Annotated in this window: 56 protein-coding genes and 2 tRNA genes (1 of these 58 running past the window's edge); 22 read left to right on the top strand and 36 right to left on the bottom strand. The window is 41.3% G+C overall.

All coding sequences use genetic code 11. The annotated features are described in order from the left end of the window. A protein-coding gene (locus VRK28_RS14625) for a tyrosine-protein phosphatase (protein ID WP_332394082.1) crosses the window boundary here: on the top strand, window positions 1-873 show its 3' portion. Its footprint begins 228 nt before the window's first position; the window shows 873 of its 1101 coding nt (coding positions 229-1101); its start codon lies off the left edge, out of view; it ends in the stop codon at window positions 871-873. A gap of 23 nt (window positions 874-896) precedes the next feature. Here VRK28_RS14625 and VRK28_RS14620 read toward each other — a convergent pair whose 3' ends face one another. The 3 genes from VRK28_RS14620 to VRK28_RS14610 form a co-directional block, all read right to left on the bottom strand. Continuing rightward, window positions 897-1805, bottom strand: a complete 909-nt coding sequence (locus VRK28_RS14620; RefSeq protein ID WP_130166392.1) for a sensor domain-containing diguanylate cyclase — start codon at window positions 1803-1805, stop codon at window positions 897-899. Between the two features lie 61 nt (window positions 1806-1866). Next, a complete protein-coding gene (locus VRK28_RS14615) occupies window positions 1867-2262 on the bottom strand; it encodes a VanZ family protein (RefSeq protein WP_253108603.1) in 396 nt (131 codons plus the stop codon). Window positions 2263-2265: 3 nt separating this feature from the next. Further along, window positions 2266-3096: an alpha/beta hydrolase gene (locus tag VRK28_RS14610; protein WP_332394081.1), complete on the bottom strand. Its 831-nt coding sequence runs from the start codon at window positions 3094-3096 to the stop codon at window positions 2266-2268. 160 nt (window positions 3097-3256) lie between these two features. Between VRK28_RS14610 and VRK28_RS14605 the strand changes: the two genes are divergently transcribed. Next, window positions 3257-5104 carry an ABC transporter ATP-binding protein gene (locus VRK28_RS14605; protein ID WP_332394080.1) on the top strand — a complete coding sequence of 616 codons (1848 nt, stop codon included), beginning with the start codon at window positions 3257-3259 and terminating at the stop codon, window positions 5102-5104. Between the two features lie 73 nt (window positions 5105-5177). Here VRK28_RS14605 and VRK28_RS14600 read toward each other — a convergent pair whose 3' ends face one another. The 3 genes from VRK28_RS14600 to VRK28_RS14590 all read right to left on the bottom strand — a co-directional run bounded on the left by VRK28_RS14600 (window position 5178) and on the right by VRK28_RS14590 (window position 7112). Further along, the gene (locus VRK28_RS14600) at window positions 5178-5594 is read right to left on the bottom strand and encodes an MAPEG family protein (protein WP_332394079.1); all 417 of its coding nucleotides are present in this window, start codon (window positions 5592-5594) and stop codon (window positions 5178-5180) included. Between the two features lie 280 nt (window positions 5595-5874). After that, window positions 5875-6615, bottom strand: coding sequence for an SDR family oxidoreductase (locus VRK28_RS14595; RefSeq protein WP_058584926.1), 741 nt, complete (start codon window positions 6613-6615; stop codon window positions 5875-5877). Between the two features lie 29 nt (window positions 6616-6644). Continuing rightward, window positions 6645-7112 (bottom strand): MarR family winged helix-turn-helix transcriptional regulator, encoded by a 468-nt coding sequence (locus VRK28_RS14590; protein ID WP_205990950.1) that lies wholly within the window; start codon window positions 7110-7112, stop codon window positions 6645-6647. A 223-nt stretch (window positions 7113-7335) separates the two neighbouring features. On the opposite strand from VRK28_RS14590, the gene VRK28_RS14585 reads away from it, so the two are divergent. Further along, window positions 7336-8535: an Nramp family divalent metal transporter gene (locus tag VRK28_RS14585; protein ID WP_062565286.1), complete on the top strand. Its 1200-nt coding sequence runs from the start codon at window positions 7336-7338 to the stop codon at window positions 8533-8535. 220 nt (window positions 8536-8755) lie between these two features. Here VRK28_RS14585 and VRK28_RS14580 read toward each other — a convergent pair whose 3' ends face one another. The 3 genes from VRK28_RS14580 to VRK28_RS14570 all read right to left on the bottom strand — a co-directional run bounded on the left by VRK28_RS14580 (window position 8756) and on the right by VRK28_RS14570 (window position 12274). Continuing rightward, the gene (locus VRK28_RS14580; RefSeq protein ID WP_063528159.1) at window positions 8756-9982 is read right to left on the bottom strand and encodes an amidohydrolase family protein; all 1227 of its coding nucleotides are present in this window, start codon (window positions 9980-9982) and stop codon (window positions 8756-8758) included. Between the two features lie 11 nt (window positions 9983-9993). After that, the gene (locus VRK28_RS14575; RefSeq protein WP_062565285.1) at window positions 9994-11376 is read right to left on the bottom strand and encodes an amidohydrolase; all 1383 of its coding nucleotides are present in this window, start codon (window positions 11374-11376) and stop codon (window positions 9994-9996) included. Between the two features lie 112 nt (window positions 11377-11488). Continuing rightward, window positions 11489-12274: a hypothetical protein gene (locus tag VRK28_RS14570; protein WP_332394078.1), complete on the bottom strand. Its 786-nt coding sequence runs from the start codon at window positions 12272-12274 to the stop codon at window positions 11489-11491. A gap of 358 nt (window positions 12275-12632) precedes the next feature. Between VRK28_RS14570 and VRK28_RS14565 the strand changes: the two genes are divergently transcribed. Continuing rightward, entirely contained in the window at window positions 12633-12995 is a 363-nt protein-coding gene (locus VRK28_RS14565) for a DUF3718 domain-containing protein (RefSeq protein ID WP_062565283.1), read from the top strand. A gap of 53 nt (window positions 12996-13048) precedes the next feature. On the opposite strand, the gene VRK28_RS14560 is transcribed toward VRK28_RS14565, so the two are convergent. Further along, on the bottom strand, window positions 13049-13744 hold the full coding sequence (locus VRK28_RS14560) for a hypothetical protein (protein WP_054561387.1): 696 nt from the start codon (window positions 13742-13744) through the stop codon (window positions 13049-13051). A gap of 112 nt (window positions 13745-13856) precedes the next feature. Between VRK28_RS14560 and VRK28_RS14555 the strand changes: the two genes are divergently transcribed. Continuing rightward, on the top strand, window positions 13857-14717 hold the full coding sequence (locus VRK28_RS14555; protein WP_130166400.1) for a fructosamine kinase family protein: 861 nt from the start codon (window positions 13857-13859) through the stop codon (window positions 14715-14717). A gap of 228 nt (window positions 14718-14945) precedes the next feature. Beyond that, window positions 14946-15149: a CPXCG motif-containing cysteine-rich protein gene (locus tag VRK28_RS14550; protein ID WP_054561385.1), complete on the top strand. Its 204-nt coding sequence runs from the start codon at window positions 14946-14948 to the stop codon at window positions 15147-15149. Window positions 15150-15167: 18 nt separating this feature from the next. On the opposite strand, the gene VRK28_RS14545 is transcribed toward VRK28_RS14550, so the two are convergent. Next, window positions 15168-15794 (bottom strand): riboflavin synthase subunit alpha, encoded by a 627-nt coding sequence (locus tag VRK28_RS14545; RefSeq protein ID WP_332394077.1) that lies wholly within the window; start codon window positions 15792-15794, stop codon window positions 15168-15170. Window positions 15795-15888: 94 nt separating this feature from the next. Between VRK28_RS14545 and VRK28_RS14540 the strand changes: the two genes are divergently transcribed. The 4 genes from VRK28_RS14540 to VRK28_RS14525 all read left to right on the top strand — a co-directional run bounded on the left by VRK28_RS14540 (window position 15889) and on the right by VRK28_RS14525 (window position 18630). Beyond that, window positions 15889-17247 (top strand): MATE family efflux transporter, encoded by a 1359-nt coding sequence (locus VRK28_RS14540; protein ID WP_062565280.1) that lies wholly within the window; start codon window positions 15889-15891, stop codon window positions 17245-17247. After that, entirely contained in the window at window positions 17222-18241 is a 1020-nt protein-coding gene (locus tag VRK28_RS14535) for a DUF3080 family protein (protein ID WP_332394076.1), read from the top strand. Before VRK28_RS14540 ends, VRK28_RS14535 begins: the two co-directional genes overlap by 26 nt. Before the next feature lie 113 nt (window positions 18242-18354). Continuing rightward, window positions 18355-18431 (top strand) — tRNA-Val (locus VRK28_RS14530). Between the two features lie 122 nt (window positions 18432-18553). After that, window positions 18554-18630, top strand: a tRNA-Val gene (locus VRK28_RS14525). 234 nt (window positions 18631-18864) lie between these two features. On the opposite strand, the gene VRK28_RS14520 is transcribed toward VRK28_RS14525, so the two are convergent. Together VRK28_RS14520 and fucP are read right to left on the bottom strand one after the other, a co-directional pair. After that, on the bottom strand, window positions 18865-19209 hold the full coding sequence (locus VRK28_RS14520; protein ID WP_332394075.1) for an L-rhamnose mutarotase: 345 nt from the start codon (window positions 19207-19209) through the stop codon (window positions 18865-18867). A gap of 12 nt (window positions 19210-19221) precedes the next feature. Beyond that, a complete protein-coding gene (gene fucP / locus VRK28_RS14515) occupies window positions 19222-20619 on the bottom strand; it encodes an L-fucose:H+ symporter permease (protein ID WP_442961235.1) in 1398 nt (465 codons plus the stop codon). A 297-nt stretch (window positions 20620-20916) separates the two neighbouring features. On the opposite strand from fucP, the gene VRK28_RS14510 reads away from it, so the two are divergent. The 7 genes from VRK28_RS14510 to VRK28_RS14480 are packed head-to-tail and all read left to right on the top strand — an operon-like array spanning window position 20917 to window position 27166. Continuing rightward, window positions 20917-21216 carry a UxaA family hydrolase gene (locus tag VRK28_RS14510; RefSeq protein WP_130166406.1) on the top strand — a complete coding sequence of 100 codons (300 nt, stop codon included), beginning with the start codon at window positions 20917-20919 and terminating at the stop codon, window positions 21214-21216. A 1-nt stretch (window position 21217) separates the two neighbouring features. Then, window positions 21218-22402, top strand: coding sequence for a UxaA family hydrolase (locus VRK28_RS14505; RefSeq protein WP_063529124.1), 1185 nt, complete (start codon window positions 21218-21220; stop codon window positions 22400-22402). Window positions 22403-22418: 16 nt separating this feature from the next. Continuing rightward, window positions 22419-23567, top strand: coding sequence for an alpha-hydroxy acid oxidase (locus VRK28_RS14500; protein ID WP_130166407.1), 1149 nt, complete (start codon window positions 22419-22421; stop codon window positions 23565-23567). 21 nt (window positions 23568-23588) lie between these two features. After that, window positions 23589-24635 carry an aldo/keto reductase gene (locus tag VRK28_RS14495; RefSeq protein WP_130166408.1) on the top strand — a complete coding sequence of 349 codons (1047 nt, stop codon included), beginning with the start codon at window positions 23589-23591 and terminating at the stop codon, window positions 24633-24635. Further along, on the top strand, window positions 24632-25492 hold the full coding sequence (locus VRK28_RS14490; protein ID WP_332394074.1) for an amidohydrolase family protein: 861 nt from the start codon (window positions 24632-24634) through the stop codon (window positions 25490-25492). The genes VRK28_RS14495 and VRK28_RS14490 overlap by 4 nt, the downstream gene beginning before the upstream one ends. Before the next feature lie 22 nt (window positions 25493-25514). Next, complete coding sequence (locus tag VRK28_RS14485; protein WP_332394073.1) at window positions 25515-26291, top strand: SDR family NAD(P)-dependent oxidoreductase; 777 nt, start codon at window positions 25515-25517, stop codon at window positions 26289-26291. Between the two features lie 20 nt (window positions 26292-26311). After that, window positions 26312-27166 (top strand): fumarylacetoacetate hydrolase family protein, encoded by an 855-nt coding sequence (locus VRK28_RS14480; RefSeq protein ID WP_332394072.1) that lies wholly within the window; start codon window positions 26312-26314, stop codon window positions 27164-27166. Window positions 27167-27243: 77 nt separating this feature from the next. On the opposite strand, the gene VRK28_RS14475 is transcribed toward VRK28_RS14480, so the two are convergent. Together VRK28_RS14475 and VRK28_RS14470 are read right to left on the bottom strand one after the other, a co-directional pair. After that, window positions 27244-27558 (bottom strand): DMT family transporter, encoded by a 315-nt coding sequence (locus tag VRK28_RS14475; RefSeq protein ID WP_062565271.1) that lies wholly within the window; start codon window positions 27556-27558, stop codon window positions 27244-27246. 193 nt (window positions 27559-27751) lie between these two features. Next, window positions 27752-29698, bottom strand: a complete 1947-nt coding sequence (locus VRK28_RS14470; RefSeq protein ID WP_332394071.1) for a glycoside hydrolase family 97 protein — start codon at window positions 29696-29698, stop codon at window positions 27752-27754. Window positions 29699-29892: 194 nt separating this feature from the next. Here VRK28_RS14470 and VRK28_RS14465 point away from each other — a divergent pair, with 194 nt between their 5' ends. Then, window positions 29893-30801 (top strand): substrate-binding periplasmic protein, encoded by a 909-nt coding sequence (locus tag VRK28_RS14465; protein WP_332394070.1) that lies wholly within the window; start codon window positions 29893-29895, stop codon window positions 30799-30801. Between the two features lie 40 nt (window positions 30802-30841). On the opposite strand, the gene prpF is transcribed toward VRK28_RS14465, so the two are convergent. The 5 genes from prpF to VRK28_RS14440 form a co-directional block, all read right to left on the bottom strand. Continuing rightward, window positions 30842-32011: a 2-methylaconitate cis-trans isomerase PrpF gene (prpF, locus tag VRK28_RS14460; RefSeq protein WP_332394069.1), complete on the bottom strand. Its 1170-nt coding sequence runs from the start codon at window positions 32009-32011 to the stop codon at window positions 30842-30844. 3 nt (window positions 32012-32014) lie between these two features. Further along, on the bottom strand, window positions 32015-34606 hold the full coding sequence (gene acnD / locus VRK28_RS14455; protein WP_332394068.1) for a Fe/S-dependent 2-methylisocitrate dehydratase AcnD: 2592 nt from the start codon (window positions 34604-34606) through the stop codon (window positions 32015-32017). Between the two features lie 115 nt (window positions 34607-34721). Then, window positions 34722-35846, bottom strand: coding sequence for a bifunctional 2-methylcitrate synthase/citrate synthase (gene prpC, locus VRK28_RS14450; protein ID WP_062565267.1), 1125 nt, complete (start codon window positions 35844-35846; stop codon window positions 34722-34724). A 24-nt stretch (window positions 35847-35870) separates the two neighbouring features. Next, window positions 35871-36746, bottom strand: a complete 876-nt coding sequence (gene prpB / locus VRK28_RS14445; RefSeq protein WP_054561375.1) for a methylisocitrate lyase — start codon at window positions 36744-36746, stop codon at window positions 35871-35873. 83 nt (window positions 36747-36829) lie between these two features. Beyond that, window positions 36830-37534 carry a GntR family transcriptional regulator gene (locus VRK28_RS14440; protein WP_054554723.1) on the bottom strand — a complete coding sequence of 235 codons (705 nt, stop codon included), beginning with the start codon at window positions 37532-37534 and terminating at the stop codon, window positions 36830-36832. A gap of 280 nt (window positions 37535-37814) precedes the next feature. Here VRK28_RS14440 and rsmF point away from each other — a divergent pair, with 280 nt between their 5' ends. Both rsmF and VRK28_RS14430 read left to right on the top strand, forming a co-directional pair. Beyond that, entirely contained in the window at window positions 37815-39254 is a 1440-nt protein-coding gene (gene rsmF, locus VRK28_RS14435; RefSeq protein WP_332394067.1) for a 16S rRNA (cytosine(1407)-C(5))-methyltransferase RsmF, read from the top strand. A gap of 311 nt (window positions 39255-39565) precedes the next feature. After that, window positions 39566-40381: a polysaccharide deacetylase family protein gene (locus tag VRK28_RS14430; protein ID WP_304637242.1), complete on the top strand. Its 816-nt coding sequence runs from the start codon at window positions 39566-39568 to the stop codon at window positions 40379-40381. On the opposite strand, the gene VRK28_RS14425 is transcribed toward VRK28_RS14430, so the two are convergent. From VRK28_RS14425 to yceD, 14 genes are all read right to left on the bottom strand, one after another. Beyond that, window positions 40378-42234: an alkaline phosphatase D family protein gene (locus VRK28_RS14425; protein ID WP_442961236.1), complete on the bottom strand. Its 1857-nt coding sequence runs from the start codon at window positions 42232-42234 to the stop codon at window positions 40378-40380. The two genes, VRK28_RS14430 and VRK28_RS14425, sit on opposite strands and share 4 nt — an antisense overlap. Then, a complete protein-coding gene (locus VRK28_RS14420) occupies window positions 42234-43013 on the bottom strand; it encodes a TatD family hydrolase (protein WP_062565264.1) in 780 nt (259 codons plus the stop codon). Before VRK28_RS14420 ends, VRK28_RS14425 begins: the two co-directional genes overlap by 1 nt. A 13-nt stretch (window positions 43014-43026) precedes the next feature. Next, window positions 43027-43353, bottom strand: a complete 327-nt coding sequence (locus VRK28_RS14415) for a PilZ domain-containing protein (protein WP_054554720.1) — start codon at window positions 43351-43353, stop codon at window positions 43027-43029. Window positions 43354-43361: 8 nt separating this feature from the next. Further along, window positions 43362-44255, bottom strand: coding sequence for a DNA polymerase III subunit (locus VRK28_RS14410; RefSeq protein WP_332394066.1), 894 nt, complete (start codon window positions 44253-44255; stop codon window positions 43362-43364). A 1-nt stretch (window position 44256) separates the two neighbouring features. Beyond that, window positions 44257-44883, bottom strand: a complete 627-nt coding sequence (gene tmk / locus VRK28_RS14405) for a dTMP kinase (protein ID WP_332394065.1) — start codon at window positions 44881-44883, stop codon at window positions 44257-44259. 18 nt (window positions 44884-44901) lie between these two features. Next, window positions 44902-45879 carry an endolytic transglycosylase MltG gene (gene mltG, locus VRK28_RS14400; RefSeq protein ID WP_332394064.1) on the bottom strand — a complete coding sequence of 326 codons (978 nt, stop codon included), beginning with the start codon at window positions 45877-45879 and terminating at the stop codon, window positions 44902-44904. Continuing rightward, complete coding sequence (gene pabC, locus VRK28_RS14395; RefSeq protein ID WP_332394063.1) at window positions 45876-46688, bottom strand: aminodeoxychorismate lyase; 813 nt, start codon at window positions 46686-46688, stop codon at window positions 45876-45878. The genes mltG and pabC overlap by 4 nt, the downstream gene beginning before the upstream one ends. A 57-nt stretch (window positions 46689-46745) precedes the next feature. Then, on the bottom strand, window positions 46746-47984 hold the full coding sequence (gene fabF, locus VRK28_RS14390) for a beta-ketoacyl-ACP synthase II (protein WP_054554715.1): 1239 nt from the start codon (window positions 47982-47984) through the stop codon (window positions 46746-46748). 117 nt (window positions 47985-48101) lie between these two features. Then, window positions 48102-48338 (bottom strand): acyl carrier protein, encoded by a 237-nt coding sequence (gene acpP / locus VRK28_RS14385; RefSeq protein ID WP_016707440.1) that lies wholly within the window; start codon window positions 48336-48338, stop codon window positions 48102-48104. A 238-nt stretch (window positions 48339-48576) separates the two neighbouring features. Then, a complete protein-coding gene (fabG, locus tag VRK28_RS14380; protein WP_054554714.1) occupies window positions 48577-49323 on the bottom strand; it encodes a 3-oxoacyl-ACP reductase FabG in 747 nt (248 codons plus the stop codon). An 11-nt stretch (window positions 49324-49334) separates the two neighbouring features. Beyond that, a complete protein-coding gene (gene fabD, locus VRK28_RS14375; RefSeq protein WP_054561366.1) occupies window positions 49335-50261 on the bottom strand; it encodes an ACP S-malonyltransferase in 927 nt (308 codons plus the stop codon). 70 nt (window positions 50262-50331) lie between these two features. Beyond that, the gene (gene plsX, locus VRK28_RS14370) at window positions 50332-51360 is read right to left on the bottom strand and encodes a phosphate acyltransferase PlsX (RefSeq protein WP_054554712.1); all 1029 of its coding nucleotides are present in this window, start codon (window positions 51358-51360) and stop codon (window positions 50332-50334) included. A gap of 11 nt (window positions 51361-51371) precedes the next feature. Beyond that, window positions 51372-51542: a 50S ribosomal protein L32 gene (gene rpmF, locus VRK28_RS14365; RefSeq protein ID WP_036967969.1), complete on the bottom strand. Its 171-nt coding sequence runs from the start codon at window positions 51540-51542 to the stop codon at window positions 51372-51374. A 10-nt stretch (window positions 51543-51552) separates the two neighbouring features. Beyond that, the gene (yceD, locus tag VRK28_RS14360; protein WP_054554711.1) at window positions 51553-52077 is read right to left on the bottom strand and encodes a 23S rRNA accumulation protein YceD; all 525 of its coding nucleotides are present in this window, start codon (window positions 52075-52077) and stop codon (window positions 51553-51555) included. A 141-nt stretch (window positions 52078-52218) separates the two neighbouring features. Here yceD and VRK28_RS14355 point away from each other — a divergent pair, with 141 nt between their 5' ends. Continuing rightward, the gene (locus tag VRK28_RS14355) at window positions 52219-52815 is read left to right on the top strand and encodes a Maf family protein (protein WP_332394062.1); all 597 of its coding nucleotides are present in this window, start codon (window positions 52219-52221) and stop codon (window positions 52813-52815) included. Here VRK28_RS14355 and VRK28_RS14350 read toward each other — a convergent pair. Together VRK28_RS14350 and rluC are read right to left on the bottom strand one after the other, a co-directional pair. After that, window positions 52763-53455, bottom strand: coding sequence for an HAD family hydrolase (locus tag VRK28_RS14350; RefSeq protein WP_332394061.1), 693 nt, complete (start codon window positions 53453-53455; stop codon window positions 52763-52765). The genes VRK28_RS14355 and VRK28_RS14350 overlap by 53 nt on opposite strands. Continuing rightward, window positions 53442-54410 carry a 23S rRNA pseudouridine(955/2504/2580) synthase RluC gene (gene rluC, locus VRK28_RS14345; protein WP_054561362.1) on the bottom strand — a complete coding sequence of 323 codons (969 nt, stop codon included), beginning with the start codon at window positions 54408-54410 and terminating at the stop codon, window positions 53442-53444. The genes VRK28_RS14350 and rluC overlap by 14 nt, the downstream gene beginning before the upstream one ends. A 619-nt stretch (window positions 54411-55029) precedes the next feature. Here rluC and rne point away from each other — a divergent pair. After that, on the top strand, window positions 55030-57671 hold a 2642-nt coding region (gene rne / locus VRK28_RS14340), incomplete at its 3' end, for a ribonuclease E (protein WP_332394060.1).

Raw genomic sequence — 57671 nt, 5'->3', positions numbered from 1 at the left:
AATGTATTTAATTGGTCACCAAGTGATGAGCATCAGCGTTACTACTTTTTTGTAAAACCAGAAAATGGTGAAGCAACTATGACCACAACGCGACTAATTCCACTTGAAGGTGGTCGTAACTTCCGCGACTTAGGCGGCTACAAAACCCAAGATGGCCGCACTGTTAAATGGGGCAAAATTTACCGTTCTGGGGTTTTAGCGAATCTAACAAACGACGACTATGCGCTTATCAATAGCTTAAATATCGATACCCTTGTTGATTTTCGTGCTAATTCAGAGCGAGATTCAGAAGTCACAGTGTGGGCTGCTGATAAGGTTGAAATCATCGACCGTGATTACGAAATGGACTTTGATATGGGACAAATCGGCAAAGTGCTTCGTGACCCTAACCTAAGCCGTGAAAAGCTCGAAAATGTGATGGTACAAATGTACCCGCGAATTGTAGAAGACCAAAAGCAAAACTACACACAAATGTTCGACCGCTTAGTAAATAAAGACGGCGGTTTATTGTTCCATTGTACGGCAGGAAAAGACCGTACAGGTATCAGTGCTGCATTGATTTTAACTGTGCTAGGCGTTGATCAACAGACAATTATGAATGACTATCTTGCATCAAACGACTACCTCGATTTTGAAAATATGCTTGGTAAAGACACTGGCAAAATGGACCCAAAATATGCAGCAATGATGCAGTTTTTTGCCAGCCTACCAAAAGAAGTAGCGATGCCACTTAAAGGGGTCACTCAGCCTTTACTTGAATCTGCAATTGAGAGCATGGAGCAGCAACACGGAAGTGTACTTAATTACATTCAAGCTGAATTAGACGTTAGCGATGAAGACATTAAAATCCTGCGTGCCAAGTACTTATTGTAAATAACACTGCGTTCACTCCAAAGTTACCCTGTGCTTTTAGCGCCGGGTAACTTTATTCCTTCATTATAAAACACCATGCGATTACCCCCTTCATACTTTGCTTTGTACATGGCTTTATCGGCACACTGAATGAGATATTCTGCGTCACCATAATGCTCGGGGAACAATACGGCGCCTATACTTGGCGAGTAAATAAGCTCTGCATCATTATAAATTAAGGGTTGGCAAATCTCAGCTATCAATTCATCAACCATTTCGATGACGTCTTTTTTGTGTTTAATGCTATTGAGGATAACTACAAACTCATCGCCCCCTAAGCGCCCTACACTGTCTTCTTTTTTTAATACATGACGAATACGCATGGCAATGGTTTTTAATAGTTTGTCGCCAGCGCCATGACCATGAATATCATTAACTTGCTTAAAGCCATCAATATCGATAAACAGTACTGCAATCACGGTTGAAATGGTGTTCGCAATCGACAATGATTCCTCGAGCTGGGTGGTTAAGAAACTGCGGTTGGGGAGATCGGTCAGAGGGTCGTGCCCTGCCATATAAATCAGTTTTTGTTCGAGCTTTTTTTGCTCTGTAATGTCATAAGCAATAGCCACTCTAACTTGCTTTTCTTTTGACCAATAAACAGACCACAAAACATGCACTACTCTGCCATCTTTTCTAACCCAGCGGTTTTCAAATCGTGGGTGCTGATCATTGACCACAATTTGATTAATGGCATTGATGGTTTTGGCTCTGTCTTCTGGATAAACAAAGTCCAACATGTTTCTATTGATGGCTTCTTCTGGCGCGTATCCGAAAATTGTTTCAAAGGCTGGATTAGTAAAAAGTAACGTGCCTTTGGCATCAACTACGCATACTGCATCGAGTAGAAGCTCAATAATGTCTGACAAATAATCCGAGGTATCTTTGTTCATACGCAACTTTTAAGCTAGGTCTACACTGAGTATAGACGAAACCTAACAAGTCACTGAAAGTTTAAGCCTTAATTGGATATAACTTTTTGCAAAGCCAAGCTGAAAAAGCACTGAACACGGCAATACCCGCAAAATCAGCGATTAAATCAACAAAATCTAGCGTTCGAGATTCTACAAAATACTGGCTTAGCTCTTCTAAAATCACAAATGTACTTACAATCAGCACAGCTAAATAAATAGGCCGCCCAGCAACGTTCATTGTTTTAAACTTAAAGGCAAGGTTGATGAATAGCGTAAGTAGTCCAAATAAGCAAAAATGCCCCAACTTATCACCGTAAGGAATGGCCGCAACAAGTTCGAAAAACACCGACTTTTGCCCAGTATTGGCAAGATAGATAACCCAACCAATAAAACCAAAAAAGCCGATAGCAATTAACACAAGAATACGTTGAAACATCTATTATGGCGCCATATGTGAGGTTAAAAATAAAAATTGATAGGCAATCACTTTATTCCAATAGTGCCAGTCATGAATGCCCGGACGTTCAACATAGTCATGGCGGATGCGCATTTTCAACATCGCTTGATGTAGCGCTCTGTTTTGCTCAATAAAAAAGTCATCAACACCTATATCAAGCATAATAGGTAAGGTATCAGCGCCTTTTTTCCATGCCGTATTGCCTGCCGCAATTTTATGAAGGTTGTTAATAATGGCAATGCTATCCCATTTTTCTTTGTTTTCAGCGTAACTGCCGAGTACTTTTGCAAGGTCAAACTCTGCACTAAACGGCCTAACATCGACCCCAGCAGACATCCCTGAAACTGCTGCAAACAGGTTTGGGTGATTTATTGCAATGTGCAAAGCACCAAAGCCACCCATTGATAAGCCTGTTATTGCACGGCCACTTTTAGACCGATTGGTCGAATATTTGGAATCAATATAATTTAGTAAATCGTCTGCGATGTAGGTTTCGTATTGTGAGCTTTTGTCGATATCAGAATCGAGATACCACGAACCAAAATTGCCATCTGGATTAACAATGATGACATCATATTGGTCTGCCAGTTTTTCTATGTGTGTCAGCTTTGTCCAATCGCTGTGATTTCCACTATAGCCATGTAATACATAGATAACATTGTACTTTTTTGAGTCCTGATAGCCATCAGGTAATGTCACCGTTACAGGTTTCTCGATGGCGGTTTTTTTGCCCTTAAATATGTGGGTGTCGGTTTGGTAGGCACAAAGCGGTAAGCTAAAAACGAGGGACAGCGTACAAAGCAACTTTTTCATCATTAATTCCTTTTTCTTATTATATTTTCATTTCTCACACTAGATGTAAATAACTGAATAGTTGATAGATTTTAATCTTAGTTTTTAAATTAAATGAACTGCTAAAAAACCACTCAAATGATATAGTAAGGCCACTTTGATTTTTTAAAAAGCGTCGTCTATGTATCGTTTATTTGAGCGGATGACTAATCCGTTTCCTAAAGAGCAACCCTCTCAGCCACCTAATAGCTTATTTGCTTTTTGCCGTCATTATACCCGTGGCATGGAGCTTTCATTGCTGCTGATGTCGTTAAGCGCCGCTGCACTCGCAATTTTAGAAGTATCGCTATTTAGTTACATGGGGCAACTGGTCGATTGGCTTGGTCAATACACCCCAGATACCTTGTTTGTTGAACAGCAGGCTGAGCTTACAAAAATGGCGGTTATGTTGCTGGTGGTGTTACCTATTGTCGTGTTCTTTCACTCAGCGGTGTTACATCAAGCGCTGCTTGGCAACTATCCTATGTCTATCCGTTGGTTAGCACACCGTTATTTGCTTCGTCAGAGTGTTAGTTTTTATCAAAACGAATTTGCCGGCCGTATTGCGACAAAAGTCATGCAAACCTCATTAGCTGTTCGTGAATCAGTGATGAAATTGCTCGATGTATTAATGTATATCGTGGTCTACTTTGGCGCCATGGTGTTTTTGGTCGCAGAATCTGACTGGCGTTTGATGTTGCCATTATTGATTTGGCTAGTTTTATACGCAGTAATTCAAATGTATTTTGTACCAAAGCTCAAGAAAGTAGCCAGCTCGCAAGCTGATGCACGCTCAGAAATGACCGGACGTGTAGTTGATAGCTACACTAACATTTCGACTATCAAATTGTTCTCGTACACGCAGCGAGAAGAACAATATGCAAAAGACAGCATGGATGTGTTTTTACAACCGGTATATAAGCAAATGCGCTTAGTTACTAGCCTAAACTTCTCTATCAACACGCTCAATTACTTATTGGTATTTAGTATTGCTGCCCTCTCTTTATATCTATGGTCAATTAGCGCCATCAGTGTTGGTGCTATCGCCATTGCGGTGAGTTTATCACTGAGATTAAACGGTATGGCACAGTGGATCATGTGGGAGATAAGTAGCCTATTTGAAAACATTGGTACTGTTGCTGATGGTATGAAAACACTATCAACGCCGATTGAAGTGGATGATAAAGAAAATGCGAGTACCCTTGCAGTTAATAATGGGTCGATAAGCTTTGAGAATGTGCAATTTAACTATGGTAAAGCTGCCAACGAGACCCATCGCGGCCCTGTTATCAATGGCTTAAATTTAGACATTAAACCTGGTGAAAAAATAGGTTTAGTCGGCCGCTCTGGTGCGGGTAAATCTACCTTAGTGAATTTATTACTGCGTTTTTATGATGTTGACTCGGGCACAATTCGTATTGATGGTCAAAACATCGCTGAGGTAAGCCAAGAAAGCTTACGTAAGCACATTGCGATGGTGACGCAAGATACCTCACTGTTACACCGCTCAGTAAAAGATAACATTCTTTATGGTAGGCCCGATGCAACTGAAGATGAAATACTTGCGGCCGCAAAGCAAGCAGAAGCAATTGAGTTCATCGAAGACCTTGAAGACAGCAAAGGCAATAAAGGCTTTGCCGCACAAGTTGGTGAACGCGGTGTGAAGCTTTCTGGTGGTCAACGTCAACGTATTGCTATTGCACGAGTCCTTCTAAAGGATGCGCCAATTCTTATATTGGATGAAGCAACCAGTGCTCTTGATTCTGAAGTTGAAGCCGCGATTCAAACTAGCCTAGACGATTTAATGACTGGCAAAACTGTAATTGCCATTGCACACCGTTTATCAACTATTGCGCAAATGGATAGGCTCATTGTACTTGATGAAGGTGGCGTGGTTGAACAAGGCTCTCATGAGCAATTAATCGCACAAGGTGGCATCTATGCTGCCCTGTGGTCACATCAAACAGGTGGCTTTATCGGCGTTGAGTAGCTAGGTTTTCATTATTAAAAAAGGCATTGAATGAATTTTCGTTCAATGCCTTTTTTATTGTTAGCAATGCTGTTTAAATCAAACGTAAACCAGTCAGAATGAGCATCACAATATTTGCCAAAGCAGCGATTAAAAAGAAATAGCTGCGTGGGCTTGGGTTCTTCTCAGTAGCCACACCATAATACAGCAGCATATGAATGATTCTGGCTATCACATACATCCAAATACACAGTGCAAATGCGCTGCTGTTCAAGTTTAAAAAGAACCCCAGAAATACGGTACCTAAAAATAACGGGCTATTTTCTAAGGTATTCATAAATGTGCGATGTGAACGAAACACAAAGCTGTCATGACTTAATGAATTATCGAGTTTACCAGGCACCGCATTGGGTTGTTTGGCTTTTGTGACAGCTGCAACTATCCACTGAATAGTAAGCATAATTAGAAAAACATACACAGCCGCATAAGCTGAAAAAGTAAGTTCAGGCATCTTCATTTCCTTTTCTATAACAACATGAATGCCTATTCCTTGCAAAAAACCAACCAATTTAAAGCACTGATTTATAAATGGTTATTTATATGATTTAGCTTTTTCAGTACCAATTGTTCGCAAAGTGTATAAATTTTACAGCGTTGCTGAGCAATTTATGAAGTAAAAATAGATGTTAGTATTATTTGAAACTTAAGAAAACTAAATTTATTTTTACAGGTCGCTAAACTAAAACGGTGCTTTAAAAAGCACCGTTAGTTTTGCTGTACTTTTATTCAAATTATTGAATATAAGCCCCACCACAAACAGGGTTGTAAGTGCCTGTGATATGGCCACTTTTCTCGCTTGCTAAATAGCGCACTGTGTTCGCAACATCTTCCGGTTGAGCAATTTTTTGCGTCGGTGTGTGTTGCCTAATCATTTCTTTAAACTCTTCTGGCGCTTCTTTTGTTGCATCTGTTTCTACAAGGCCAGGCGCAACGATATTTGAAGTGATCCCATAAGGACCAAGCTCTTGAGCCAAATATTTATTGAAACTATCAAGCGCGCCTTTTGCAGTACCGTGAGCAATAAAAGCGGGTGCTGGCATTTCTGATAAAGTACTTGAAATAAATATTAATCGACCAAACTGCTTTTCTTTCATTACTTTAGCTGCAAGTTGAGCTGTGTTGTAAGCCGCAAACATTTCATCATTTAATTTTTGAGAAAATTCTTGCCAAGTTTGATCAAGAAATGGCTTCGAAGTAAAACTCATATTCGCATTTGAGATAAGTGCATCAACTCCGCCATGCTGGCTAATATTGTTGATCATTTCTTCAACTTGAAGCGGATCTCGGACGTCTGCTTTAACAGCAAAAGCCTCACCACCATTTGCGATAATTTCATCAGCAAGCTTGTTTGCAACTTCTGAACTATTTACATAATTAATAAATACTCGGTAACCCTCAGCAGCCAACGCCTTTGCGCAAGCTGCACCAATACCACGCGCACCACCTGTAATTAATGCATTTCTTTTAGACATACTAATTCCTTATTAATAAAAAATATAATTTAAGATTTGAGCAAAGATCGAAGATTTGAGACAACCTTAACTAATAGCTCTTGCGATTCATTTAAACCTTTAAGATCAATATGATTTTGAGAATCATCTAATACACCCTGAGCAATTTTTGTGCATTCGCTTACAACATCGAGTGACTGCTCTGTCAGGTTAACCAATTTAGTACGGCTATCTGCTTCCGACTTAACTCGCACAATCCAGCCATTTTTCTCTAATACTTCTACTGAGCGGCTTACGCTTGATTTTTCAAGATACAAAATGTCACAGATTTGGCTCTGTGATATGGAGCCATATTGCTTTAAAGTTAAGATCACTCCCCATTGTTCCGCAGTGATATTTATACCTGCCTGCTTAAACCGAGAAGTTAAAAGCCGATTAAATAAACGGCTCGCTAAACCTGTTAAATGTCCCATAGAGACCGTTAAAGGCACTTCTAATTGGTGTTTATTGTTTTCCAAAAGCGTTCACCACATATAGTTGCATATACAACAAAATAACTTAAATAAGATTTACTTGCAATTAGCATTATTCAACTTTCTTAAATTTCGATTCAGGTTAGCCTTGTTGCTATTTCTACTTTACCGCAGCCTTAAGAGCCTTTACCCTTACCTATTGATCATTTTGTGGTATGAATAATATTTCCCCACAAAAATACTAAAACTCTAATAATAAAGGTTTTTTATGCGTTTAGGTCCCGGACTTCTGGTCACCGCTGCTTTTATTGGCCCAGGTACCATCACCACGGCAAGTGTTGCTGGTGCTAATTTTGGCTTTGCTCTTATTTGGACTTTATTGTTCTCTGTCATAGCGACTATTTTGTTGCAATCTATGGCAGCTCGTCTTGGTGTGGCTACAGGGCTAGATTTAGCCTCAGCACTTAGAACCACCATTCAAACACCGGTATTTAAAGCCCTGGCTGTAATATTAGTAATAAGTGCGATTGGCATTGGCAGTGCAGCTTATGAAGCAGGCAATCTGACTGGTGCAAGTTTAGGACTACAAGAAATACTACCTTCTGTAAGCCCATTACTCTGGACTCCCCTTATTGCAGTTTTAAGTGCAGTTCTTTTGTACACTGGCAAACATAAAGTCATTGAGGGTGCGTTAATTGTTTTAGTGGTGTTGATGAGTTTAGTGTTTATTTCAACGCTGGTGATGGCGGCTCCGCCACTTGGTGAAGTGCTAAAAGGATTTATACCTAGCTTACCTGATAATTCAATTACCACGGTACTTGCATTGATAGGCACAACAATTGTGCCCTACAACCTGTTTTTACACTCCGGGGTACTTGCAGAAAAACACGATAGTTCAAAAAATATCGACAAAGTAATCAAAGAAACAAACCTTGATACCGGTATTTCGATAACTTTAGGTGGCATAATCACGTTAGCTATCTTATCAACAGCCTCTGTGGCATTTTACGGTACTGATGCAGGTAAAATTTCAGCGGCCAATATGGCTGTGCAGCTTGAGCCACTTCTAGGTGGTATGGCTCATTATTTCTTTGCTATCGGTTTATGTGCTGCCGGGCTTACTAGCGCAATAACTGCACCTCTTGCGGGTGCTTACGCTGTTTGCGGCATGCTTGGTTGGTCAACACAAATGAGTGATACACGTTTTAAACTGGTTGCTATCACTATCCTTGTTTTTGGTGCACTGGTCGCATCACTTGGGCTTGACCCGGTTGCGGTCATCATCTTTGCGCAAGCTGCCAATGGTTTATTACTTCCAATTGTAACCTGTTACCTTGTTTGGTTGGTAAATCAAAAATCGGTGATGAAAGGCTACACTAATTCGCTTTTACTTAACCTTGTAATTGTGCCAGTAATACTGCTTATATTTGGCCTTAGCCTTTATAAACTAAGTAATCTAATTTTTTAGTTTGAAAAAATATTATACCAATTAGCTTAATTAAGTGAGCTATTTTGAGGCAATAAAACCTCGTTGATAACAAGGCAAAAATTTCGTTATTTAGTTGTTCTAAATGAGAAGTTTTTAACGCAGGTAGCGACAGGTTTAATCCCTCAAAATGTTTAAGTATTATTGCTGATTGGTATTAAAAAAAGGCCGCAAATTTGCGGCCTTTTTAATGCTTAAACGCTTATTTAGTATAAGCGCGTGGCATTGCTGAATCAGTTGTATAACGGTCGCGTAGTTTGTCTTGACGCGCTTCGGTTGAAACCTCTTCACCGTTGATCCACATTTTGCTTACGTGTGAGTTAAGCTCAAATGGATCTGCAGACCACATAACTAGGTTTGCACGTTTACCTTTGGCAATTGCGCCTGAGTTTAAACCAAAAACTTCAGCAATATTGCTAGTTACTGCGCTAAGTGCACCTTGTTGGCTCATACCGTATGACACAGCATTACCTGCATCAAAACGTAATTGGTATACATTGTGGCTTGAATCACCAGCAACACCAATAATGACTTTTACACCGGCTTTTTCAAGCTTACCTGCGTTAGCAAGGTTTGCATGTAATGAGTCAAAGCTACCCGGTAAGTTAGCCATCGAGCTGATGATCACAGGAACATCCGCTTTAGCTAGAGCATCCGCAACCACAACAGCATCATCACCGCCATGAATCACTAAATTGATGCCATAGGTTTCTTTTAACTTAACAAGTTCATAGATGTCAGATGCGCGTTGAACACTCGCAATCAGTGGCATATCACCAGCAAGCACAGCTGCTAAAACTTTTTGCTCTGTTGATGGCTCTTTTTTGTCATCTTTTTTAGCTGACTTTTCGCCTTCAAGCTTGTCGATAAGTGTTTTCATCGACATAGCACGTGAGCCTTTACTCTTTTCACCTAAATGAACAACAAGTGCAACTTGCTTTTTATTTACGCTTTCAAAGCTACCTGATAGATCAACTACAGATGCAAGACCCGCAAAGATACTGTCACCGCCGTTTGGTACAATCACGTCTTGAGTAATGCCGCCTTTGCGAGCATAAGGAATTAAGCTACTGCGTGGGTTGAATGCAAGGCTTGGATCAAAATCAATGCCCGCTTTGTCGTCACCACCATCGCGTGACCCTGCAACAGCACCCACTTCGACTAAGCCTAATTGGTTCATAGTACCAATAAAGCCAGCAGTCACGATTTGGCCTTTTGCATCAATGGTTGTATCCGCGTTGATAGACGCTGGGTTAATAGCAACAATTTTGCCATCTTCAATAACAACGCTTGCGCCTTCAAGTACGCCTTGCTCTGTTGAAGTGTGTAGTGTTGCATTTACAATCGCTACCGATGCAGCACTTGCTGTCGCAGAAAATAAGCCAGCAGCAACAAGTGACAGCTTTAATGATTTAGTTAATTTTGTCATCAATGTTACTCCTATTTTTGACCTAGCATGAAATCACTTTGTGCTTGGTATTTATCATCGTTACGATCATAAACTTTGGCACCATCGATAAATACTTGTTCAGCTTTCGCATAAACACTGAATGGGTTTTGGTTCCAAATAACCACATCAGCTTGCTTACCTGCTTCAAGTGAACCTGTTTTATCATCAATACCTAGCGATTTAGCCGCGTTTGAAGTGATCCACTTGATTGCGTGTTGCTCAGAGATGTCATAGCCCACATCATTCGCGCGATACATAACTTTACCGGCTTCTTGGTTTAAGCGTTGGATAGTTGTATCTGAATCAGAGTGAACAACGGCACATGAATTTTTAACAGCATCTACAATTGCTACGTTCTCTTGAACCATGTCGTAGGCTTCCATTTTAAAGCCCCACCAATCTGGCCAAAGTGCCGCACAGTTACCGTTCTGGGCAAGTAAGTCAGCAATTTTGTATGCTTCAACACCGTGATGGAAAGTACCTGAGTGATAACCGAACTCTTTACCAAGGTCGATCATCATGGCCATTTCTTCTGCTTTATAACAGTGGTTATGGATTAAAATGTCACCTTCTAACACACCAGCTAGCGTATCTAGCTTAATGTCGCGATGAGGTGCTGCAGGGTTTTTACCCGCGGCATAATCACTTTCGTATTTATCCCACTCGCGTTTGTACTCAGTCGCTTCAATCCAAGCTGTGCGATAGCCCGCCATGTTACCCATACGTGTTGATGGTAAAACACCTTTACGGCCATAAACACGTTTAGGGTTTTCACCACATGCCATTTTTAAACCATACGGTGCTTCAGGAAACTTCATACCTTGCATCGTGTGCGAAGGAATGTTTTTAAGCGTTACACCACGGCCACCAATTAAGTTTGCTGAACCTGGTAGAATTTGTAATGACGTAATGCCGCCCTCACGAGCGCGGTTAAAGCCAGGGTCTTGTGGCCATACTGAATGCTCAACCCATACTTCTGCAGTCACTGGGCTGGTCATTTCGTTACCATCTTGGTGAGATGCCACCGATGGAGTTGGGTATGCACCTAAATGTGAGTGCACGTCAATAATACCCGGTGTTACCCATTTGCCTTGTGCATCAATTGTTTTATCAGCTTGTACAGAAAGGTCTTTACCTACTTGTTGTACTTTGCCATCAACAAAGAATACATCTGCGTCATCTAAACGCTCGCCTGTGCCGGTTAAAACAGTGGCATTAGTGATTAACGTACTTTGTGATGCAAGTGGTTGATAAGTGCTTGGGTATGGGTTTTTGTTAATTGAGACTTTTGGATCTTGTGGGCCATTGTCTTGGCAACCCGCTAACGCGACACCAAGCGCCATAACCAACAAGGATGGTGCAAATTTTTGCATTCTTACGTTCCTCTTTTTTATTATTTAATTACTTTAACTAATTGTTAATTCTAATGCGAGTAAACGAGGCCAGTCACCAATATTCAAGACGAACAACCAGCCTCATAGAGCACTATTTCTTTATATAGTTGTTATATAGCTGCTCTAACGCACCTTCGGTCGTTAAGCTCGGATCTTTGTTGATAAAATGTTTCACAGTTCGAGTTACAAAGTCTGAGTTTTGCTTATGCTGCTTGGCAAAACTTTTAATTAGTGAATCTGCATCGTTTGCTGCGGTTACTTTTTCGTGTCGATGGCGGTATTGACTCAATGCACGGTTAAAATCGCCATTGTAACCTTCTACCACCAGCTTATAGAATTCTGTTCTGTCGACTTGTAAATCATTAATGCAGTAATTAAGCGCGTCTTTAAAGTCATAAAAGACTTTGCCTTGCACATCAAATTCGGCACGCTTCTCACGAATAGTGACACTGGCATCTTCAGTTGCATAGCTATAACCTTGAAATGCTACTCGCTCTGCTGCCTCTGCACCTAACTTCATGCCTGCTTTAATACTGTGCACAAACTCATCACTCATATCGTGAAGTTCACTCTCATGCCACATGTGATAAATTCTCAGCGCTTTTGCATACTTTGTTGAAAGTTTCTTTTTAAGCTTTGTAACTCGCCCATCAATAGTCAGCACTCGTTCGTTATGCAGTAATGCAAAGCACTCATAACATGCTGGAATTGATATAAATTCAGCCTCTTCGCCTAAATCTATAATGCTTTGCAGCATATGCAGTGGCGGACAAAAATCTCGCTCAGTTGCTTCACAACCACAATAAAAACATTGATTAAAGTGTTTTGATTCAGATGCATAGGCTTGTTGATAATAGCCTGCTAATTTTGTGGTCACTCATGCTCCTTATACTCTGATTAGCCTTTTTAAGAAAAGCTAGAGTTAATACTTAAATGTAACAGCTACGTAAAAATTAAGCCTTTAATACGAGCCAAAACACGTTTTAAAAAAATAAATGAAAAAAAATTTAGCCTATTTGTGTCAAAATTCACACTTTAAAATAGCACTTATCAAGCGGTTAGTTTTACTTGTTCACATCTACATACTTACTTACATCTTGTCGATTTTCATTAACAGCAATTGTTCTTGTTTAGCGTAATACTTTAAATGTGCCCAGCAAACAGGAAGTGTGAAGTATCCATAAAAGCGAGGTCGCACATACTAAACCTAATACGGACAACAACTGGAGAGAAAGATGAATACGTTAACTACAGCACTAGGTACAGCATTAATTTTAGGTTCTTCATTAGCAGCAACTGATGCAACTGCAGCACAATTTGTCGCAGCAGATGACTCTGTAGGCACGCAAGCTTGCATGGCCATTGCTTCTAACAAACCATTAAACGTATCAAGCACAATGCGCGATCTACGCTTAAGCAAACGAGTAATGACAGAAAAACTACTTTGCAATGATATGACGACTGATAAGTTTGCAAGCACTTATGGTTTTCATAACTCTGCGAAATACTTAAATTTTGAAACAGCAACAAAAACAAGTATTCAAGATATTGCTAAAGTATCTGATGACACAGTGATTGTTATTGCTGGTTCTAAATAATGATGAATTCACTGTAGCAGGTCTTTAAAGGCCTGCTACAAATTCCTTCTTCATTAAACTAGCGCAGCGATCAGGCCAAATAGGCCACCAAATACTCCGCCCCAAATCACTAACCAACCTAAATGTTCTTTGATCATGGTTTGAATAATATCTTTCACCATGGTTGGCGTAAGCTCATTCAAACGCTCATCAACTAAACGCTCAACAGTACTGTGCAATGAGCCACCAAGATGAGAGTTGGCAAATAGCTTTTCATCTAGAATCGTTTTAAATTCGTCGCTCTTTGAAATATCAATCACCGCTGCTTTCATTTTTTCAATGAAAGGTTCACGCATCGGCTCAAGCGCATCACGGCCACCAAACATTGATAGCATGCCACCAAATTGTGAGTTTTCGATAACCTCAATTAATGAATCATAAGCCGGACTTAAATTAACTTCACTGATCACTGGCTCTAAATCAATATTTGGCTTAGCGAGCGCCATAACCTGATCTATTTTCTCTTCGGCAAAGAACTCGGTCATTACCAAGTTACGAATAGCCACCTTAAAAGACGCAAACTTTAAAGTTATAACCCCAGAGCCGTATAAAAATGGTACTTTTTCGAATAGCATGTGAATAGCAAGCCAGTTAGTTACTGCGCCCGATAACGCAAATAAACCAACAGAAAGCACAATTGCTTGTTCAAATAAAAATCCGACTAATACTAAGGCAAGCGCCACTAAATTAGTAATGAGACTTTTATTCATCTGACCCCTCATAAATACTTCGATAAACTTTAACAATATTAACGCTATGGGTTTGTTAATTCATCGTCTTTTTGCCATAGTTTAATTATATGGTTAAAAGGTGAACAAAATTATGTGGAATTCGGTGAATGAACAGATTAGCCAAGCGATGCACTTTGATTTTAAGCATACCTTTAAGCGCCAATTACAATCACCCAATAACGACAAATACTTCCAAATTGGTGATGATCTACACCACTTCTTTGTGAAAGTTGCTCACTTGAGTGATCTGGAGCGCCTAGAGTGCGAAGCCTTTAATCTTGAGCTATTAACCCAAGAAAGCTTATTTATGATCCCAGATTGCATCACCACAGGTTGCAATATTGAGTTTTCATTTATCGTGCTTGAATGGTTAGAGCTTGATAAACAGCCCCATACCAATTGGCATGAAATGGGGGAGCACCTTGCCCATTTACACCAAAAGCATACCCAAGCTATGTTCGGCTTAGATAACGACAACTTCCTTGGCCCTACTCTACAACCAAATCGTTGGCACAAAAAATGGGATGTATTTTTTGCTGAAGAGCGCATTGGTTGGCAATTACAGTTATTACAAGAAAAAGGTATTGAGCTTGTCAACCAAGACTCCTTCATCACTTTTGTTAAAGACGCACTGCATAGCCATGTTGTAGAGCCTTCGTTATTGCACGGTGATTTTTGGCGTCGAAATATGGGCTTTTATAATAATGTACCCAGTGTATTTGACCCTGCTTGTTATTATGGTGATCGGGAATGCGATATAGCAATGAGTGAGCTTTATGCGCCATTGCCTGATAGCTTTTATGATGCCTATAACGATATCTACCCATTGCAGGTAGGTTACGAGCAACGTAGAGCCATCTATCAACTATACCCTATGCTCAATAATGCCAATATCTTTGCAGGGCACTATCTTACTGAAGCAAAACAACAAATTGATCAGCTACTGAAATAAGCAAGAATTCACTGTAAAAGGAATGTCACAAACCGCTAAACACAGCTATATTTAGCTTATAAAGCGTATTAATAAAGATGCTAACCGAATTGGTAGCACTACGCTTACATCTATTCGGTTAGTGAGTTATATCAATCTAATTAAATCTAGATTCATTTTTGATGAGTTAGAGTTTAACGAAGATTGCAATTTAACGAACTCAGGCATGCCTGATTAAGGTAAAAGCTGATGAAAGACCAATACACACAACGGATTTCATGCCCTCACTGTGGCCACCACATTCATGTTGCACTTGATGCAAGCGACGGTGACCAAGATTACTATGAAGATTGCGCAGCATGTTGCAATCCCATTCATTTAAATATGCATATAGATTACGCACATAACAAACTCGAATTACATGTCGATAGTGACGACGAGCAAATTTTTTAATTTGCTCGTTTGATGTATTTATTTTGCTTGTTGCGAAAGATAATTTTCGACCGTGTTGATAATGGTATAAGTTTGCTGATCAACTTCGATATTTAACTTATCACCTTCGCGGTAGTTATCGAGATTGGTAATAGAGAGTGTTTCTGGGATCAGGTGTAGCCAAAAGCCCTGCTCATCAACTTCACCTACAGTGAGGCTTGCCCCGTTAACGCTCACAAATCCCTTATACAAAACGTATTTTTGCCACTCTTTTGCTAATGCTAATTGCATCTTACAGTTATCTTGAAAATGGTTAATTGAAAGTATCTCGGCCATACAATGAATGTGACCCGACACGATATGCCCACCTAGTTCAGTACCAAAAGTCACTGAACGTTCAAAATTTACCGTATCATTGACAGCCAGCATACCTAGGTTGGTTAACTTCAATGTTTCATCAATCACATCAAAATTTATAACACAGCAGCCTTTCGTGTCTGATGCAAACTTCACCACGGTTAAACAACAACCATTAATGGCTATGCTCGCGCCGATATTCAAGTTTTCAGCATATTGCTGCTCTACTTTTAAAGCCAGCCTCAATACACCGCCTTGGTTAGTAGCGTCAACCACAACGGCTTGCGTTTGCACAATTCCAGTGAACATCGCTTTCTCTTTTCTTCATTAAATAGATAACTGCGATTTTTATTGATCTATGAATAGATTACAATGGCTGTCTGTTTATTTAGTCGTGTAATTTATGTCTTTTTGTAGTTGGGAAGCCAAAAGGTTAATTTCGTTAGCCATTCCTGTTTTTTTGGCACAGGTAACCCTTATTTTAATGACGGTTGTTGATACCGTGATGGCAGGCCAAGTGAGTGCAACAGACTTGGCAGCACTTTCTATTGCAACGGGTATTTGGAATCCGTTGATGCTTGCACTGCAAGGCATATTATTGGCGTTAACCGGGATCATAGCGCAGTTTGCTGGTTCAAACGATAAACAAGGTATTAGTCATTATTTTCAACAGGGCCTGTATCTGGCGTTAGTACTTGCCATAATCGGTTTAGGGCTGGCAAGCCTTGCTGATACAGTGCTTAGTCAATTAGATACTTCACAGTCTATTACAGAATTAGCCGAGCAATATATTCATTTTGTTAAATGGGGTATTTTTGGCTTTTTACTTTTCAGTGTGTACCGAAATATCACTGAAGGTATGGGGATGACCAAACCTGCTTTTTACATTAGTTTAATTGGCTTAGCAGTTAATATTCCGGCCAACTACGTATTTATACACGGTAAATTAGGTTTTCAAGCGTACGGTGGCGCGGGCTGTGGTATTGCCACGGCGCTGGTATTTACAGCAATGGCGTTAACTCAGGTTATTTATTGTCACTTTAACAAAAAGATTGATGCCAAAGCATTGCTAGCCAATTTCGAAGCGCCAAAGCCCGCTACTTTGTGGACTATCACCAAAGTAGGTATTCCAATTTCATTAGCTACTTTTTTTGAAGTTACACTATTTGCTTGTATTCCTTTGTTTATAGCGCACTTAGGTGCGGTTGCTGTTGCCGGTCACCAAATTGCGGCTAGTGTAACGACATTATTGTTTATGATGCCGTTAAGCCTCTCAATTGCCATTAGCATTCGAATAGGCAATTTGTTTGGCCAACAACATTATCAGCAGTTAAAAAATGCCGTTAAAACGAGTTATATTCTCGCGGCAATTATTGCTTTTTTACTGGCAAGTGTGACCTTTTTTGCCCGTGATATTATAAGCCAATTGTATTCTGACAACCCTGAAGTATTGGCCCTTGCCTCTTCAATCATGGTACTTGCTTGTATCTACCAGTTACCAGATGCCCTGCAAGTTTCTGCCAATGGTATTTTACGTGGATTGAAATACACGGCACCAATTGGTTATATCACCTTTGTATCCTATTGGTTGATCGGCTTTGCGCTTGGCTTCGTACTTGCTCGTACAGATTTGATTGTTCCAGCACTGGGCCCTCATGGCTTTTGGATAGGCATTATTGTGGGGTTAAGTGCCGCAGCAATTATGTTGATGTTCACTGTTCATAGGCGATTTAAACATGCACCTTTTTTGCAAAACCAATAGCCTTTTAAACTCTATCATCGCAACAGCGTGTGTGGCACTTATTGCCTGCACGCCCTCCTCCGGTGATGTAAATCACACCTATGCGCAAAGATTAGAAAACGTGCTTAAAACTGAAAGTTTTAAACTCTCTAAACCAAGTACACTCACTGTTAACCACTTTTCTGAAAATACTGAAGATAAAGCAACCATTGGCATGCTTGAACTTGCCCAATTACGCCAATGTAAACTTGCAAACCTTATTGCTGAGCACAATAACCAGCTTGGCAAAACAGCAACGCCTGCTAATGTTCTTAGTTATCAAATTAAGTTTATTCAAAACGCAAATGAATGCTTAGAAAGCTTTGATGAGCAAGGTGAGCTAGTTGAAAAAATAAAACTCACCGCAGTACAAAAGCAAGCAAACCTTCCTAACTACTTTAAAGCTATGCTGTTCAACGAAAGCGAGTTTAAGCAAAGCTGGCAGCTAAGTTCGACACACATTGATGAAAACACCGCAGGTTTTAGTGAAACCGTGAGCGCGATGGAGCAAATTGCTAAATTAAACAAGCATATTAATAACGGCAAAATAAACGCTATAGAGCCTGAGCAAATCATCAACCAACTCGAAGTATTAAATCGCTTTAAATACAACAAGCTTCTTATTTCGGCAGCAAGGGTGCAAACACATTACAATCAACAATTAACAGCGCTGCTCATGAAGTATTCAAAAGATGATCTCTGCCCTGCCAACAAGAATAAACAAAAAGCGCAAACGCTTAGTAATGTGTTTAAAAAGTTTTATTTAGAGCAATTACAGCCTTATCAATCATTCTTAGTGGGTCGATTAGAAACCCTACAACCTCTTTACCAGCAAATATGGCATGACACCGAAATGGCCCAGTTTGTAGATAGCGGCAGTAATGCCGCAATTTTACAAAGTCTTAAGCGCTCTGCGAAAAGCCATGTTACTTGGTGGCAAGGTTTTTACAGAACGTGCGAAATTAGTCCGTTATGAATAAAAAACCAGCACTTAGCATAAAAATAGCTAAAGCTGCTTGATTCACACAACCAGTCGCTATATATTAGCCTCCGTTGTTTAGCCACGCTAACAACCATTTAAATCAAAATACAACCGTAGCTCAGTTGGTTAGAGCACTACCTTGACATGGTAGGGGTCGGTGGTTCGAATCCACTCGGTTGTACCACGATTTAGGTATAACCAAAGGAAAGAGCACTACCACTCTTAATGGCCCGGTCCAAAGGTCGGTGGTTCGAATCCACTCGGTTGTACCAAAACATTTAATCTACTTCAGAATTAAATGCCTGTACGACCGTAGCTCAGTTGGTTAGAGCGCTACCTTGACATGGTAGAGGTCGGTGGTTCGAATCCACTCGGTCGTACCAATTATATCTTTATTGCTTCTTTGTAATTCCACAACTTCTATTAATAAGTACATTAACCTAAAAAGATTTACTCAGTTGGTTAGAGCACTACCGCTCTCTATGACCCACGCCAAAATCGGTGGTTCGAATCCACTCGGTCTACCCTAGCACCTAGCTCCTAGCACCTAGCACCTAGCGCCTAGTACCCAGCACCTTGTAACTTGAAACTAGCCCCTCGAAACTTATATTTGTAAACTAACCCACCTGCTCCCCTAGCGAAAATATCCTCTCTACTAACTGCCACTTACCTTGCTGATTAGTACTATCTACGTTCTGAAACTGCTCCATTAGGCTTTCCCATGCTTGCACCTGTGGGTTCATCGCATCTTGTTTTGCTTTTTCTGTAAAGCTAAATGAATCATCGGTTTGCAGTATCATGATAAGGGTTGTGCCAACACGATGAATCGCCATGTCGGTAATTCCTGAATCGCGAATAGCACTTATGACATCAGGCCAAACTTGCTTGGGGCTATGGTATTGCTCGTAAGTAGCTATAAGCTCTGGGTCGTTTTTTAGCTCTAATGTAAGGCAGTACTGCATCTGGCTCTCCTTTTATTGTTTATGAATAAATACAACGCGATACGCAAAAATCGTAATTGCAACAAAACACAGCATAGGTAATATAAATGACGTTTGTTCAGCACTTAAAAAAGCAATGGGGTTCGCATCAATAATCATCCCCTGTAATGGGGGCATTAATGCCCCGCCAACGATTGCCATTACCAGCCCCGCGGATGCAATACTTGCATCCGCTTTTAAGCCATTTTGCGCAATGCCATAAATAGTTGGAAACATTAAAGACATACAGGCAGAGGTGGCGACCAAAGAATACAGCCCTACTTCACCGCCGATAAAAACCACCAAACACATCAAGCTCGCAGCGGCTATTGCAAACCACATTAATAACAGCCCCGCTTTAAACCAATTTAGTAGGTAGGTGCATAAAAATCGGCTCGCAAGAAAAAAGCACATAGCAATAATATTAAAATGCTGTGCCTCAGCTGCACTTAGCCCTACCTCAGCCATGCCATAGTGAATAATGAAGGTCCAACACATAATTTGAGCACCTACATAAAACACCTGTGCTACTACCCCTTCACGATAGGGTTTGTTGTTTATAAGCCTTATAAATAAAGGCTTTAATGCTTGATTGCGTTTATCTGATGCCATGAGCTGTGTATTAGGCAACCGATAAAACAAATAAACAAACAATAAACAGATCACAACCAATGCAATTGCCACATACGGGGTGCGAATAGTCGCTAAATCAGCGCTTTGCATGAGTTGGTGATGTACAGGATTGGTTACTGCAAACTGCTGTAGTGCATCGGTTAATTTACCATTGACAATCGAAGGTAGCATTTGCGCATACTCGGGATGTGCTGCTTTTTCTTCTGCTCGAAACTTTGCAACATGAAGATTATTTAAAATCAGGTTTGAGGCCACAAACATGCCAAGTAAAGAGCCTACTGGGTTAAATGCTTGCGCTAAATTAAGTCGTTTGGTTGCAGTTTGTGGGCTGCCCATTGATAAAATATATGGGTTTGCCGTTGTCTCTAACAGCGCTAAACCACAGGTCAAGATACATAATGCCGCAAGAAAATAGTTAAACTCGCCATACACACTTGCTGGAATAAACAATAAAGCCCCAACAGCATAAAGACCAAGCCCTAAAACGATGCCGTATTTATAACTAAAGCGCCGAATAAACAAAGCAGCAGGGATTGCCATTACGCCATAGCCTAAATAAAACGCAAATTGCACCAAGCTGCTTTGTGTGTTTGAGATCAAGAAAATATCTTTAAATGCTTTAACTAAAGGGTTGGTTATATCGTTTGCAAAACCCCAAAGCGGAAATAGTGCCGCAACCAAAATAAAAGGGATCAGCATGTCATTTGATACGACGCGGTCCTTGTTACGTTTCGTGTGTGTTCTTTTATGTGTGTTCATAATCAAGCCTGTTGTTTTAATACAAGGCTCACTGATTACTCGCTATGCCATGTAAAATCGATTTAAACAATGTCAAACCAGTTTATAGAGTCGCACATATTTGATGTAGAAAATCACCATCAGCCAGAGTGATTTTTGTACAAATGATTAAACATAAAACATCGCTACAGCCAAAATTTCATATACAAAAACCTGTTTAAAATACGTGCTAAACGCGTTGACTCACTTCAAGCCCAAACATATTTTACAAAGAAATTCATTTTTCAAATCGTTGCAGATTAACAACGTGAGATGGCTATGGCTGAGAATAAATTTGTACAGTTACACCCACACGATAATGTCATTGTTTGCTGCCGTTCGGCGCAAAAAGGCGAGCAAATTAACATTACAAATCAGGTAATAACACTCGATTCAAGTGTCACTATCGGACACAAAATTGCCTGCCAAGATATTGCTGCCGGTGAGCAAATTTTAAAGTATGGGGCTTCAATAGGCTCTGCGACTGAAGCTATAAAAACTGGCCAACATGTTCATCTACACAATATGAAAAGTGACTACATTGCTAGCCACACTCGCCATACAGTAACGGGAGAATAATATGCGCGGCTATTTAAGAAACGATGGCTCAAAAGGCATTCGAAATACCCTAGTTGTGGTTTACTTGGTTGAGTGTGCGCACCATGTTGCACGTTCTATCGTTAATAAGATGGATCACCCTGATGTGCAACTAATCGGTTTCCCGGGCTGCTATCCAAACAACTATGCGCTTGCAATGATGAAAAGCATTTGCACTCACCCTAATGTGGGCGGTGTTTTATTAGTGTCACTAGGCTGTGAAGGTTTTAACCGTGAGTATTTGAGCGATGCGATTGCTGAGTCTGGTCGTCCAGTAAATACCCTAGTGATCCAACAAAATGGCGGCACAAAAAACACTATTGCCAAAGGCATTATGCAAAGCCAAATCATGCTTGAGCAGCTTGCTCAATGCCCAATTGAGTACATGCATCTCGATGAGCTTGTCATTGGCACTATTTGTGGTGGCTCTGATGGCACCAGTGGCATAAGCGCAAATCCGGCAGTTGGAAAATGTTTTGACCGATTAATTAGCGCGGATGCTACCTGCATTTTTGAAGAAACCGGTGAACTTGTCGGTTGTGAGCAAATCATGGCTCATCGAGCCGAAAGCCCAGAACTCGCCAAGCAACTTATTGATTGTGTTGTCAAAGCAGAAAATTACTACACCAAAATGGGCTATGGCAGTTTTGCCCCAGGCAATGCGGAAGGCGGTTTAACAACTCAAGAAGAAAAATCAATGGGCGCCTATGCCAAGTCTGGCGCATCGCAAATAAACGGCATTATCAAACCAGGAGAAAAGCCAAATAAAAAAGGCTTGTTCTTAATGGATGTGGTGCCCGATGGCGAACCTATGTTTGGTTTTCCAAATATTTCAGACAACCAAGAGATTGTCGAAATGATAGCCTCAGGAGCTCATATCACCTTATTTACCACAGGCCGCGGCTCTGTTGTTGGTTCTGCCATTTCACCGGTTATTAAAATCTGCGCTAACCCAGAAACCTATGCAAATCTCAGTGATGATATGGATATAAATGCCGGCGCTGTTATTGAAGGCAGTAAAACCGTTAAGCAAGTGGGAGATGAAATTTTTGAGTTGATTGTTCGAGTTGGCAATGGTGAACAAACCAAATCTGAGCAAATGGGACATCAAGAGTTTTTATTAACGTATAAAACCTTCGATAGCATTGGGCCTGCGTGCTTGAAATAAAGCTGAGGAATTCATCATGAGCAATTACTTTAACCACCTTTACCCAGATGTTGCCGACCTTAAGAAAAAAGCCAAGAAACGTATTCCTCGCTTTGCCTTCGATTACCTTGAAGGCGGTTGTATGCAAGAGCATGGTGTAAAACGAAACAGAGATGACATCAATAGTGTGCAATTACGCAGTGAGCTATTAAAGCCATTTACAGGTAGCAGCCAAACTGTCGAGTTATTTGGTCATACTTACGCTGCCCCATTTGGTATCGCGCCTGTTGGTTTACAAGGATTAATGTGGCCAAAAGCCCCTGAGATTCTTGCTAAAGCCGCCGCTGAAAAAAACATTCCTTATGTATTAAGCACGGTTTCATCATCTAGCCTTGAGCGCATCGCAGAAGTATCAGAAGGCCATGCGTGGTTTCAGCTTTATAACCCGACCGATGAAAAGATTAGGCTTGATTTACTCAATCGCATCAAAGCAGCCCACTACCCTGTGCTAGTGGTCACCGTTGATGTGCCTACTTTTGGCTACAGACCACGTGATATTCGAAATGGCCTTGCTATGCCACCGAAGATGACGCTGTCTAATATTCTGCAAATGCTATCAAGACCCCGTTGGCTTTATGAAACAGCGCTTGCTGGTAAACCAGAAATGGAAACCCTCAAGCCGTATATGCCAAAAAATATGCCTACCGATGAGCTTGCAGCTTTTATGAATAAAACCGTCATGGGCCGCGTTGATCTGGAAGGTTTAAAACCGATTCGCGATTTATGGCAAGGGCCTTTGATCATTAAAGGGTTGATTAATGAGTCTGATGTACAAGCGGCCATTGCGCTCGGCGCAGATGGGGTTGTTATGTCAAATCATGGAGCGCGTCAGCTAGATGCCGGTGAATCTCCCGTCAAACCACTGCAAACAGTCGCTGCCAAGTATTCAAACGACATCAAAATTTTTATGGATAGTGGGCTTCGTAGCGGAACAAATATTGTGAGTGCACTTGCAAGCGGCGCTGACTTTACATTTTTAGGCAGGCCCTTTGTGTATGGCGTGGGTGCCCTTGGCGATAGAGGCGGCATTCACACCATCAATGCCTTGATGATGCAAATTACTCAGATCATGAATCAGCTAGGCTGTGCCACTGTATCTGAACTGCCCGATTTTTTGGTGAAGTAAGGAAACCTTAAGAGGTAGGTTATGAAAAACACATTTAAAACGCGTCCGCTTGGAAAAACCGGCATTGAGGTTTCAACCCTCGGTTTTGGCGCGGCCTCTATGGGTAACCTATATCAAGCAGTGAGCGATGAAGAAGCTAAAAACACCTTAACTGCAGCAATTGATGTGGGCATTTCATTATTCGATACCGCCCCTCGCTATGGCGCTGGGTTAAGTGAACGTCGTGTTGGTGATGCCCTGCGCGGCCTTGGTAAAAAAGACTATATTCTATCAACTAAGGTTGGCAGATTGATCAAACCAGATCCCCATGCTGATGTAACGCAGCTCCGTCATGGTTTTGCTACCCCCATGCCTTTTGATGCTCAATATGACTATAGCTACGATGGCATTATGCGCTCTTTTGAAGATAGCCAGCAACGCTTAGGCTTAGCTGAAATTGATATTTTACTCGTCCATGACTTAGGGGTTGATACACATGGCGAGCGAGATGCCTTTTATTTTATGCAATTTGAGCAAGGCGGCTACCGCGCGTTAGAAGAGCTCAAAGCAAGTGGGCAAATTAAAGCTATCGGTTTAGGGGTTAACGAAGTTGAAATATGCCAACGTGCAATGGCAATTGGTCAGTTCGATTGCTTTTTATTAGCCGGTCGTTACTCACTATTAGAGCAGCAACCTCTCGATGATTTTTTACCTGCATGTATAGAGCATGGTGCGTCTATTATCTTAGGTGGGCCCTATAACTCGGGAATATTAGCAACGGGCGTTAGCAATTTTCGAAACCCATACTACAACTATCAACCAGCCCCACAAGAAATCATCGACAAAGTCGCCAAAATTGAAGCTGTTTGTGTTGATCATAATGTCACATTAGTAGCTGCAGCTTTACAGTTTCCACTCGCGCATCCCGCTGTTGCCTCGGTTATACCTGGGCTTGGTAACGAAAAACGGGTGCACAAAACCGTCGAATTATTTAATCAGGTGATCCCGAACCAGTTTTGGCAAGATTTAAAAACAGCGGGTCTCATTGCACAGCATGCACCGACTCCAGAAAGCGGAGACGCATCATGAACACAATCAGCACACTCAACCCGATTAAGAAAATAGATAGCCATCAACATTTTTGGCAATTGAGCCGTGGCGACTATCGCTGGTTAAGTGAAGATTTAACTGTGCTTTATCAAGATTATTTACCAGAAAGGCTCACTACGACCCTTGCTATTAATGACATTGCTAACACTATTGTGGTGCAAGCAGCCGATTCACATGATGAAACGCGCTTCCTATTAAAACTTGCTAGGTCCCATAGTTTCATTGCTGGTGTAGTTGGTTGGGTCGACTTTACCAATGCCAACGTCCTTAAACAGTTAACCTTATTTGCTTCAGATCCTTACTTCAAAGGTGTACGCCCTATGCTGCAAGACATAGAGCAAATTGATTGGATCTTAAACCCTAAATTTACACCAATTTTCCAATTTTTAGCGGCGCATAACCTCTGCTTTGATGCCTTAGTTCATGAATGCCATTTGCCGCATATCATCACTATTGCTAAGCAGCATCCTCATCTAAACATCGTTATTAATCATCTGGCTAAACCAGATTTAACAAAGCCAAAATCTGAACATTGGGAAGACATGATCTATCAACTTGCATGCTTAAAAAATGTTGCAATTAAGTTTTCTGGGCTTATGTCACAAGCTAAAGCAGGTTGTGTCGATATCGATACATATCGCCCCTACTTCGAACTCATTTATCAGTTATTTGGAGCCAACCGTATTTTATGGGGCAGCGACTGGCCAGTGGTTAACATGAATGGCTGTTATACCGACTGGCATTACATCAGCGATGAGCTGATAAGTGTTCTACCAGTCTCTGAGCAGCGAAAGATTTGGTCCGATAATGCCAAGAGACTTTACCAATTATTTTAATTCCCCCAGTTAAGGACTTTTTATGAGCCAGCAAAACACAAAAAAAATTGCCCTAGTAACCGGTGGTGGAAGTGGCATCGGGCGCAGCATCTGTTTGCGTTTGGCAAAACGTGACATGCATATCATCGTTGTTGATTTAAACCTTGACGCTGCAAACTTAGTGAAAGATGAAATTGTTCGCGACAGTGGCAGTGCCGATGCGTACGCCGTCGATGTTGCAAACCATCAACAAGTTCACGAGTTATTTAATACGATTACCAAGCACTACCCCATTGATATTTTGGTTAACAACGCCGGTATTGCCCATATCGGCAATATCGAAAACACCACAGAAGCTGATTTGGACAGACTCTATAACATTAATGTTAAGGGCGTTTATAACTGTATTCATGCAGCTATCGAGATCATGAAATCTCGAAAAAGCGGCGTCATCATTAATCTTGCTTCTGTTGCATCTTCGGTCGGTATTGCTCATAGGTTTGCATATTCAATGACGAAAGGCGCGGTATTGACCATGACCTATTCCGTTGCAAAAGACTATATAAATGATGGCATCCGCTGTAACTGCATTGCGCCTGGTCGAGTGCATACTCCATTTGTTGATAATTTTTTAGCTCAAAGTTACCCAGACAATCAGGCTGAAATGTTTGAAAAGCTCTCTAAAAGTCAGCCAATAGGCCGCATGGGTAAACCTGAAGAAATTGCAGGACTAGTCGATTACCTCTGCTCAGATGATGCAGCTTTCATTACTGGCAGCAATTTTCCTATTGATGGCGGTTTCGTCACCTTGAATAACTAATAGAAGTAAAGAGAATCATCATGAAACTACTAAGATACGGCCCTTTTGGCCAAGAAAAACCCGGCATCATTGACAACGATGGTAAGCTACGTTGCTTAAGTAACGTGCTCAAAGACATCAATGGCCAAGCTTTATCACCAGTAACACTCAATTTTATTAGTCAAATTGACTTAAACACCTTGCCGCTTATTGAAGAGCCTGTGCGTATCGGTTCATGTATTGCTGATGTAGGTAAGTTTATTTGCATTGGCTTAAACTATGCTGATCACGCCGCAGAATCTGGCATGGCCATTCCCAATGAGCCTGAAGTATTTAGCAAGGCCACCAGCGCTATTAGCGGCCCTAACGACAATATAATCAAGCCCAAAAATAGCGAAAAGCTAGACTGGGAAGTTGAACTTGCCATTGTCATTGGTAAACACGCCTCGTATGTCGATGTTGAAAACGCTTATGATTACATTGCCGGTTATTGTGTATGTAACGATGTGTCTGAACGAAATTTTCAATTAGAACGCGGTTCACAATGGGATAAAGGCAAAGGCTGTGACACATTTGGACCACTTGGCCCATGGTTAGTCACCAAAGATGAAATTCCGGATCCACTTAATTTAGATATGTGGTTAAAGGTGAACGATACCCAATACCAAAACGGCAACACAAAAACTATGGTGTTTGATCCAGCGTTTATAGTTAGTTATCTCAGCCAATTTATGAGCCTACAACCGGGTGATGTTATCTCTACCGGAACGCCACCGGGAGTAGGTTTAGGGCAAACGCCACCGGTTTACTTAAAAGACGGCGACACAGTTACCCTTGGCATTGAAGGCCTTGGCGTACAACAGCAAGTCGTCGTTGATTATAAAAAATTACACTAATTAATAAATCCCAAATTGCATTTGATCTAGACCCAAAATCCGATAGAGCAACAGCCTATCGGATTTTTATTCAAACACTAATTGGCGAGTTTCAAACCAATAATGCCAAGAGCAATCAGCAGTAAGCTGGCAATTTTTAATAGACTTACGCCTTCAGATAATAACGTCATGCCAATAATTGCAGAGCCAATTACGCCGATACCTACCCAAACTGCATAAGCCAAACTGAGTGGTAATGATTTAAGCGCCACGCTTAAGCAATAGAAGCTCGCAGCCATGGTTAAGATGGTAAAGAATGAAATGAGTGGTTTAGTAAAACCGTTTGATTGTTTTAGGCCATAAGCCCAAGCGACTTCAAGTAAGCCAGCAGCAATAAGTAGGATCCAATTCATGGTCGACCTCTTTATGGGGTCGTCCCCGAATTTAAATAACAACTTTAAGGTCGTCCTCAAAGCGGTGTAGTACATCACCACACCCAACGAAATCTAGCACGCCCAAATTAGTAAGGCAACTAAAGCCAAAAAAAAGCGAGCAACCTGCTCGCTTTTCTCTACTTGTTTTTTTTTATCGCCTATTAACTCACAGTTAGCGACCAATAATCAGTGCGCCACCTTGAGCTAATAAGTTTAAGGTTAACTTGCCACTGTTACTTACTGTGACTTGCTTAGTACCAGCACTGCCATCTTTTTTGTCAAACATCAGGGTGACTTTATTGCCCGCTAACATAGGTAAATCGATATCGAATGTTTTGGCTTTATTTTCACCATTCACGGCTGCTACCCACCATGTTTGCTGATGACGCCTTGCGATCGTTACATCTTGACCCGGCTGACCTGCAATATAGCGTGTTTCATCCCATACCGTTGGCATCATCTTTAAAGTATCAATAACAAATTGAGGCTGTTCTTCAAGGTTATTTGGCGTCAGGCCAAAATGCTGTACTGGTGATTGATAAAGCACACCTGTTGCCAGTTCAAATGTATCTGTGGTTTTGCGAATAGTGCCGACGGTTTGATCTTGAGATAAGCGTTTGTTTAAAAACACTGGGGCAAAATCCATAGCGCCAATAGCATTACGAGTGAACGGTAAAATAGTCGCGTTATAGGCATGTAAATCTAACGAATTTTGATGAAAAACAAGGTTTTCCGATGCTAGAACCGCTTCAGATGTGACGAAGTTAGGATACATTCTTTCCCAGCCACGCGGGATAGTGCTGCCATGAAAGGTGATCACTAAACCATACTGATTTGCATCAGTGAGAATATCTTCATAGAGTTTAATGGTCTCTTGTTTGTCACCACCAAAAAAATCTACTTTAAGCCCTTTAACACCAATGCTTTGCAACCACGCCATTTCATTTCGACGTGCAGGTGCACTGTTCATTCTATTTTGTGGGGTTTGAGGTGCGTCATTCCACCAGCCATTTGAGTTGTACCACAAAATAACATCAACGCCCTTACCATTAGCGTACTTAACCAATTCAGCCATTCTCTCGCGGCCAATGTTTTTATCCCACCAATTGTCGATTAATACATATTCAAAGTTTAATGACGCAGCTAAATCGATAAATTTGATTTGATCATCGTAGTTGATACTTGGGTCTTGCCAAACAATCCAGCTCCATGTTGAACGACCCATTTTATAATCTTGGCTTGCTTGATAAAGGGGTTTAACTAAATCAAACGCCACGGTTGATTCAACAATTGGCTTTAAACTTGCTCCTAACGTAATGGTGCGCCAAGGTGTGGTTGCAGGCATTGCCATAGCCGCATAAGTTGCACCAATGCCATTGTTTTCTCCAGCCTGAGGAAATGAAATACGATAAACACCGTCTTTCGTACCTTCGCTTAGTTTAGAGCCAACATAATGACTATCAACACCGGTTTCAGAAATTAATAACCAGCCTTTATCGCTATTTTTAAATAATGCAGGAAAGGTATAGCCCACGCCGTTCGCTGACGGTGTTCCAAGAGCTTCGTTAAAGGTGTAAGGCTCTTCGTAACTTGGTTTTGTTTGCATCCAGCCCGTTTCAGGTAAGGCTTGTGGGCTTATAAATGTAGTTGCATTATCTGGTAGGTTAAAAGCACTGTATTCAGCTAACACCTTAATACGGGTATCTGTTTCAGCACCCGATATCTGATAACGAAATGCAACATCACTATCAGACACGTTAAATTCGACGCCAAGCATTCTGCCCTCTTGGTTTTCAAATTGCGCTTTGAGTGAATTTGCCGTGTAGTTTACTTCACTCACCTTCGCATTATGCAGCTTATAGCTTTCATTGACTGAAGCTGTTGTATGGCTTTTATATTTTAGGCTTTGTGAAAAATCACCCAGGTTGGTATTTAAACCAAGCTGTGATTGCTGCAAAAACTCTTGGTTGCCATAATTTACGCTATAAACAAGCTGATTTTGTTGTTTTTCGAGTTTTACAGTTATTTGTCCATCTGGGCTTGTAACGCTAAGCGGTAATTGTGCGTGAGCAAGCATAGAGCTTGTTAGAAGTGATATATAGATACTTGGTTTTATCATTGTTGTTATCCTTAAGCTGCAAAAGCATTAAGTGATATCATAATACAAATGTAAACTTTTTGTCACTCAAGCCTATTAAAATAAGCTGTGATAGAAAAATGTACTCCATCCGTTAGATATTGTTACAGTTACTAGGTTGTATATTTACGGCAAAAGGCTAAGCTTTAGATAAATAACAAAAACTTAAACAATTTATGAAACTACTAACCGTATTTTTTTTATTCGCCTCATATCAAGCTCTTGCGGGCCTTACGCCTGTTAGCTTTGAAAAAAATGGCGAAATCATCACTGAAGAAGCGGTGCGTTTCAACGGCGGATATGGTTATAACTTAGATGCCAAACATGTTTTAAAGCTCGTTACTTTAGATTGGCCTCCTTATATAGACGAAAACTTATGCAACAAAGGCTGGCTTTACCAATTTGCTGTAAGCTCCTTACTTGAAAAAGGCTATGGCGTGCACATTAGCTTTTATCCTTGGGCACGCGCCGTAAGAGAAGCTGAATTAGGTCGCGCTGATATTCTCTTTCCTGAATATTTCATTGAAGATGATGTTATTTCAGATAATTTCCTCGATAAAACCCGCAACGATTTACTCGCCTTGAGTCATGCTATTCCAGGTGGGGATTTATCATTCGTGGCATTAAAAGGAACTCAAATTCCATTTAATGGGGATTTAAACTCTGTAAAAGACTTGCCTATTGGTGTAGTTCGCTCATATAAAAACACCAAAGAACTCGATGCCATGATTGATAATAAAGAAATCGACACAATCGTCGCTAATAATGAGTACCAACTAATTCACCTGTTACTTAGCAACCGCGTAAGCCTAATTGTGGCAGATCTTGAAGTGTTAAAAGCAAGCGTTTACAAGTCTGAATTATCAATTAGCGGCAAACGACAAATACTAGAATCACTGGTCGCATTAGAGCCCAAGCTTGAATACAAACCGCTATATTTTTCTGTCAGCAAATCAACGCCGCACTGGCAAAAAGTTTTAGAAGACTTAAATGATGAAATAGAACTCATGCAACAGAGCGGCGAGTTTGACGAGTTTATTGAAGGTATGAAGCAACAGTGCTACGGATTAGACAAAGCGGCGTAACCGCCGCTTTATTTAAATTATATCTGTGCACAGCTGTGTACTATTGAGGAACTCGAACCCAGCCTTCCATTAATACACGTGCACTTCGGCTCATACTTGCTTTTGTGACTTGCCAATTGCCATCAACAAGTGTTGCAGCAGCGCCGACTTTTAAAGTGCCAGAAGGATGACCAAAGTTTACTTCCTGACGCTCACCACCACCTGCAGCAAGGTTTACCAATGTGCCAGGAATAGCAGCTGCAGTACCTATTGCAACCGCAGCCGTGCCCATCATGGCATGGTGCAACTTACCCATCGACATAGCACGTACTACTAAATCAATATCGGTTTCATTTACAATTTTACCGCTTGATGCATGATAAGTTTTAGCTGGTGCAACCCAAGCTACTTTTGGCGTATGTTGACGTGCTTTTGCTTCATCAATATGAGAAATTAGCCCCATTTTCAACGCCCCATAGGCGCGAATCGTTTCTAACTTTTCAAGTGCCGATGCATCACCGTTAATGGCTTCTTGAAGCTCTGTGCCATCGTAGCCAACTTCACTGGCGTTAATGAAAACTGTAGGAATACCCGCATTGATCATCGTTGCAGACAACATACCAATACCCGGCACCTCTAATTCATCGACTAAGTTACCTGTTGGAAATAAGGCCCCTTCGCCATCTGCAGGGTCCATAAATTCAAGTTTCACTTCAGCGGCTGGAAAGGTCACGCCATCAAGCTCAAAATCACCAGTTTCTTGCACTTCACCGTTAGTAATTGGCACGTGCACTATGATGGTTTTACTAATATTGACTTGCCATACTTTAACTTCAACAACGCCGTTCTCTGGAATTTTGCAGGCATCAACAAGACCGTTTGACACAGCAAAGGCTCCGACTGCTGAAGTTAAATTACCGCAGTTACCACTCCAATCTACAAACGCTTTATCGATAGCAACTTGACCAAACAGATAATCAACATCGTGATCAGCTTTAGCGCTTTTCGATAAAATCACCGTTTTACTGGTGCTTGAGGTTGCACCGCCCATACCATCAGTTTGTTTTTGGTAAGGATCGGGGCTGCCAATCACACGTAATAACAGGTGGTCGCGCGCCTCACCTGCCACTTGGGCAGGCTCAGGTAAGTCAGTTAAGTTAAAGAACACCCCTTTACTGGTGCCGCCACGCATATAGGTCGCTGGCACCTTAATTTGTGGTTTAAACGCCATCGCTTAGTGCTCCTCAGATTCTAAAAAATCTTGCGCGAAACGTTGCAATACACCACCCGCTGAATAAATTGACACTTCTTCAGCGGTATCTAAACGGCACGTCATTGGTACTTCAACGATTTCACCATTGGCACGGGTAATCACTAGTGTCAATGTTGCGCCTGGTGTTGGCTCACCTTTGACACTAAAACTCTCACTACCATCAATACCTAGCGTAGTTCGCGTCGTGCCTGCTTTAAACTCAAGCGGTAATACGCCCATACCAATTAAGTTCGTGCGGTGAATACGCTCAAAGCCCTCGGCTGCAATCACTTGAACACCAGCTAAGCGAACACCTTTTGCAGCCCAGTCACGTGATGAGCCTTGGCCATAATCGGCACCAGCCACAATGATAAGCGGTTGTTTGCGCTCCATGTAGGTTTCGATAGCTTCCCACATACGCGTCACTTTGCCTTCTGGTTCAATGCGAGCATATGAACCTTGCTTCACTTCACCATTTTCTTTAACCATTTCATTCAATAACTTAGGGTTAGCGAATGTAGCACGCTGTGCTGTTAAATGGTCACCTCGGTGAGTAGCATACGAGTTAAAATCTTCTTCTGGGAGACCCATTTTAGCCAGGTATTCACCAGCAGCACTTGACGCTAAAATCGCATTCGAAGGTGATAAGTGGTCAGTAGTGATGTTGTCGCCCAACACAGCTAACGCACGCATATCACTCAGAGAGCGTTCACCCGCTAATGCGCCTTCCCAATAAGGAGGACGGCGAATATAAGTACTTTGTGGACGCCATTGGTAAAGCGGGTCGTTGTCTTCACCGTAATCTACACTTAAATCAAACATTGGCTCGTAAACCTTTTTAAACTGCTCAGGTTTAACACTTTGTTTGATCACCGCATCAATTTCTTCATCTGATGGCCATAAATCCATAAGGCGAATTTCGTTGCCTTGTTGATCATGCCCTAATACATCTTTTTCGATATCAAAACGAATAGTACCGGCAATAGCATAAGCAACAACCAGTGGCGGTGAAGCTAAGAATGCTTGTTTAGCATAAGGATGAATACGACCATCGAAGTTACGGTTACCCGACAGTACAGCCGTTGCGTATAGGTCGCGGTCAATCACTTCTTGCTGAATTTTTGGATCAAGCGCACCACTCATGCCGTTACAGGTCGTGCACGCAAAGGCAACAATACCAAAGCCTAGTTGTTCAAGCTCAGGTAATAAATTTGCTTCTTCTAAGTAAGACTTAACCGCTTTAGAACCCGGTGCCAGTGATGTTTTAACCCATGGCTTACGAGTTAAACCTTTAGCGTTGGCATTACGCGCAAGTAAACCTGCAGCAATAACGTTGCGTGGGTTACTGGTATTAGTACAACTTGTGATTGCTGCAATGATACAGGCGCCATCTGGCATTAAGCCTTCTTCATTCTCAACAACGCCAGTGATACCCGCTTTATCAAGGTCCTTTGTTGCAACACGGCGATGTGGATTCGAAGGGCCCGCAATATTGCGACCAACTGATGATAGATCAAAGGTTAACACACGCTCATATTCAGCCGTTTTAAGGCTATCACTCCAAAGGCCAGTCTCTTTTGCGTATGTTTCAACTAGTTTAACTTGCTCTTCTTCACGACCAGTTAAACGTAGATAATCAAGTGTGTTGTCATCGATGTAGAACATCGCTGCTGTTGCGCCAAACTCTGGCGTCATATTAGAAATTGTTGCTCTATCGCCTAAGGTTAGTGCATCAGCACCTTCGCCATAAAACTCAAGGTAGGTCGACACAACTCTTTCATTACGTAAAAATTCGGTGATCGCTAATACAATGTCGGTTGCAGTAATACCCGGTTGTGGCTTGCCTTTTAGTTCAACACCCACAATGTCAGGTAAACGCATGTAAGATGCACGGCCAAGCATCACGCTTTCAGCTTCAAGACCACCTACACCGACAGCAATAACACCTAACGCATCAACCATAGGTGTGTGGCTATCTGTACCAACTAAGGTATCTGGGAATGCCACGCCATCACGTTTTTGGATCACAGGTGACATTTTCTCTAAATTAATCTGATGCATAATGCCGTTACCCGGCGGGATCACATCTATATTTTTAAATGCTGTTTTTGTCCAATTGATAAAGTGGAAACGGTCATCGTTACGACGGTCTTCGATAGCACGGTTTTTTTCAAATGCGTCAGGTTCAAAACCTGCGTGTTCAACCGCTAATGAATGGTCAACAATTAACTGTGTTGGTACCACAGGGTTCACTTTTGCAGGATCGCCGCCTTTTGCAGCAATAGCATCACGCAGGCCAGCTAAATCAACTAACGCTGTTTGACCTAAGATGTCGTGACACACAACGCGCGCAGGAAACCATGGAAAATCTAAATCACGCTTGCGGTCAATCAATTGCGACAATGCATCATTTAGCATTTCAGGTTCACAGCGACGAACTAAGTTTTCGGCAAGTACTCGCGATGTGTAAGGAAGTGTGGCATAGCTGCCTGGTTTAATTGCATCAACAGCAGCGCGAGTATCAAAGTAATCGACTCCGGTGCCTGCTAATGGTTTTCTAAAATTTGTATTCATGATGATTCTACTTGTACTTGGTGACGGTGAACAAAGATGGGCTGATTGTTTTTGTATTTATTTGCCCCTTCATAAAGGGGCAGCTAAGCTACCCCTATCACTGATTTAATTACGATTAACGCTCAGAAATTGGCGTATAGCTACGCGCTTCTGGACCCGTATAATCTGCACTAGGGCGAATAATACGGTTATTAGCACGTTGCTCTTTCACGTGTGCTGTCCAACCTGTTACACGGCTCATCACGAAAATTGGCGTGAATAACTTAGTTGGGATACCCATGAAGTGATACGCAGATGCATGGAAGAAATCAGCATTACAGAATAATTTCTTTTCACGCCACATAACTTCTTCACAGCGAACAGACACAGGATAAAGCACATCATCACCCACTTCTGCTGCCAGTTTTTCTGACCACTTTTTGATGATCACGTTACGTGGATCTGATTCACGGTAAATGGCATGACCAAAGCCCATGATCTTGTCTTTACGCTCAAGCATACCCATCAATGCATCTTCAGCTTGGTCTGCACTTGTAAAGCCTTCAATCATATCCATAGCCGCTTCGTTCGCACCACCGTGTAATGGGCCACGTAAGCTACCAATCGCACCCGTTACACAAGAGTGAATATCAGACAATGTTGATGCACACACACGCGCAGTGAATGTTGATGCATTAAACTCATGCTCTGCATAAAGAATTAAAGACACATTCATTACTTGCTCAAACAGTGCTGATGGTGCTTCGTCATGTAATAAACGTAAGAAGTGTGCACCTACCGAATCATCATCTGTTTCAGTTTCAATACGAACGCCGTCATGGCTAAAACGATACCAGTAACAAATAATGCTTGGGAATACGGCAACTAGGCGATCAATCGCATCATTCGCTTCTGAGAAATCTTGCTCCATTTCCAGGTTACCTAGCATAGAACAACCAGTGCGCATTACATCCATTGGGTGCGCGTCTTTAGGAATGTTCTCAAGCACTGTTTTTAGTGCATCTGGTAAACCACGTAGTGATTTTAACTTTGCTTTATATTCAGTCAGCTCAGACTCTGTTGGTAATTCACCACGCGACAGTAAAAAAGACACTTCTTCAAACTGCGCTTTATCTGCTAATTCACTAATATCATAACCACAATAAGTTAAACCTGAACCTGACTTACCTACTGTACACAGTGCTGTTTCACCTGCTACTTGACCACGTAAACCTGCGCCGCCTAATGCTTTATCTACCATGAGTGTTCTCCTTATATGTTGTCGTTATGATTTTTTAGCTGAGAAAAGGTTATCGAGTGTGTTTTCATATGAGTGATAATCTAAAAACTCATATAATTCCGCACGTGTTTGCATATTGTCTACTTGGCTTTGTTGTGAGCCCTCGCTAAGAATAGACGAATACACATTAAGTGCAGCTTTGTTCATCGCTCTAAATGCACTAAGTGGATAAAGTACAATTTCAACACCCACTTCGCTCAATTGCTCTTTTGTATAAAGTGGCGTTTGGCCAAATTCGGTGATGTTCGCAAGAATTGGCACATTTAACGCTTTAGCAAACGCTTGGTAATCTGCTAAATCATGCACAGCTTCTGCAAAGATAGCGTCTGCGCCAGCTTCAACACACGCTGCTGCGCGGTCAATAGCTGCATTTAAGCCTTCTTTTTGAAATGCATCAGTACGCGCCATAATGTAAAAATCACTGTCTGTTTTAGCATCAACCGCTGCTTTAATTCGGTCAACCATTTCATCTTTAGACACGATTTCTTTATTTGGACGGTGACCACAACGTTTTTGTGCTACTTGGTCTTCAATATGGAAGCCCGCAGCACCTGCTTTGGTCATTTCTTTAACGGTACGAGCAATATTAAATGCACCACCCCACCCTGTGTCAGCATCAACAAGAAGCGGTAAGTCGGTAGCGCTGGTGATTCGACGAATATCTTCAAGTACGTTATCTAGGCTAGTCATACCTAAATCTGGCATGCCGTATGATGCGTTAGCAACACCCGCACCTGAGAGGTAAAGTGCTTGGTGACCGGTTTTCTCTGCCATCATTGCGCAGTACGCGTTGACGGTGCCAACCACTTGTAATGGCTTGTTGTTGGCGATTGCCTGTTTGAACTTTAATCCTGCTGACATTGGATAACTCCTATCTTTGAACGGTTTCAGCTCTTTGGCTGACTCTATTTTTAAATCTAAATTGTGACTGTTTAACTACCGCGCTACTGATTTTTTGCTGCGAGTAAGTCAAACTTCGTCTGAATATTTGCCTGAGACGCACTAATATGGCGCTTCATAAGCATTTCGGCTAATTCACCGTCATGGTTTTCAATGGCATTAATAATAGCCAAGTGTTCATCAAACGCTTTTGATACACGCGGCCCAACCATCCCCATTTGTACACGGTACATACGAATTAACTGGTACAACTCATTACATAAAAGATGAATTAAGTGTGCGTTTTTCGACCCTTTAATAATGCGATAATGAAAATCAAGGTCGCCCGCTTCTTGGTAGTATGATTCACCTTCTTTTACACGCTGTGTTTGTAAGTGCTGGTTCAATAACTGTTTTAAACCCTGCACTTCTTCAGGTTCCATGTTGTCGGCAGCTAACCGACAAGCCAGCCCTTCAAGGGCACTACGAACCTGATAGACTTCGATTAAACGCTCTGCGGTTAGCGCAACAACACGACAACCGACATTTGCTTTACGCTCTACCAAATAACAGCTCTCTAAACGATTTAGCGCCTCACGTAAGGTGGCACGGCTTACACCATAGCGTTTAGCAAGTTCTGGCTCAGAAATTTTGCTACCCTGCTCAATGGTGCCTTGGACAATTTCACGACGCATGTCGACAAACACTTGGTCTGATGCAGTTGTTATCGTGATATCGTTGTAGTTATCGTTGGCTTTTTGCTCTGTCATAATAGGTCTATCAAAGTACTAAATTAAGATTGTCGACAATTTGTGAGTTCACTATGCGCCCTATCATTGCATGTGTCAACCTTGAGATCGGAAAAACAGACTACAAAACCAGCAAAATGTCGACATAAATTGATATTTATCAAAAATAATGGCTATAAAGAACATTTATATTGGCAATATGTCGACACTTCAATCTCGCTCTTAAAAAGCTAAAAATATCCCCCGATAGCGCTATAAATGGTATGATCCAGCTATTATTACGTGATGTGAGAGCCATTTAGTGGACGCTAATACATATATTCCTGACTCATTTATTGATGATGTAAAAAGCTACCTTCCTGAACATTTATCATTAGACGATTTTATTGCAGCCTGTCGCCGCCCACTGAGACGATCTGTTCGCGTAAATACATTAAAAATGTCAGTCGATGAATTTCAGCGTCAATGCGCCAAAAAAGGATGGGAATTAACAGCAATTCCATGGTGCGAAGAAGGATTCTGGCTAACACGTCCTAGCGACGAAGAAGCCGCCCTTGCAATCGGCAATACTGATTTACACTTAAGTGGTGCTATGTATGTGCAAGAAGCCAGCTCAATGTTACCGCCGGTAGCTCTTAGAGCCGAAGTTAAGCAAAGCGATGCTGTACTTGATATGGCATCGGCACCGGGTTCAAAAACATCACAAATCGCTGCCATGATGGATAATAGTGGCGTGTTAGTGGCCAATGAGTTGTCATCGTCACGCCTAAAAGTATTAGCAGCAACCCTTAAACGTATGGGCGTAGGTAATTGTGCATTATCACATTTTGACGGTGTGATCTTTGGGGATTACATGTATGAGTGCTTCGACAGTATTTTGCTAGATGCCCCGTGTTCAGGTGAAGGCACGGTTCGTAAAGATGCAGACGCCTTAAAGAATTGGTCAATTGAATCTAATATTGATATTGCTGCTGTGCAAAAAGCCCTTATAAAAAGTGCCTTTTATGCCCTAAAGCCTGGCGGCACATTAGTTTATTCGACCTGTACTTTAACACCCCTTGAAAACCAACAAGTGTGTGAGTATCTATTAGCAGAGTTTCCTGATTGCATCGAAGTACAATCGCTCAATACTCTGTTTGATGGTGCAGACAAAGTGACAACCAGCGAAGGTTATTTACATGTTTGGCCGCAAACTTACGACAGTGAAGGTTTCTTCATCGCTAAATTTAAGAAAGTAGCATCAAGCGATAACCCAAATCAAAAAGTTAAAAAAGGCGCATTTCCGTTTGCTGAATTTGATAAGAAACAAAGCCAAGCGTTTATGCAAACAATTAAAAAACAGTTCGGTCTAAAATCACTCAAAGGCACGTTAATGCAGCGTGATAAAGAGCTCTGGTTGTTTCCTGATGGCTTTGATGAACTGCAAGATAAAATTAAATACTCACGTTTAGGTATTCAACTTGGTGTGATCCACAAAGGTGGTGTTCGCTTAACTCACGAGTTTGCCACTGTCTTTGGCCAAGATTGCGATAAAAATACCTTTGAGATGTCTGCTTGCCAAGCAAACGATTACTTTAACGGTAAAGATATTAGGCTCGAAAAACCAACGCAAGATAATGGTGAAGTAGTTTTAATGTTATGTGGTTGTCCGGTAGGCTTAGGTAAGTGGCAAAAGAATAAAATTAAGAACTCATTACCTCGTGATTTGGTCCAAAATGCCCAGTTGATAACTTGGGTATAAGTTGCGCATAAAGACTGTATAAATAAGGCGCTAATTTAGGTAAAAAGCTGTAACAGACTGATTTTAAACTAGTATAAAATTTGTACATTTACCGTGCAATTTCCTGCTGATTAACTACACTTAAAAGTACTTTCTACTTCTCCCTACTGAATTTAGAAGGTGTTTTTTTATAGTTAGTGCAGGCTCACACGAGCCACCCCCTAAGCCCAGAACAATGCGGATTCGTTCTGGGCGTTTTTTTATTCAAAAGTCGCATAGCAAAGCATTAGCCTTTTTGATTTCATTGTAAAAACAATGATAAAGGATTGATTATGCTTAAACCCTTGTGCGTCGTACTACCATTTTTAATAAGCTGCCAAACTCTGGCAAAAAGCAGTGACTACCTAGGCTTTGACTACCCTAATAAGGCTAAAAATGCTGTCAGTATCACTTTTGATGATGCAAGACATAGCCAAGTTGATACCGGTTTAGCGCTTTTAAACAAATACCAAATAAAAGCGACATTTTATGTATCCCCTTTTAACGTAAAAGAACGTGTTGAAAAGTGGCAAATGGCTGTAAAAACAGGTCACGAAATTGCTAATCATACGGCAAGCCACTTGTGTACCGGCAACTTTGAATGGCTTCGTGAACTTGGGGTGTCGCTTGAACAGTTTACTCTAAAAGAAATGGAGCAAGATATCTTAAAGGGGCAAGACTATATAAAAGCCACACTCAACGTGACACCAACCGCTTTTGCCTACCCTTGCGGTAACACCTTTGTTGGCCGTGGTGCAAATACTAAAAGTTATGTACCGTTAATAGCCAAGCACTTTAAAACAGGTAGAACTTGGCTCGACGAAACGGCGAATAACCCCAACTTTACAGACTTTTCGCAGTTAACTAGCTTACCCATTGATGGGCTTACTTTCGAAGAAATTAAAAAAACCATAGAGCAGCACCGAACTAACAATAGTTGGATCATTCTGGCTGGCCACGATATTGGCAAACGAAATCAGTACACTACAGGCACCGACACCCTAGAGCAGCTCATAGTTTATCTACAAGATCCTAAAAATGGTTTTTGGTTAGATACAGTAAGTAATGTTGCTGACTACGTTGAGGCGAATCGCAAAGCAATCGATTAATTATCGTTTAAATCAAATTCAGTTATTTGGTTATCAGCATGAATAAGTTCATATTTAGCAAGCAAACCGTCATTGAGCTCAATTAAGCTGATAGCCGCATTACTGACCAAATACTTTTGCCCTTCGCCTATGGTTTGGTGTTTATCAACTTCCATTTGCCAACGTTTAGTGAAAAAGTTAAGTGGGCTTTTCGGGGCATATAAAATTGAGTCGAGCTTATCGAGTACATTAATAAGTTTGCGTGGGAACTCATTTTTAATACCACTGGCAGTCAACTGCCAAATTCGGTTTTTATGCTTACCAAAGCGCTTTTGCACTGAAAAACAAAATGAATAATGAACATCACCAGAGAGGATCAAGGTTTCTTTTGGCGTATCTTCACGGCGAAAAGTATCTAGCAGTTTTTTAGCAGAACCTTCATGGGCCATCCAGTTTTCAACATCAACCAACAAGGGTTGCCCGCAAAAATTAAAAATTGCTTGGATAGCTTCAATCGATTTAACACCAAACACCGGTGCTGGAGATACGATAATCACTTTATCGTGAGACAATAAGCTTTCTTCTAATTCGGTGAGCCTTTCCCAATCAAGTAAACCAGATGGTTCATTGAAGTTTTGTTCATTGCGCCAGCGGTGAGTTCGGGTATCAAGTACCACAACCTTTGGAATGGTATTAAGCTCGTAATGCCAATAGTTAAAATTGAGTATTAACTTATCAAAGTCTTTAAAATGCCAGCTCTGTTGCTGCAGGCTTTGTTTAAAGCTGGCTAATAAAGACAGCGAGTTATCACCTGCATCATTACCAATCCCCTGCATTAACCAATAACTAATTAAACCATTATTTACAATACGACGGCTAGCTGGGTGCTGATAAATAGCTTGCTCCCAGCCTGCGGTTAAGTTCCAGTCATCGGTGACATCATGATCGTCGAACATCATTAATGTCGACACATTGGCGAATAACCTTTCAACGCTTTGAAGACCCTTTGCAAAGCCAACCAGTGCGTCCTTTTCAAGTTTAAATAGGTTAGCGTATTTAGGGGCTAATGCTGGGCATTCAATTGATTCAAACTCAATTAGCTGCCAAGTAACAGCGCTGAAGTTTAATAAATAAAGCGCTATAAATTCTTGAAAATGAATTAAGTGGTTTTCAGCTTTTAAGCTTGAGAAGTGTGGCTCATCTTTTTTAAGCCAATAACCAACACCAAATTTGCTCCGTTTTTGCCAAGGCACTTTGGGTAAGTGTAAATGGCGCTGATAAAGTTGCTGCTCAAACTCTTCTGGTAAATCTAAATCAAGCGCTGGCTCTTGAAATACACCAAACAAGCTAATCACTTTTTCAATCGCGAGCAGCATAGGCCCTGCGACATCATCCGCATATATTTGGTCGCCAGATAACAATAATAAGTCAGCACCTGCATTAAGAGATTGGCGCTGATCATTTTGCCAATTATCTGCAGCAACAAGGCTGTCTTTTGCAGGGTGATGAGGATTACGACACGAACCATGAAGAATTCTATCGAGTCGATTTGGGATCACAAATGCCGGAGATTCGGCACGCTCATAGCAATAAGACGACAAATCAAGGCTTTTATCTTCATCATGTAATGAATAGTAGATCAGTGAATCAACTGCAAACTGGCCACTGACTGGCATGACATTGATGAAATTTAAGTAAAGCTGTTGCCCTAATTGGATTGATTCTAAGCTAGAGAAAGTCTCAACACCGCTAAACTCTATTCGGTATTGGCAAGGCCTAGTTGTAACAAATTGAAAGCACACTCGCCCTGAATCTGCTCGGCGTACCATTGGCCCCATAACTAACTGAGGTAAGTTCGATACGCCGTCCACTATTACGCCCTTTTAGCTTGATTAAACAACGAATAAAAGTTGTTAGTTGTTGCTTCAGCTAATTCGTTAAAAGTAAGTCCTTTTAACTCAGCGATGTAATAAGCGACATCTTCAACATAGGCTGGTTGATTTGTTTTACCACGATATGGCACAGGCGCTAAATACGGTGAATCTGTTTCGATTAGTAAGCGATCTAACGGAATTTGCTTTACAACGTCTTTTAACTCTACGGCATTTTTAAACGTAACAATGCCCGAAATCGAAATATAAAAGCCCATATCAATGGCTTTTTTGGCCATTTCCCAATTTTCTGTAAAACAATGCAATACACCCCCACAATTCTCGGCATTGTGAGCGCGCATTAAGTTAATAGTGTCTTCTCTAGCGTCTCGTGTATGAATAATGAGCGGCTTATTTAGCTCATTGGCAACGTCGATATGACCAACAAAACTCTCTTGCTGAACAATATGGGTGTCTTTTGAGTAATAGTAATCAAGACCGGTTTCGCCAATAGCTACCACTTTGTCGTGGCTTGCAAGTGAAATAAGCTTTTGCTTATCGAGTGCGTCTTTTTGATCAAGTGGATGCACACCGCATGATGCAGAAACATCTGGATAGTGTTTAATTTTATCCAGCATACTTGGGAATTGATCTAAAGTTACGCTTACACATAAAAAGTGTTCTACTTTCTTTGCACGAGCATTATCGAGTACTTGGTCTAAGTCTAAGTCGAGTTTATCAAAATCTAAACGATCTAAATGACAATGAGAATCTACAATCATGGTACTACTTTTATTACATGGTATAGGTCGGATTGCCGGAGTTTAACATAGTACCGAGTAGTTTTTCGATTTTCGCATTCAAATTGGTTTTATCATCGATAAAATTAACACCGATACCTGGTGGGTTTGAGCTTTGTGCACCTTGCGGTGTGATCCAAGCAACTTTACCTGTTACTACATCATCCTCTAGTGCATCTGGTAATGTGACCTTTAAAGCCAATGAATGACCCATTTCAAAGCGCATATTAGTGCGAACAAACAAACCACCATTTTTTAGATAAGGCATGTAACAGCGATATAATTCTTCTAAGTCTTCAATATCTACTAATAATTCTTGCACGATACTTCCTAATTTTGGCTTTCACGTAAAGTAAACGCTAATTTTGAAATGGCTAGTTCCAAGTTTAAACCAAGCACATGTGAACTATTATAAAGAAACTCTGAAATTGCAGATTGTGCTTTCTGATAATTGAAAAAGTCCATTCCTAACACTAATTGCGTTTTAAGATGCTCTGTTAAGAACAAAGCAAATACATTAACCAAGCTATGATCTTTATTAAGGATGTCGACTAACGCACTGAAATTATGGCTGTCTTTTATCTCAGTTGCAAATTTATAAAGAGAATCGACAGCTTCAAGTTGGTTGTCATTTTGCCACTGCTTAACAAGAAGTGGCTGCCTAGCGAATAACTCTAACCATGAATAATTAGCAATATTTAATGATGCTAACCATTTTTTCGTATATTCAGAGTTAACTTTTATTTCGTGTACGGCACAGCGACTTAAAATTGTTGCAGGTAGTAATGCTGTTTGTTCGCACGTTAACAATAAATAACGGCGCAAACTTGGCTCTTCAAGGGTTTTTAATAAAGCATTAGCAGCTGCAGTGGTCATTTTGTGACACTGTTCGAGCACCACTACTTTGTTACCATTTTGCGCCGCTGAATGGTTGATAAAATCACTGATCTCACGAATTTCATCAACGCCTATTGTTTGGCCTTCCACCTTTACAACGCGTTTATCAGGGTGAGTACCCGCTTGATTAAGTTGACAGCTTTTACAATTGCCACAGGCTCTTAAGTTTACAGGTGACGCGCAAAGTAAGCCATCGGCGAGCGAATCGACTAAACATTGTTTGCCAACACCTTTATCACCATTAAATAGCTGGGCATGATGAAAGCGTTGCTGTGCAAAACTTTGCGCTAGTTGCTGATAAAGCCCTTCAAGCCACGGCAAAGGCATATTAATTTAAACCTGCAAAAAAGTTATCAAGCACGGTTGTGATTGCCGCATGTACTTCTGGCATTGTTTGGTTTGCATCCACTGTTTTGATACTGCGATCAGTTTTAGCTATTTCAAGGTAGCGTGCGCGAGTGCGCTCAAAAAAGCCTAATGCTTCTTGTTCGATACGATCAAGTTCACCACGGCCTTTTGCACGGGCAAGACCCACAGCTGGGTCAATGTCTAAATAAATAGTTAAATCAGGCTTTAAACCATTTAGCACCATATCAGCTAAAAAAGAGAGTTTAGTTTGTTCAATACCACGACCACCACCTTGATATGCTTGTGATGAAAGATCATGACGATCACCTAAAACCCAAGTGCCCTTTTCAAGTGCCGGATTAATAACATTAGCAACCAATTGTGAGCGTGCTGCATACATGATTAACAGCTCTGTTTCACCCGTCACTTTTTCTTGGTGAGCCTGTTTGACGATATTACGCAGCTCTTCAGCCATAGCTGTACCGCCCGGCTCACGTACATTAATAAAATCGACTTGCTTGTTTTCTAAATAAGCTTGGCATACGGCAATAGCCGTTGATTTTCCGGCCCCTTCTAGGCCTTCAATCACTATAAATTTCGCTGTCATATGACTCAATTCTGGTTGTTAGTTTAATTGGTACTGCTTTACCGCACGATTATGTTCTTGCAATGTTTTCGAAAATTGATGGCTGCCATCCCCTTTCGCAACAAAATACACATATTCAGACTCAGGTGGATTAACCGCGGCCAAAATCGCTGCTTTCGAAGGCATGGCTATGGGTGTTGGCGGCAAGCCTTTTATCTTATACGTGTTATACGGTGTATAGGTTGTTAAATCTTTTCGTTTTATATCGCCATCAAAATCAGCACCAATACCATAAATAACCGTTGGATCGGTTTGTAAGCGCATATTGGTTTTTAAACGATTGGTAAATACCGCAGAAATTAGTGGTCGCTCAGAAGCAAGGCCCGTTTCTTTTTCGATGATAGAAGCCAGTATTAACGCTTCATACGGTGAACTTAATACTAAATCTGCAGCTCTAGTTTGCCATGCGGTGTCTAATTCCTGCTGCATTTTGTTGTATGCGCGTTTTAATACGCCGCTGGCAGTATCTTCACTATGGTAGTGATAGGTGTCAGGGAACAACCAGCCTTCTAAATTTTCTTGTGTGCTACTTATCTGCGTCGCTAAATTTTCTGTGTCTAAGTCTTGTGTTAAATGTGCTTGTTTTTGGATATTAGCAACAACGTCACGAAGTGGCTGACCTTCAATAATTGTGAAGCTAAAGCTCACTTGTGCACCTTGATTGATACGACGAATATTATCAATAACGGCGCTTGTATCTAGTTCATAAAGACCCGCTTTTAAATCGGTAAGAGTAGGATCTAATTTTGCGAGTACCTGAAATTTAAAGCAGCTATCAACCCACTGCTTTGTTTGCCATGCTTGGCAAAGCTGATTAAAGCCAGTGCCACGTTCTACTTTAAATAAAGTACTGTTTTCAACCTTTAACGGCATTTTTAATGCTGATTGAAGCTGTTGATAGCCAATACCACAACATAGCAATGCTAATAACAGCACGCTAACAATGACTTTTATCACACACTCTCCTTGGCAAACTGCGCCGTTAATAGCGCTTTACTGCATTCAATATCAAACTGTGTATCAGCTATCCGCGCAACGGGCACCACGCCCATTAAACTATTACACATAAATACGGCATCCATAGCTAAAAGCTCATCTAGTTGGATTGCTTTAAATTCAATGGCTAACTTATCACATAAAGCGCTGAGATAAACCCCAGTGATACCGCAGCGGTCTAACTTAGGTGATATAACTTGACCGTCTTTAATAGCAAAAATATTTGCAGCAGAGCACTCAATCACATTGTTATCATAATCAAGTACAACAACGTCATCACATTCAAGGCTGCTCATTTGCTTTTTGATAAGCACTTGCTCTAAACGGTTCAATGTTTTTAAGCCTGCAAGTAAAGGTTGATGTGCAAGTTTCAAGTCGCTGACCGCTAGGTTTACACCCTGCTGTTGCCAACTTTTATAGTGTGAAACTGCAGGCATTATACTGATCAACACTTGGATACTTGGTGTATCTGGTAAGCCATAACCACGCCCACCTGCACCACGAGTGATAACTATTTTTAAAATACCGGTTTGTGTATCACTGATTGCATGATTTACTTCATGCTCAATTGCAGATAAATCTAATTCGGGGAAAAATAGTCTTTGCGCGCATTCTTCTAAACGCGCTTTGTGTAAATCCCAGTGCTCAACGACAGAATTCACCACAGAGGCCGTGGTAAAAAAGCCGTCACCATAATTTAAGCCACGATCTTGCGCGCTTATTGTGGTGTCTGGTGTGATTATTTTTATTGTTTGTTTTAATTTACTCATACAAAAAAGCCCAGTTAAACAACTGGGCTCTTCTTTTTAGTCCGTTGTTAAAAAGAATTATACCTTTTTAAACAGCAACGAGCCATTAGTACCACCAAAACCAAATGAATTACATAGTGCGTAATCCAATTTAGCGTCACGTGCAGTGTGCGGTACGTAGTCTAAATCACAACCTTCATCTGGGTTATCAAGGTTGATAGTAGGGCTTACTTTCTGGTCAACAAGTGACAAGATAGTAATGATCGACTCTACCGAGCCTGCTGCACCTAACAAGTGACCCATCATTGATTTAGATGAACTTACCATCACATCTTTCGCTGCATCGCCAAAAATAGTTTTAACAGCTGATGTTTCGGCTTTATCGCCTGCATTCGTCGATGTACCGTGAGCATTAATGTAGCCAACTTGGTCTGCATTAACTTGTGCATCGTTTAGAGCATTTTCCATTGCTAGAGCTGCGCCTGCACCGTCTTCAGGTGGAGACGTCATGTGATAAGCATCGCCACTCATACCAAAACCAACGAGTTCAGCGTAGATTTTCGCGCCACGTGCTTTAGCATGCTCATATTCTTCAAGTACGATAACACCTGCACCATCAGCAAGAACAAAACCGTCACGGTCTTTATCCCAAGGACGAGATGCTGCTTGTGGATCGTCGTTACGAGTTGATAATGCACGTGCTGCATTAAAGCCACCCATACCAATTGGTGTCGATGCTTTTTCAGCACCACCGGCTACCATTGCATCTGCATCGCCGTATGCAATCATACGTGCAGCATGACCAATGTTATGTAGACCTGTAGTACAGGCTGTAACGATTGAAATATTAGGGCCACGTAAACCGTGCATAATCGATAAATGACCAGAAATCATATTGATAATGGTCGAAGGCACGTAGAACGGAGAAAGCTTACGCGGGCCGCTGTTTAATAGTTTGATGTGGTTTTCTTCAATTAAAGTTAAACCACCGATGCCAGAACCCACTGCTACACCAACACGAGTGGCGTTTTCTTCAGTGATCTCTAGACCAGAATCTTGTAGTGCTTGTACACCCGCTGCAATGCCATATTGGATAAACAAATCCATTTTCTTTGCATCTTTCGGTGACATGTAAGCTGATGCATCAAAGTCATTCAGCAAACCTGCGAATTTGGTGCCGAAACTTGAGGTATCGAAATGCGTGATAGTTTGAATACCACTTTTACCGTTTAACAAACCTTGCCAAGTAGATTCAACATCATTACCTAGCGGTGTCAACATTCCTAAGCCAGTTACGACGACTCGACGTTTAGCCACGGGTTGCCTCCAATAAGGAAATTATTTTAGGTGGGGTGTATACCAAATTTATTAGTATCATTCTATAGATAGACTAAGGGCAGCTTAATGCTGCCCTTAAAATCAAAATGCGTAAAATTACTCAGCGTGAGCTGTAACGTAATCGATTGCAGCTTGAACTGTAGTGATCTTTTCAGCTTCTTCGTCTGGGATCTCAGTGTCGAACTCTTCTTCAAGAGCCATTACTAGTTCTACAGTGTCAAGTGAATCAGCACCTAAGTCGTCAACGAAAGAAGCTTCATGTTTTACTTCTTCTTCTTTAACACCTAGTTGCTCAATGATAATTTTCTTTACGCGTTCTTGGATGTCGCTCATTCTTCTTTCCTTTATTAAAAACGCCAATGCGTTATTTTCAGATTGCGGCGTAGTTTACGCCGCATAATTCTGTGATTCAAGGATTTGCTGATAATTACTTATCTGGTCAAACCTCTCGAATAGTATTTGTTCATTTATCGCTTATTTTAATAGCGAATTCAAGTATGTTTAAAGCAAGATCACAAAAAATTCAACAATTTTCGATAATCTTTCGTTAGCAAATTTTTGCTAACTTTCATTAAACCATGTACATCGCGCCATTTACGTGCAATGTTTCGCCTGATACATACGCAGCAGCGTCAGATGCTAAATAACATACCGCAGCAGCGATTTCTTCAGGTTGGCCTAAACGCCCTGCAGGTACATTTGCAAGCGTAGCTGCTTTTTGGTCTTCAGTCAGCTCGTCTGTCATATCTGTTTGGATAAAACCAGGTGCAACAACGTTCACTGTAATGCCACGTGATGCCACTTCGCGTGCTAATGACTTAGTAAAACCAATTACACCCGCTTTCGCTGCAGCATAGTTAGCTTGACCCGCATTACCCATAGTGCCCACAACAGAACCGATATTAATGATACGGCCATTTTTCTTTTTCATCATAGGGCGTAAAACAGCCTTAGATAAACGGAAAATTGAGCTTAAGTTAGTGTCGATGATGTCATCCCACTCACCGTCTTTCATACGCATTAATAAGTTATCGCGAGTAATACCCGCATTGTTAACTAATACGTCGATATCGCCTAAATCAGCCTTGATCGCAGCAAGTGTCGCCTCAATCGATTCAGGATCTGTAACGTTAAGGGCATAACCTTTACCGTTATCACCTAGGTACTCACTGATTTTAGCAGCACCTGATTCGCTTGTTGCAGTACCCGCTACTTTTGCACCTTGTGCAACTAGCGTATTTGCAATCGCTTTACCAATACCACGGCTTGCACCAGTGATTAGGACAACCTTGCCCTCAAGAGAAAATAAATTTGTCATTCTATTCCTACTTATTTCGCTTCATCAATAGCAGCTTGCGTATTAACCGCACCACATACCATTGCTTTATCAATTCGTTTAGCAAGACCCGTTAATACTTTACCTGGGCCAAACTCATAGCTTTGTGTGATACCTTGAGCAACTAATGCTTGTACAGTTTCAGTCCAGCGAACTGGGCTGTAAAGTTGACGTACTAATGCATCTTTAATTGCTTCACTTGATTGCTCAGCTTTTACATCAACGTTGTTGATTACATCACACTTAGGTGTATTAAATGTTAAAGCGGCTAAATCAGCAGCTAATTTCTCAGCAGCTGGTTTCATTAGTTCACAGTGAGAAGGTACGCTTACTGCAAGTGGTAAAGCACGTTTAGCACCTGCTTCTTTACATGCTTCTGATGCACGCTCAACCGCCGCTTTGTGGCCAGCGATAACAACCTGACCTGGTGAGTTGTAGTTTACTGGTGAAACAACTTCACCATTTGCTGATGCTTCACACGCTGCTTTGATTTCGTCGTCACCTAAGCCGATGATTGCAGCCATAGAACCAACACCCGCAGGTACTGCTTCTTGCATATATAAACCACGATTTTCTACTAGTTTAACTGCTTCGCTTAAGCTTACAACGCCAGCACAAACTAATGCTGAATACTCGCCTAAACTGTGACCAGCCATAACAACATCGGCATCAGGGTTTGCGTCTAACCATTGACGGTAAATAGCAACACTAGCAGTAAGAAGTGCTGGTTGTGTACGATGGGTTTGATTTAATTCTTCTTCTGGACCATTTAGTACAAGTGCAGCTAGATCATAGCCAAGAGCTTCAGATGCTTCAGCGAATGTTGCTTTAGCAATTTGTGAATCAGCTAATAGTTCAGATAACATGCCCACAGTTTGTGAGCCTTGACCTGGAAATACGAGTGCAATTTTATGTGCCATACTTTGCTCTTATAATTAAACAAAAAAATATTCTGTAGCAGGCAGCATAACAAGTTTTAGATATGCTGCACTACTTTGTTGTTGGATGTGTTTGCTCAAAAATCGCAGCGATTTTTTCAGGGAGTTGGCGTTCGACTTCCCGCGCGGCTTCATCAATAGCAGCATGAAACGCCTTTGGTGAGGCATTGCCATGGCTTTTAACAACAATACCGCGCAATCCTACCAGACTTGCGCCGTTATACTGGTCGGGGTTCACCCGCTTGTAGAGTTTTTTTATCACTGGACGCAATAAAAACGCTAAACTTTTGTATAAGAAATGTTTGTGTAAGGCTTTGGTGAGTTTATGCATGATCAGTTTGGCAATACCTTCACAGGTTTTTAATGCCACATTACCTACAAATCCTTCGCACACAATAACATCGGCTTTTCCGCTGAAAATATCACTACCTTCACTGTAACCTGTGTAGTTGAGATATTCACACTGCTGCATTAACTGTGCAGCTTGTTTTATTCCTTCATGCCCTTTGATGTCTTCAGAGCCAATATTCAATAAACTAACTCTTGGGTTATCACACCCAAGTGCCTGCCCTGCTACCACAGAACCCATAATGCCAAATTGATAAAGGGTTTGTGCATCACAATGCACATTCGCACCTAAATCAAGCAAATAAACAGGGTTTTTACGTTCGGTTGGAACAGCAGAGATTAATGCAGGACGTTTTACGCCTGGAAGCATCTTTAATACATAATGCGCCATAAAAAATAACGCGCCTGTATTACCAGAGCTTACACACGCTTGCGCTTCACCCGATTTAACTAAATCGAGGGCAACACGCATTGATGAATCTTTTTTAGAACGAACCGCTGAAGCAGGTTCACACGCATTTGTGACCACTTCGCTACAATGGCGAATAATTAAACGAGGGTGTGAAACAGAATCGAGTGCTTCGAGTTCTTTTAGAATAACTTGCTGATTACCACATAAGATGAGTCTTAAGTTGGTATTAGCATTTACCGCTTGCACGGCAGCGGGGATAGATGAACGGGGGCCGTAATCGCCCCCCATCATATCTAACGCTATGGTTAGATTGGTCAGCATATAGCAATCTCTTAGTTAGAAATTACTTTAACGCCTTTGTAGTAACCGTCAGCAGTTACGTGGTGACGACGGTGAGTCTCACCAGAAACTTGATCTACAGTTAAAGTTGGACCACTGATCGCATCGTGTGAACGGCGCATGCCGCGTCTTGCACGAGACTTTTTGCTTTTTTGTACAGCCATTAGTCTTCTCCTAAGAATCTTTCTTAAGTTGTTTCAAAATATCAAATGGATTTGGTTTGTCATCTTTTGCTGCTAATTTACCAAAGCTAGTAGGCTCTGATGAATAACTGCATGAAGCTTCGTTGTGTGTAGGCACTATTGGAATAGCTAAAATCAGTTCGTCTTCGATTAACTCAAATACGTTGATTTCACCGTTTTCGTCCAGCTCTACTTCATCGTAACCTTCAGGTAGATGATCTGACTCTGCATCCAAACCAATTGGCGAATACACAAAGTCTTGTTCCAAATCCAACCCTAATTCTCCATTACAGCGTTGACAAGTTACAGTTACATGTGTTGATAAGTTACCACTTATTACCACTAAACCTTGCTCGTCAATTTTGCAATGAATCTTTACCGCTATTTCACCTGCTTCCTCCTGCACAACTTGCTCTAAACGAGAAAGTTTTTCAAGCGGGACAATACCGTCATACGTTAAACGATGTTGAGCTGCTTTGCTGGGATGAAGAGTGATGGGAATTTTCACCTTTTGCATAGGGGCTGCATCATATAGATAGTTAGTAAGTTAGTCAAAGTAAAAAACCAATTTTGGTAGGTTTTTAACGATCTTCTGCTTTGTTTTCGGATTCATTGTGGCTTATCCTTGGCAAAATACAATTTTCATCCAGAATTTATTATGAAACCAACACTTATATTAGCGTCAAGCTCACCATTTAGACAGCAATTATTAACTAAGTTTAACTTACCTTTTCAAACTTTTTCTCCAGATATTGATGAGTCTCCTATCGCAGCTGAAACACCAGAGCAATTAGTTGCTCGTTTAAGCAAGCAAAAAGCCCGAGTTGCCAAACAACATTTTAGCGAAGGATTGGTGATCGGCTCTGATCAAGTTGCGGTATTCAACGATACAATTTTAGGTAAACCTCATACTAAAGAGAATGCCATTAAGCAGCTATCATCGTTTAGTGGCCATACAGTGACCTTTTTAACGGGTTTAAGTGTATTTGATATACAAAGCGATAAATCAATTACCACCGTGGTGCCATTTGATGTGACATTTAAAAAACTCACACTTGAACAGATCAATGCTTATTGCGATGCAGAGCAGCCATACAACTGTGCAGGTAGCTTTAAAAGTGAAGGATTAGGCATCTGTTTATTTGAAAAGCTCAGTGGCGATGACCCTAATACATTGATAGGCCTGCCACTGATCACATTAACTAAAGTGCTGGCTGAGTTTGGTGTTGACGTGTTAACGCTGCAAGGGGCGTAGTTAAAACCTGCAAAAGTTGTTGGTATGAATCAACAACACATAACGGCGTATGTTGTTGCAACTGCGCCGGGCTATGGGCACCAAAACTCACTCCAATACAAGCAATACCTGCGGCATTAGCCATTGCCATATCCAGTTGACTGTCACCAATCATCACAGCATCACCTTTTGCTATACCCTGCTCGTACAAAATTTGCTCAAGCATATCTGGAGAGGGTTTCGACTCAGCATCGTCAGAGCATTTTACATTCAAAAAGTACTTCCCAAGGCCTGACTCATTAAGAAGTCTATCGATACCTTCACGTCCTTTACCGGTAGCCACAGCCAATTGTATACCTACATCACTTAACTGCTTTAAAACGGATTCTACATCTTTAAATAAAGGTGTAGGTGTTACATCCAACTCACGGTACTGCGCTTTATAACCTGCCACTAGCTCATCGTTTAAATGTGCATGGGCAGGAAAAAGCACTTCAGCGGCTTTTGCCAGCGACAAACCGATAACGTCTTTTGCTTGTTGCTCTGTTGGAACAGGAATACCTAAGTCTCGCGCAGTATTTCGCAGGCAGGTAACAATTTTTGGCACAGAGTCCATCACAGTGCCATCCCAATCAAAAATAACCAGCTTAAACTTGTTCATTATCGGCACGTAGCTTTTTGATACAGTTTTGAAGTGCATTATCGAGTGGCGCTTCAACATGCATGGTTGTTTCATTTTTAGGGTGCATAAAACGTAAATCGTGAGCATGTAAAAACAAACGATTTAAACCAGTCAGCTTATTTACGTATTGATCAAACTCTGCAACGCCATATTTATCATCACACGCAATTGGATGACCTTTACATTGCGTATGTACACGAATTTGGTGAGTACGCCCTGTTACCGGCGACGCTTGCACTAATGAGCACTCAGCATATCGCTCAAGCACACGAAAACGCGTGTGTGATGGTTTACCTTCGGTATTATCAACACGAACCACACGCTCACCAGACTTCAAGGTGTTTTTACGAAGTCCTTCGGTAACGTTTTTTGTTTTAGAATCCCATTGACCATCAACTAATGCCCAATAGTTTTTCTCCATGGTTTTTTCACGTAACTGTTTATGTAAATCAGTTAACACTGAACGACGTTTAGAAATAAGCAAACAACCTGATGTGTCACGGTCTAGGCGGTGTACAAGTTCTAAACTACGCTCTTCAGGGCGAAGTACGCGAAGCGCTTCGATTAAGCCATAACTTAGGCCACTGCCACCATGCACAGCCATACCCGAAGGCTTGTTGATCACCATTAAATACTTGTCTTCAAACAAAATGGCGTCTTCAAGTTGTTTTACTTTATCGAGTTTTTTTGGCACAAACTCTTCTTTTTCGGCCACTTTAATAGGTGGAATACGAACCACATCATTTAGTTGTAGTTTGTATACAGGTTTTATGCGTTTTTTATTTACTCGCACTTCGCCTTTACGAAGGATTTTATAAACTGCACTTTTAGGCACACCTTTTAGGTGAGTAATAAGAAAGTTATCAATACGTTGACCTAGATGGTCTTCACCTATGGTAACAAACGAAACTTGTAAGCCGGTTTTTTCTGACATTGCCTAATCACTGATTTAAGTAAATAATTTAGTTGCTAACGCGACTGTAATAGTGGGATAATCACCGTCGCGAACATAAAGTTTGCAAGTAACAACGGTGCTTTTATCACATTAATACATTCGTGAAGCATATTCTGGGTTGCCGATCATACAGATCCGCGCTAAGTTTTCCAAAGCTTTTATAATTACCCAGCCAACACGAGCGTTCAATTATCGGCGATGCGCGTAATATATTGCCTGAATAATTTGAGCACGAATGTTGATTAATGAACATAAAAAGCAATTGAACAAGATAAATTGACTGATAGTGACGACGTAGCAACGTCATTCAGAAGCAGCTGTTGTAGCAAGACATTGAATAAAAATTTGAACATGGTCGACTTCGGGACAAAACTCGTAAATTAAAACCGCAGAATTGGCGGCAGTTTTGACACCTATAAGAATTTAATAACGTGAGAACATGTTATTGTCAGCCACACTTAGTGATGCTCAATGTAAGCAAACAACTTCAGGTTTTGACTTTACCCAGTCGTGAGACTGCACAAAAACAACCGTCAGAAACCACTGAACAGACGAGTTTATATCGTCATGTCAGCGACAGAATTAGTAGAGTAACAATATGAAACGTATGCTAATCAATGCGACGCAGCAAGAAGAAATGCGCGTTGCACTGGTTGATGGCCAACGCCTGTATGATTTAGACATAGAGAGCCCAGGTCACGAACAAAAAAAAGCAAATATTTACAAGGGTAAAATTACCCGTATCGAACCGTCACTAGAAGCTGCCTTTGTTGATTATGGCGCTGAGAGACACGGTTTCCTTCCTCTTAAAGAAATAGCTCGCACCTACTTCCCACAAGGCTATACATTCCAAGGTCGTCCAAATATCCGTGACGTGATCAAAGAAGGCCAAGAAGTAATTGTGCAAGTTGATAAAGAAGAGCGTGGCCAAAAAGGCGCTGCGTTAACGACTTTTATCAGCGTTGCAGGTAGCTATTTAGTACTTATGCCTAACAACCCTCGTGCCGGTGGTATTTCTCGCCGTATCGAAGGTGATGAGCGTACTGAACTTAAAGAAGCACTAAGCCGTTTAGAATTACCTAAAGGCATGGGCTTAATTGTTCGTACTGCAGGTGTTGGTAAATCATTTGAAGAGCTAGAGTACGACTTAAAAGCACTATTAGTGCATTGGCAAGCGATTCAGCAAGCTGCTGATAGCGGCCCTGCTCCGTTCTTAATTCACCAAGAAAGTAACGTAATTTTCCGCGCAATCCGTGACTATTTACGTCGTGATATTGGTGAAATTTTAATTGATAAAGCACGTGTATTTGAAGAAGCGAAAGCGCATATTGAGCGTTTCCGTCCTGACTTCATGAGCCGTGTTAAGCTTTATCAGGGCGATGTACCACTATTCACCCACTACCAAATTGAAAGCCAAATTGAGTCAGCTTTCCAACGTGAAGTTCGCTTACCATCAGGTGGTTCAATTGTAATTGACCCAACTGAAGCACTAACGTCTATCGATATCAACTCATCTAAAGCCACTAAAGGCGGTGATATCGAAGAAACAGCACTTAATACTAACTTAGAAGCGGCAGACGAAATTGCTCGTCAATTACGTTTACGTGACTTAGGTGGTCTTATTGTTATCGACTTCATTGATATGACGCCACCACGCCACCAACGCGAAGTAGAGAATCGTTTAAAAGACGCTGCTCGCCCTGACCGTGCCCGTGTACAGATTGGTAAGATCTCACGCTTTGGTCTGCTTGAAATGTCGCGTCAGCGCTTACGCCCTTCATTAGGTGAAGCAAGCCAAGGTCCATGTCCTCGTTGTAATGGTCAAGGTACAATTCGTTCTAACGAATCAATTGCATTGTCTATCCTTCGTTTAATCGAAGAAGAAGCAATTAAAGACAACACATCACAAGTAAATGCACAGGTGCCTGTGGCTGTTGCCGCTTACCTATTAAACGAAAAACGTCGTAGTGTGCAACGCATCGAAAAGCGCCATAACGTTGATGTTGTGATCATTCCTAATCAACACATGGAAACGCCACATTACGAAGTAGTTCGCTTACGTAAAGACGAAACAATTGAAACAGTAAGCTACGAGCAAGTTGTTGCTCCTGAGCCAGAAGCATTTGAAATGGCTAAAGCGCCTTCAGCACCAGTTCGTGAAGAGCCGGTTCTTAAAGGTGTTGTTATGCCTAATACACCTGCACCTCAAGCTGCACCAAAAGCTGAGCAAACGACCCCTGCGGCTAAAAAGTCTGAAGGTGGTTTATTTGCTGCCATTGGTAAGTTCTTCAAGTCGCTATTCAGTAATGCCGAAGAAGAAGCTGAAAAAGAGCAAGAAGAGAAAAAAGCAGCACAAAGACGTAGTAATAATCGTCGCAACAACGACAACCGTCGCCGTAGCAACAACCAGCGCCGTCGCAACTCTCGTAATAAACGTCCTGACGATGCACAAGCTAAAGAAGAAAACACAAATACTTCGAATAAGCCTGAGCAAAAAGAAGGTAATGAGAATCGCAACAAACGTCGTCGTAATTCTAACAACAGAAAACGTAATGAAAAACGTAATGATGATGTAGAACAAACGAATAAAGACACTGCACCAGAGACGAAATCTGAGCAACCAAAGGAAACTAAACCTAAGGTTCGTCGTCAACGTCGCAACTTACGCAAAAAAGTTCGCGTAACAGATGAAAGCGCAGATGAAGCAAAAGCAGTACAAACAACTGAAACAACTGAGCAAGCACCTAAAGCTGAAAAACCAGCTAAGCCTGCAAAAGAAAAAGTAGCAGTTGAAACTGAACAAGCAGAACAGCCAGTTGCTGAAAAGCAAGTACCTGCAGAACCAGTAAAAGCTGACGCTGAGCCTAAACAAGCGGAGCAAACTGAATCGGTAGTTGAAGCATCAACTGATGAAGAACAAGCTAAACCTCGTACACGCTCTCGTCGTTCACCTCGCCACTTACGTGCTGCTGGTCAACGTCGCCGTCGCCCTGAGCATGATGAAAAATCAGGTGACGACAAAGCTGATGCGCCAGCATTTATTCCAGTTGCCGACCAAGCTGCTGCTGAATATGAAGCTGAGCTAAAAGCAAAACAAGCTCAAACTGAAGAACCAGCAAAAGCTGAAGAGTCAGTTCAAGTTGAAGAACCAGCAAAAACTGAAGAACCAGTGAAAACTGAAGAACCAGTGAAAACTGAAGAACCAGTTAAAACTGAAGAACCAGTAAAAGCTGAAGAACC

Origin of the sequence: Pseudoalteromonas sp. P80D2, from assembly GCF_036680945.1 — a bacterium.
GTDB lineage: Bacteria > Pseudomonadota > Gammaproteobacteria > Enterobacterales > Alteromonadaceae > Pseudoalteromonas > Pseudoalteromonas shioyasakiensis.
The sequence above is the reverse complement of the archived record's forward strand: the minus strand, read 5'-3'. Positions and strand labels throughout refer to the sequence as shown.

Coding starts and splice junctions, on each gene's coding strand:
- VRK28_RS14575 (WP_062565285.1), bottom strand. CDS start 11,376: ATGCAAAAATTTGCACCATCCTTGTTGGTTATGGCGCTTGGTGTCGCG.
- VRK28_RS14500 (WP_130166407.1), top strand. CDS start 22,419: ATGAGCAATTACTTTAACCACCTTTACCCAGATGTTGCCGACCTTAAG.
- prpC (WP_062565267.1), bottom strand. CDS start 35,846: ATGGTAGATAAAGCATTAGGCGGCGCAGGTTTACGTGGTCAAGTAGCA.
- VRK28_RS14545 (WP_332394077.1), bottom strand. CDS start 15,794: ATGTTCACTGGAATTGTGCAAACGCAAGCCGTTGTGGTTGACGCTACT.
- fabG (WP_054554714.1), bottom strand. CDS start 49,323: ATGACAAATTTATTTTCTCTTGAGGGCAAGGTTGTCCTAATCACTGGT.
- VRK28_RS14535 (WP_332394076.1), top strand. CDS start 17,222: ATGCACCTTTTTTGCAAAACCAATAGCCTTTTAAACTCTATCATCGCA.
- VRK28_RS14550 (WP_054561385.1), top strand. CDS start 14,946: ATGAAAGACCAATACACACAACGGATTTCATGCCCTCACTGTGGCCAC.
- VRK28_RS14510 (WP_130166406.1), top strand. CDS start 20,917: ATGGCTGAGAATAAATTTGTACAGTTACACCCACACGATAATGTCATT.
- VRK28_RS14610 (WP_332394081.1), bottom strand. CDS start 3,096: ATGAAAAAGTTGCTTTGTACGCTGTCCCTCGTTTTTAGCTTACCGCTT.
- pabC (WP_332394063.1), bottom strand. CDS start 46,688: ATGAGTAAATTAAAACAAACAATAAAAATAATCACACCAGACACCACA.
- yceD (WP_054554711.1), bottom strand. CDS start 52,077: ATGCAAAAGGTGAAAATTCCCATCACTCTTCATCCCAGCAAAGCAGCT.
- VRK28_RS14600 (WP_332394079.1), bottom strand. CDS start 5,594: ATGCCTGAACTTACTTTTTCAGCTTATGCGGCTGTGTATGTTTTTCTA.
- VRK28_RS14480 (WP_332394072.1), top strand. CDS start 26,312: ATGAAACTACTAAGATACGGCCCTTTTGGCCAAGAAAAACCCGGCATC.
- rluC (WP_054561362.1), bottom strand. CDS start 54,410: ATGTCAGAAAAAACCGGCTTACAAGTTTCGTTTGTTACCATAGGTGAA.
- prpB (WP_054561375.1), bottom strand. CDS start 36,746: ATGTCAGCAGGATTAAAGTTCAAACAGGCAATCGCCAACAACAAGCCA.
- acpP (WP_016707440.1), bottom strand. CDS start 48,338: ATGAGCGACATCCAAGAACGCGTAAAGAAAATTATCATTGAGCAACTA.
- VRK28_RS14505 (WP_063529124.1), top strand. CDS start 21,218: ATGCGCGGCTATTTAAGAAACGATGGCTCAAAAGGCATTCGAAATACC.
- VRK28_RS14620 (WP_130166392.1), bottom strand. CDS start 1,805: ATGAACAAAGATACCTCGGATTATTTGTCAGACATTATTGAGCTTCTA.
- VRK28_RS14520 (WP_332394075.1), bottom strand. CDS start 19,209: ATGCAGTACTGCCTTACATTAGAGCTAAAAAACGACCCAGAGCTTATA.
- VRK28_RS14410 (WP_332394066.1), bottom strand. CDS start 44,255: ATGCCTTTGCCGTGGCTTGAAGGGCTTTATCAGCAACTAGCGCAAAGT.
- VRK28_RS14490 (WP_332394074.1), top strand. CDS start 24,632: ATGAACACAATCAGCACACTCAACCCGATTAAGAAAATAGATAGCCAT.
- VRK28_RS14485 (WP_332394073.1), top strand. CDS start 25,515: ATGAGCCAGCAAAACACAAAAAAAATTGCCCTAGTAACCGGTGGTGGA.
- VRK28_RS14615 (WP_253108603.1), bottom strand. CDS start 2,262: ATGTTTCAACGTATTCTTGTGTTAATTGCTATCGGCTTTTTTGGTTTT.
- rpmF (WP_036967969.1), bottom strand. CDS start 51,542: ATGGCTGTACAAAAAAGCAAAAAGTCTCGTGCAAGACGCGGCATGCGC.
- VRK28_RS14465 (WP_332394070.1), top strand. CDS start 29,893: ATGAAACTACTAACCGTATTTTTTTTATTCGCCTCATATCAAGCTCTT.
- VRK28_RS14430 (WP_304637242.1), top strand. CDS start 39,566: ATGCTTAAACCCTTGTGCGTCGTACTACCATTTTTAATAAGCTGCCAA.
- VRK28_RS14565 (WP_062565283.1), top strand. CDS start 12,633: ATGAATACGTTAACTACAGCACTAGGTACAGCATTAATTTTAGGTTCT.
- VRK28_RS14540 (WP_062565280.1), top strand. CDS start 15,889: ATGTCTTTTTGTAGTTGGGAAGCCAAAAGGTTAATTTCGTTAGCCATT.
- acnD (WP_332394068.1), bottom strand. CDS start 34,606: ATGAATACAAATTTTAGAAAACCATTAGCAGGCACCGGAGTCGATTAC.
- VRK28_RS14420 (WP_062565264.1), bottom strand. CDS start 43,013: ATGATTGTAGATTCTCATTGTCATTTAGATCGTTTAGATTTTGATAAA.
- VRK28_RS14470 (WP_332394071.1), bottom strand. CDS start 29,698: ATGATAAAACCAAGTATCTATATATCACTTCTAACAAGCTCTATGCTT.
- tmk (WP_332394065.1), bottom strand. CDS start 44,883: ATGACAGCGAAATTTATAGTGATTGAAGGCCTAGAAGGGGCCGGAAAA.
- VRK28_RS14350 (WP_332394061.1), bottom strand. CDS start 53,455: ATGAACAAGTTTAAGCTGGTTATTTTTGATTGGGATGGCACTGTGATG.
- fucP (WP_442961235.1), bottom strand. CDS start 20,619: ATGAACACACATAAAAGAACACACACGAAACGTAACAAGGACCGCGTC.
- plsX (WP_054554712.1), bottom strand. CDS start 51,360: ATGCTGACCAATCTAACCATAGCGTTAGATATGATGGGGGGCGATTAC.
- VRK28_RS14555 (WP_130166400.1), top strand. CDS start 13,857: ATGTGGAATTCGGTGAATGAACAGATTAGCCAAGCGATGCACTTTGAT.
- fabD (WP_054561366.1), bottom strand. CDS start 50,261: ATGGCACATAAAATTGCACTCGTATTTCCAGGTCAAGGCTCACAAACT.
- VRK28_RS14595 (WP_058584926.1), bottom strand. CDS start 6,615: ATGTCTAAAAGAAATGCATTAATTACAGGTGGTGCGCGTGGTATTGGT.
- VRK28_RS14495 (WP_130166408.1), top strand. CDS start 23,589: ATGAAAAACACATTTAAAACGCGTCCGCTTGGAAAAACCGGCATTGAG.
- VRK28_RS14440 (WP_054554723.1), bottom strand. CDS start 37,534: ATGACAGAGCAAAAAGCCAACGATAACTACAACGATATCACGATAACA.
- VRK28_RS14475 (WP_062565271.1), bottom strand. CDS start 27,558: ATGAATTGGATCCTACTTATTGCTGCTGGCTTACTTGAAGTCGCTTGG.
- VRK28_RS14585 (WP_062565286.1), top strand. CDS start 7,336: ATGCGTTTAGGTCCCGGACTTCTGGTCACCGCTGCTTTTATTGGCCCA.
- VRK28_RS14355 (WP_332394062.1), top strand. CDS start 52,219: ATGAAACCAACACTTATATTAGCGTCAAGCTCACCATTTAGACAGCAA.
- VRK28_RS14580 (WP_063528159.1), bottom strand. CDS start 9,982: ATGACAAAATTAACTAAATCATTAAAGCTGTCACTTGTTGCTGCTGGC.
- VRK28_RS14605 (WP_332394080.1), top strand. CDS start 3,257: ATGTATCGTTTATTTGAGCGGATGACTAATCCGTTTCCTAAAGAGCAA.
- prpF (WP_332394069.1), bottom strand. CDS start 32,011: ATGGCGTTTAAACCACAAATTAAGGTGCCAGCGACCTATATGCGTGGC.
- VRK28_RS14560 (WP_054561387.1), bottom strand. CDS start 13,744: ATGAATAAAAGTCTCATTACTAATTTAGTGGCGCTTGCCTTAGTATTA.